We start from the raw sequence: 57,405 nt of genomic DNA, 5'->3' as shown, positions 1-57,405 counted from the left end.
AGGATAGAAAGAAATTAATGGAAAGACATGCGGCAAGAACGAACGTAATGCAATCAACTGTCAGTGAACGAGTGGAAGAAAAGCCAGTGCAGCAAGTGGTAGTAGAACCACAAGCAGAAGAAAAGCCAATGCAGCAAATGGTAGTAGACCCGCAAGTGGAAGAAAAACCAGTGCAGCAAGTGGTAGTAAACCCGCAAGTGGAAGAAAGTCCAGTGCAGCAAGTGGTAGTAGAAGCCCAAGTGGAAGAAAAACCAATGCAGCAAGTGGTAGTGGAAGCTCAAGTGGAAGAAAAACCGATGCAACAAGTAGTGGTGGCTGGACAAGTACAAGAGTCAATTTCAAGTACGGAAGTACAAGAGAAAGCATATGTTGTAAATCAAAAAGAGAATGATATGCGCAACGTACTACAAGCGCCACCGAAGTATGAACTTCCGCCATTAACGTTGTTGTCAATTCCACAGCAGGCAGCATTAGATAATACGGAGTGGCTAGAAGAACAGGAAGAATTATTAAATACGACATTTAATAATTTCCATGTTGGAGCACATGTGATTAATGTGTCACAAGGGCCGGCGGTAACTCGTTTTGAAGTACAACCAGACCCAGGTGTGAAAGTAAATAAAATTACAAATTTAAGTGATGATATTAAGTTAAGTCTAGCTGCGAAAGATATTCGAATTGAAGCGCCAATTCCAGGGAAGAGTGCGATTGGAATTGAAGTTCCAAACAAGGAAAGTAAGCCAGTATTCCTGCGTGAAATTTTAAGAAGTCCTGTATTTACAAAGAGTGAATCACCGCTTACAGTTGCGCTGGGGCTTGATATTTCAGGTGATCCAATTGTAACGGATATTCGAAAAATGCCACATGGACTTATTGCGGGTGCAACTGGTTCAGGGAAAAGTGTGTGCATTAACGCGATTTTAACGAGCATTTTATATAAAGCGAAGCCGCATGAAGTGAAGTTGATACTAATTGATCCGAAGATGGTTGAGCTTGCACCATACAATTCTGTTCCACATCTTGTAGCACCTGTTATTACTGACGTAAAAGCAGCTACAGCTGCGTTAAAGTGGGCGGTTGAAGAGATGGAACGTCGTTATGAATTGTTTGCTCATGCTGGTGCTCGTGATTTAACTCGTTACAATACGATTGTAAGTGGTAGAGAAATCCCAGGTGAGACATTACCTTATATTGTAATTGTCATTGACGAGTTAGCGGACTTAATGATGGTTGCACCTGGTGATGTGGAGGAAGCGATTTGTCGTATTGCACAAAAAGCTCGTGCTTGTGGTATTCACTTATTAGTTGCGACGCAGCGTCCATCTGTAGACGTTATTACAGGTTTAATTAAATCAAACATTCCAACGCGTATTGCGTTTACAGTATCATCTCAAGTTGATTCGCGTACGATCATCGATATTGGGGGCGCGGAGAAGTTACTTGGTCGTGGTGATATGCTATTTTTAGGAAACGGCACATCTAAACCAGTTCGTGTACAAGGTGTATACGTATCAGATGATGAGATTGAAAGAACAGTTGATCATGTGAAAAAGCAAATGAAGCCAAACTACTTATTTAAGCAAGAGGATTTATTAGCAAAATCAGAGCAGAGTGAGTCTGAAGATGAACTATTTTTTGATGCATGTCAATTTGTTGTAGAGCAAGGGGGAGCGTCCACATCTTCTGTACAGAGAAAATTCCGCATAGGTTATAATCGCGCGGCACGTCTAATTGAAGAGATGGAGTCGCAAGGGATTATTTCTGAAGGAAGAGGAACGAAACCGAGAGATGTCCTTATTTCTGAGGATGAATTCGCTGCTATGCAGGAAACAAATGTATAGGAAACGGTTTTGCTGTATACTAATAGAAAATGTTGGATAGTAAAGTAGGGAGTAAAGCGACATGAAAGAAATTGAATTAAAATTAAAAGGTGAAATAAATCGACTAACAAATAAAACATTTAAATTTGATGAACGTGTTGGAGAAGGCTGGTTCTCTGCCGTTTACTTTTTAAAAACTAGAGAAATCATTGAAGAATTTCGCCCGAAAAGCGTTGTAACAATGCAGTTTTTTCAAAAAGAACATGCAGTTCTTTGCGGAGCAGATGAGGTAATCGCATTGCTACAAACATTTGCCAAAAATCCTGAGGAATTAGAAATTCATTCTTTAAAGGATGGCGATAATATTAGTCCGTTTGAAACAGTTTTAACAATTCATGGTCCTTATGAATACTTCGGCTTTTTAGAAGGTGTAATTGATGGGATTTTAGCTCGTCGTACATCAGTTGCGACAAACGTATATAACGTTGTCCAAGCTGCACGTAGTGTAGATAAAGAAAAACCGGTTATTTTCATGGGAGATCGTGACGATCATTATACGCAACAAGCTGGTGACGGCTATGCGGCATACATCGGAGGTATGAGCGCGCAAGCGACGCATGCAATGAATGAATGGTGGGGCAGAAGTGGTATGGGGACGATGCCTCACGCTTTAATTCAAATGTTTAATGGTGATGTTGTTGAAGCTGCAAAGGCATATCATAAAAAATTCCCAGAAGATGAATTAGTCGTACTAATTGATTATAACAATGATGTCATCACAGATGCACTTCGCGTAGCGCGTGAATTTGGATCAACATTAAAAGGTGTACGTGTCGATACGTCTCGCACAATGATTGATCAATACTTCATTCGTCACCCAGAAGTACTTGGAACATTCGATCCACGTGGTGTAAATCCATCACTTGTATTTGCACTTCGTAAGGCTCTTGATGAGGAAGGGTTCCAACATGTAGATATCGTTGTAACTGGTGGGTTTGATGAGAAGCGTATTCGTGAATTTGAAGCTCAAAATGTTCCTGTCGATATATACGGAGTAGGAAGTAGCTTATTAAAAATGAATATTGGTTTTACTGGTGATAACGTAGAATTAAATGGAAAACCAGAAGCAAAAGCTGGTCGTAAATACCGTCCAAATTCACGTCTAGAGCGTGTTCAATTAGAAACAAAAGAAGATATGTAAAAGCGAGAAAAACTGATAGGTGATTGACCCTATCAGTTTTTCTGTTATCATAGTATAGCGGCTTGTTTTTTGCTATAATAAATGTGTTATGGACATAAAAGAAGTACGTACGAGTTTATCACTGATAAGTGAATATAAAAAGAAATTCACTGCATCAGAAATGTATGATGATTACCAAAATAAGAAAAGATTCATATACTGTCTTATAGATAGGCCGTTGTATTAGTTCGAAATGTTGGAGGTTCTTTAAGATGACAGTTTACCATTTTGTAGGAATTAAAGGAACAGGAATGAGTTCATTAGCACAAATTCTTCATGACATGAAGCATACTGTTCAAGGGTCTGATTATGAAAAGCGTTTCTTTACACAAACAGCATTGGAAAAGCGTGGTATTTCCATCCTTCCTTTTGATAAGAATAATATTAAAGAAGGACAAGTGATTATCGCAGGAAATGCATTTCCTGATACGCATGAAGAAATCGTAGCAGCAAAAGAATTAAATATCCCAGTACATCGTTACCATCACTTCTTAGGTGATCTTATGAATCAGTACACAAGTGTTGCTGTAACTGGTGCACATGGAAAAACATCAACAACTGGTTTGTTAGCCCATGTAATGCAAGGTGCACACCCAACATCATACCTTATTGGAGATGGAACGGGGCATGGGGTAGAAAATAGTAAGTATTTTGTATTTGAAGCTTGTGAGTATCGTCGTCATTTCTTGTCTTACTATCCAGACTATGCAATCATGACAAATATCGATTTCGATCACCCAGATTACTTTGCAGACATCAATGATGTATTTAATGCATTCCAAGAGATGGCATTGCAAGTGAAAAAAGGTATTATTGCATGTGGTGATGATGAAGAACTTCAAAAAGTTCAAGCGAAAGTACCTGTTATTTTCTATGGATTTGGAGAAGATAATGATTTCCAAGCACGTAACATTCAAAAGAGAACTGATGGTACTATATTCGATGTATTCGTTCGTAATACGTATTATGACACGTTCAAAATTACAGGATACGGCGATCACAGCGTATTAAATGCATTAGCAGTAATCGCGCTTTGCCATTATGAAAACGTTGATGTAGAAGCAGTTAAGCATCAGCTAACAACTTTTGAAGGCGTAAAACGTCGCTTTAATGAAAAGCCAATGGGAGAACAAGTTATCATTGATGACTATGCACACCATCCGACAGAAATTAATGCAACGATTGAAGCAGCACGTCAAAAACATCCAGAGCGTGAAGTTGTCGCTGTATTCCAACCACATACATTCTCACGTACAGAGAAATTTTTAGATGAGTTCGCGGAAAGCTTAAGTAAAGCTGACCAAGTATACTTATGTGATATTTTCGGATCAGCACGTGAAAACAAAGGTGAATTAACAATTGAAGATCTGCAAAAACGTATCGATGGCGCAGAACTAATTACAGATACAACAACGGATGTGTTAAAGAAACATAAAAACGGCGTTCTTATTTTCATGGGCGCAGGTGACATCCAAAAATTCGAAGCAGCTTACGTAAAAGAAGTTCAAGTTGCAGAGAAGTAATAGAAAAGACGCATAGCTTGGCTGTGCGTCTTTTTTGTGCTGTCGTGGGTGTACAGCGTTGTCGAAACGTTGATATATTGGGAGTTGTGTTCGATATATTTCAAAAATTGTTGATATATTATGGTGCATTTCTTTAGTTTTAAATGTTAGAATAATAAGAAAAATAAAAAGGGGCTAAAAAACATGTTCACACTTCGAGTAGATGACGAAATCGAACTACAACTATTAGAAAAACATCATAAAGAGGAATTATATGAATTATTAGATCAGAACCGTAACCATTTAAGAAGATGGCTTCCGTGGGTAGATGGGACGAAATCAGCTGATGCGTATAATGAGATTTTTCCGATGTGGTTAAAGAAATTTGCAGAGGGAGATGGGTTTGAGGCTGGTATACGCTATAAAGGAAAGCTGGTTGGGATGGTAGGTATTCATCCGGTGAGCTGGGGTAAGAAAGCTACGAGTCTTGGATATTATCTTGCAGAAGATGCTGGCGCGAAAGGTATTATGACGCGAAGTGTGAAGACTGTGCTTCATTATGCATTTGATAATTTAAAGCTGAATAAAATTGAAATTCGTTGCGGTGTTGAAAATGCGAAAAGCCGTGCGATTCCAGAACGTTTAGGTTTTAAATTAGATGGTATTTTAAGAGATGAAGAATGGATATATGATCATTTCCAAGATATCGCTGTGTATAGTTTACTAGCTTCAGAATGGAAGGATATTCGATGAACGAGAAGATTTGTATTATGCCATGTGAAAGTAAGTTTCAAGATGAAGTAGTAGATCTTATCGTTCATATTCAGCAAAAAGAGTACAAGGTCCCTATTACGAAAGAAGAGCAGCCTGACTTACTTGAAATAGAAACGTTCTATCAAAGGGACAACGGAAACTTTTGGGTAGCAACTTATGATGGGAAAGTAGTTGGAACGATAGCTTTATTAGATATTGGGAAGCATCAAGTAGCGCTAAGAAAAATGTTCGTGAAGAAAGAGTTCCGCGGAAAAGAATGGGGCGCATCACATACGCTACTTCAAACGGCAATTTCTTGGGCGAAAGAAAAGAACTTGGAAGACATTTATTTAGGAACAACAGTTAAATTTCTAGCAGCACACCGTTTCTACGAAAAGAATGGTTTTCAAAGCGTGAGTATAGAAGAGTTGCCAAAAAGTTTTCCAGTGTTACAGGTGGATAAGAAATTCTATAGATATATCGTTTAAGAAGGTCATTCAGAAATGGCCTTTTTTTATGACTAAAATGGAAATAATGGTATAATTTAGTTAGGGGGTGTAGGTATGAACTTTCCGATTCAAAGAAGTAAGTCAGCGGTAATTTTCGTTAGTCTCACATTAGCTTTTATGTTTGTGTATCCAATTGTCATGCTTTTCACAAATAAAGAGCAGTGGATGTCAGCGTTGATTGGAATGGGTTTATGCTTCATTGTAAATGTACCAATCGTTTGGGAAATATTTATTAAAAAACATAAAGTGGAAAATGGCGTATTAAAATATGGTATTTTAAATGACGATGTTGTATTAAAAGATATAAGAGTTGTTCGTCAAGTTGGGAAATCACTTGAAATTACGACGAATGCATATAAAGTACATATGATTGCGATGCCGCAAGATATGACAAGTTTTTTGTCACTTGTTGAGAAAGAGAATCCACATGTAAAAATAGAAATGGTAGGTAAGAGATGAAGTATGTAAAACTTTTACCCCGCATTAACGGGCAGTAAGACTCCCACCTCAAAATTCGGCAGGAGCAAAGAAGTTAGGTGGGAGTCGGGCTGCCCGTAAAAGCCCAATTGGTGAGGGCTAATAATCAGTGGGGGATGAACAAAACCCCCACTGATTAAAGTTTCACTTTATTTTGTTTGGAAATTTTGTTTGTGCTTGTTGGTTGCACTAGAGTATATATTAAATGGGATCTGCCCTTATATGTTCCAATATTAATAGGTACTATTGCAGTGACGCTTTTATTTTTTTTTCATTTCCAGCAAACAAAAAGCGAGGAAAGTAGTTCGATATAGAGTGGAAATAATAACAAAACGCTCGGATACAATTCCGAGCGTTTTTCATTATTTTAAGTTCTCTGGGTTTAAAGCTTCTAGTTCAGATACAACGAAGCGTCCGTCTTTACGGATTAATACGTCGTCGAAGTAAATTTCACCGCCGCCGTATTCAGGGCGCTGAATACATACTAAATCCCAGTGAATGTTAGAGTTGTTGCCGTTCCATGCATCATCATAAGCTTGTCCAGGTGTGAAGTGGAAGCTGCCATCGATTTTTTCATCGAATAGGATGTCTCCCATTGGATGTAAGATGTATGGGTTTACGCCGATTGCGAACTCACCAACGAAACGCGCGCCTTCGTCTGTATCGAAGATTTTGTTAATGCGCTCTGTATCATTTGCAGTTGCTTCAACGATTTGACCGTTCTCAAATTTAAGTTGTACATTTTCAAATGTATAACCGTTGTAAGGAGATGGTGTATTGTATGAAACTGTACCGTTAACAGAATCGCGAACTGGTGCAGAATATACTTCGCCATCTGGAATGTTTAAATGACCCGAGCATTTAATAGCTGGAATGTCTTTAATAGAGAATGTTAAATCAGTTCCAGGGCCAGTTAAGCGAATCTTATCTGTTTTATTCATTAATGTAACAAGGCTATCCATCGCCTTATCCATTTTACCGTAGTCTAAGTTACAAACTTCGAAGTAGAAGTCTTCGAAAGCTTCTGTGCTCATTTTAGCAAGCTGCGCCATAGAAGCATTTGGGTAGCGAAGAACAACCCAGCGTGTTTTCGGAACACGGATGTCTCTATGAACTTTTTTGCCAACTGTTTGGCCGTGAACTTTCATACGTTCACTTGGAACGTCAGCTTGTTCGTTAATGTTATCACCAGAGCGAAGGCCGATATAAGCGTCCATATCTTTCATTACGCTCGCTTCATATGCAGCGATTTGTTCGAAATGTTCTTCAGTAGCACCCATTAATAAAGAGCGATCTACTTGATGATCTTTTAAAGAAACGAATGGGAAACCACCAGCTGCATATGCTTCTTTTACAAGTGCAGTTACAAGTTCTTTTTGTAAGCCAAAGTTTTCAATTAATACTTTTTCGCCTTTTTGTAAACGAATAGAGTAGTTAATTAAATTGTATGCTAACTTTTCAATGCGTGGATCTTTCATATGTAAAGCCTCCCTACTAATTATGTATCCTCTCCTATTGTAACCTACTTAGTGGAATTTGTTGAATCATTTATGTTAAAGTTAACGAATAAGTATGAAAATTCTAATGAAAAGATAGGGATTAGAATGAAACGGAAAATGATTGTATAATGGAAGAAAGTATGAAAAAGATAAAGGAAGTGATGAAATGCAAGTTCTTCTATATGTAAGTGCGGCTATTATCGCGGTTGCTTTCGCAGTATTAGTAGTGTATGTATGCAGAACGTTGTTATCGGTTCAGAAGACGTTAGAAAACGTTGCGAGCACGTTAGAAGGTTTAGAAAAGCAAATGCAAGGAATAAGCGTAGAGACGGAGCAATTATTACATAAGACAAATGCGTTAGCTGATGATATTCAACAGAAGTCACAGTCGCTAAATAAAGTAGTAGAAGGTGTGGATGGAATCGGAACGACGATTCACTCTTTAAATACGAAGCTTCGCAACGTTTCAGAGTCTGTTACGGACGAAATTGAAAATAATGCAGATAAAGTAGCACAAGTTGTACAGTGGAGCAGCGCAGCAATTGAAGTATATAATCATTACCGTACTACGAGACAAGAGAAAAAGATTGAAAAAGAAGAGCGTAAACTTGAGAAAGCTGAGCAGAAGGCTGAAAAGAGAGAGAAGCGCTCTAGACTTCGCATGAGAGGTGAGTAATGATGAGTATGATGAAGATTGAAACGATTGAAGAACTTGAAGCGTTAGTAGAAAAGAACGAGCCTTACGTTCTTTTTAAGCATAGTACGACATGCCCAATTAGTCACGGTGCATATACTGAGTTTCAAGCGTATTGCGGTGAAGAAAGAGAAGTGCCAGCATATTACTTATACGTACAAGAGGCGAGAGATGTTTCGAACCATGTTGCAGAGCAGTACAGCATTAAGCATGAATCTCCGCAAGTGTTATACATAAAAGATGGAATGGTAGTATGGCATACATCGCACTGGAATATTAAAAAAGAAGCTTTAGAAGAGAATGTAAAATAGGGAGAGGCAAGCGAAGGGCTTGCTTCTTTTTTATTTTGTTGCAATATATTTAATGGTACACTAGAGATACTTTAAAACTAAGTAAATTGACTTTTGAAAGTGGGTTTTAAGCAATGAAGAAAATGGCATTATGCATCGCAAGCTTAAGTTTATTACTGGGGGCTTGCAGCAATAATACTATTGAGAAGAAGGATGAAGTTGTACAGAAAGATACGAAAGAAAAAAGTATGATTCCAAGAACTGCTGTTTCTAAGGATTACTATAGAACTGTTATTCCTTTAAAAGAACAAAAGGTAATTAATACAGTTAATGTTAAAACTAATTCTAAACTAGATTTAGCAGAATATGAAAATGGTTTAATGGATATTGCTTCAAAACAATTCGATACAGAAAATTACGTATTACAATTAAATCAATATATTCCAGAGAAAACAATTGATGAATTAGTTACGAAACAAGAAGTACCAGTTTTGACTAATATTATAGAACAGGACTACTTCGGCAAACAAAATTCAAATGAACTAAGCTTATCTGGCGTTGTTATTGGTTTATCTATGTCTTCAAGTGTATCTAATGAGGAAGCTATTTCTAAAGGTACTGAAGTCGCTAAGGGGCTTATAGAAGCTATTAATAAAAATGATAAATATAACAAATCTCCAATTACATTTGCTATATTCAAGCAAGAAAGTACAAGTTCTTTAAAGAATGGTACTTATATTTCAAGCGCTACTGTTCAAAAGAACGAGACTAATCTTGGAAATTGGGATACTATTGATGAAAAGTCGTATTCGTATCCTTCTCAAGAATTTGGGGGGGCACATGGAGAAGATAATGATAAGCTAAAGAAATTTTCTGAAGCAATGAAGGCATTTTCTCCAGGAGATTATATCCCTGTTAATGCTAAGATTTCTTATAAGCAAAATAAGATGGATAAATTAAAGATGGATATTGTCGTTAAATATAACGGTAAGTCAGAATTAATGGCACTCTCTCAAACGGCTGCTCAAAGTATGTTAGAACAATTTCCTAAAGATGCTAAAGTTCAATTACAAATAAAGTCCGAGAATAAAATCGAGGCTGTTATTATAAAAGAGAAGAACAGCGATAAACCGTTTGTTTCTTTCCTATAATAAAAAAAGACAGTTTTTAAGCTGAGGCTACTGAAAAAGTGAATACTTCGAGAAAAACATTTCGAATTTCCTAAAGATGTTGAAAGAAGAAAGGAGGTCATTACCTGTACATAGTAGGGAATGACCTCTTTTTTCTTATGAAATAGACTCTTTCAGTGCCTTCTTTAAAGTGTCAGATTATGTTGATGTTATTCAAATTGGCGCTCGCAATATGCAAAACTTTGAACTGTTAAAGGCAGCTGGTGCTGTAAATAAACCAATATTATTAAAGCGTGGTTTATCAGCAACAATTGAAGAATTTATTAATGTAGCAGAATATAGTATGGCAGAGGGGAATGGTAATATCATTTTATGTGAGCGTGGTATTCGCACATATGAACCAGCAACGCGTAATACGCTTGATATTTCTGCTGTGCCAATTTAAAAGAAAGAAACACATTTACCTGTTGTTGTCGATGTAACACACCCTACAGGGCGACGTGACCTTCTCTTACCGTTTGCAAAAGCGGCTATGGCAATTGGTGCTTTTGCTATTATGGCTGAAGTACATCCAGACCCAGCAGTTGCATTATCAAATGCAGCGCAGCAAATGGACATTCCAGAATTCAATGAGTTTATGAAAGAATTAAAAGCATTCGGAAGTAAATTATAAAAAGATTTCTTAGTCTATGTAGCCCTTGTTACATAGCTTTTTTACAAAAATTGACCTTTTTTGCATAAAAAATACGAAAATACGAGAAAAGAAGCGAATTTTTTCGAAACTTTTGCGGGAAAATATTGTATGACCCTGTGTTTTTAGCGTATCATTAGTAAAAGGAAGAACTCGGGACGATTGTTGGCATCTGCAAATAGAGTTGATGTCTTTTTTTCATTCAAGTGAACCGATACATAAAAATAGATAACATAAATAGAAGGAGTGTGCGAAGAGATGAACGTAACAATCTATGATGTAGCGCGTGAAGCAAATGTTTCAATGGCTACCGTATCACGCGTTGTGAATGGTAACCCAAATGTAAAGCCTACAACAAGAAAGAAAGTATTAGAAGCAATTGATCGTTTAGGATACCGCCCGAATGCGGTAGCACGTGGACTAGCAAGTAAGAAGACAACTACAGTGGGTGTTATTATTCCTGATATCTCAAATACGTTTTATGCAGAACTTGCTCGTGGAATTGAAGATATCGCAACAATGTACAAATATAACATCATTTTAAGTAACTCTGACCAGAACAAAGAGAAAGAGTTCCACTTATTAAATACGATGCTTGGGAAACAAGTGGACGGGATTGTTTTCATGGGTGAAGATATTACAGATATTCACGTTGAAGAGTTCAAAAAATCTCCAGTACCAATTGTATTAGCAGCGTCATTTGATGAACAAAATGAAACGTCATCAGTAAATATCGATTATACACAAGCAGCTTACGATGCAATGAAGCATTTTATTGAGCAAGGACATAAACGTATCGGTTTCGTCTCTGGTCCTTTCATTAATAAAGCAGGAAGCGCGAAGAAGTTACAAGGTTATAAAAAAGCTTTAGAAGAAGCAGGTATTTCATATGATGAAAATCTTATAATTGATGGAGATTACACATATGATTCAGGTATAGAAGCGTTTGAAAGACTTTGGGGCATGGATGAAAAACCAACAGCAATCTTCGTATCTTCTGATGAAATGGCACTAGGTGTAATCCACGCAGCACAAGACGCGGGATTAAACGTACCAACGGATATCGAAGTGCTTGGTTTTGACAACACACGTCTTGCATTAATGGTTCGCCCGCAACTTTCGACAGTTGTACAACCAATGTATGATATCGGTGCAGTAGCAATGCGTCTACTAACGAAATATATGAACAAAGAAAAAGTAGAAGATCACTCAGTTATCTTACCTCACCGTATCCAATTTAGAGATTCAACGAAGTAAGAATAAGAGAGCTCACAGCGATAGCTGTGAGCTTTTATTCATATTCAGGATAATGGTGTTTAACTACTGTATCTACACTTTCAGTTTTCTTAACATGTAAAAAGCGTGCATATAATTCTTTTCCTGTCTCAAATGGTGTGTCATCTAATTCGAAAACATGCAACACTTTTCTAAACGTCCATGTTACTTGCTCACCGTACATATTATCGTACGTATCTTCAGACTGTAGAGCTATCTTTTCACCTAGCTCATGAGCTTCCTCTAAACTGTTCGCCTTAACGAGAATGATACTTTCTTCAAAAAGTGTATCGTGATTCTCTTCATAATGTTCATCAATTTTACTAGGATTAGGTTTACCTGAATGGACAGATTCAAATAATAATTTTACAGCATACATATGGGAGAATCTCCTTATGCTGAATGTTTTACTTTATAAACAATACTCGCGATAAGTGAAGCGGGTATTGTAAATACGTTACTTTGATAATGATAATGTACTTGGGATTCTTCATAAGACATTTTGTCGTAAAGTTCATTTTGAGACACGTTCATTTTTTTCTGTTTTTCCTTGAGCATCTTAATATAGTTGTACTGTATTGGGACGAGAATGATGAAATAGGCTAATACGATTAGTGAAATTCAAATCATTATGAACACTCCCTTACAAAGAATATTTCTATATAACAATTATATCAATAAAAAGAAAAAAACCATTTATTATTAGGGCGCATTTTCTTCTAAAAATGCGAACAGTTCCTCTTGGTTTCTTAAATTGCGATCAATACATGTTTGAGCAATACATTTTAATCCTTGTAATAATGTGTCTATGTACAAAGTATCGTACTGAATTATATTTCCCTCTACCATTGTTTCATCTATTTCCAAGTTAATTGATATTTTTAGTACAGCTGTATTGCTTTGCAAATTTACAACGTCGATGCAAAAAAACTGTTTTTCTAAGTCAATCGTAACATAATCGAATCTTTCGGATAGCTCCAAATTGCATGTGGTAGTGTATTCCAAATGAAAGCCTCCTTATTGTGTAAGTGTATGTTGTAATGCTTTCGCTACAGTGGGGGAGATTCCTTGTTATATGTCACACAAGTGCAAATTTAACTATTATAGGGCAATGTCATGTATAATAGAAAGAAAAGGCTTGTGAGGGGGGAGAAGAGATGATCGTTCTTTGGATAATTACGCTTTGCATGACTGCTATTTTTGCATATATGACGTTAAAACAAAATGGCTTAAAGCGATTTGTTCCAGGAAGTATTCTTGCAGGAATCGCCCTTATCACGTATGTAATTTCTATTTTTATTGAAAGTGTATCAGTGGACATGAGCACAAGTTTAATGTTCATGGGTATTACACTATTTGCAGGTAGTATTATGGTACTTATGGTTGCTGGTATTATTTTATTTATTCATATGAATTCGGAAACTTTATAGCATATAGAAAAGGCATGTCCCGAGGGGGCATGCCTTTTTATCCGTTCAATTATGCTCTATCTTTAGAAGAGTTTTGTTGTTTTAGTAAGTCGCGAATTTCGCTAAGAAGAACTTCTTCTTTTGTTGCTTTTTCTTCTTTCTTTTCAGCTTCTCTTTTTAAAGTCATTTTGTTAAAGACTTTAACGAAAATGAAGATTGCAAATGCAACAATTAGGAAGTCAAATATCGTTTGGATAAAGTTACCATATTTAATAGAGGCCTCGCCTACTGTGAATTTTAATCCTGTGAAGTTAATTCCTCCCATTAATAAACCTATTAATGGTGTAATGATATCTTTTACTAAAGAACTAACGATTTTACCGAATGCAGCACCGATTACAACCCCGACAGCTAGATCAATGACGTTTCCCTTTAAAGCGAACTTTTTAAATTCATTCCACATGTGTTAATCCCATCCTTTCCACGATTCAATATGAAATATATAATTCCTATCAACATATTCTATAGAAATTTGCGAGAGAAATAAAGAGGAAATGGGAATGAAAGTAAATTCTGAAAAATGTATCCGTTTTAATTTTTAGTTGCATTCTCCAGTAGAGATTGCAACAGTTGCTGCGTTTTTAATCCTTCTAATCCATCTACAACAGGTTTTGTATCTCCGTGAACACATTCGATAAAATGATGAACAGCATCTTCAAAACCGCGCTGTTTTAACGTCGTATCCCATGATGGTGAACCACTTTGTGAAACGGAGTTTTCTTGCTCAATTTCAAATGTGTTCATATTTTTTACGCGAATGATTTTACCTGCCGTTACAAGTTCAATTTGTTCTAAATTTGTACCTGCATGGCGGTGCATCGCCGTAGAAAGTAAAAGTCCATTTGCAGTTGTATATGTATGATGTCCGTAAAGAAGTTCGTTCTTTTCATTGATTTGCATCATATTATGAACGATGTTAAGGTCATCGTTAGCTAACCAGCGAGCAGTGTCTACAATATGTAAGTAATCATCTAACATAGTAAAGTCATACGTATATGGCCCCACCTTATTTGTGCGGTGCTTTTCAATTCGAATCCATGAAGTATCATTAGCTTGCTCTTTGGCAGCAACGTACATAGGAACGAATCGGCGATTAAATCCTACCATTAACTTTCGATTGTACTTTTCACTCATGTCAACTAGCTTCTCTGCTTGTTCAATAGTAGCAGCTAGCGGCTTATCAACATAAACATCGATTCCTTTTTTCAGAAGTTCAGAAACGATTTCATAATGTGTAGCAGTTGAACTATGAACGAAAGCCGCATCACATTCTGAAGCGAGTGCCTGAAGGTTAGCGAAATCTTGAATACGATATTGCTCGCAAATTTGTTTTCTTTTATTAACATTAGGTGTAAACGCTCCCACAAAAGTCCAATCAGTTTCCTTTGTCAGTGTTGGAAGGTAAGCCTTTTGTGCAATACTACCTAATCCAATCATTCCAATACGAGGTTTGCTCATGTTTTTTTCCCACCCTATTATAAATATATAAGTTGTCTAGCTGTATAGCTATGTGACGAAATAACTGTAGCATAGACTGGGGAGAATGGCAAAAAATAGATTTGAAAATGATACGTTTTTTATAGGAAATGAGCTTTTATTTATTTGTCGCTAATAAAATCTTCTCTATCTCTTCAAAGTTATGAGTACGGGCGTGTTGCAATGGGGTAATACCATCATTGTCGGGAATATTTATATCAGCACCATGTTCAATAAGAAGTTGAATGACTTTTTGCTGTGTTTCATTTCCGTTGCTTAGTACGATGGCCTCCATTAAAGCTGTCCATCCGAGGTTATTTACATGGTTTACATCGATATTTGTTCGAGTGAGGAGTTCTTTTATTACATCAATATAGCCATGTTCTGACGCGGGAATAAGAGCTGTTCCGCCGTAACGATTCGTAAGCGTTGGATCCGCACCAGCATCAATCGTTAGTTTTAAAATGTCCAAGTAACCTTCTGCACCGGCGTATAGAAATGGATTGTTTTTCATATCATCTTGGATATTTACGTCAGCACCAGCGTCGATAAGAGCTTTGGCGGTTTTTACATCATTTTTGTATGTAGCAATCATAAGAGAAGTACGTCCTTTATTGTCCGTTATATTTATGTCAGCCCCTTTTTTGAGTAATGATATAACAGTATTCGTTTCTTGTTTCTCAGTAGCTGTTAGTAGTGCTGTCTCCATGTTTGTCATCTCCTTTTTAACTTCTTGTTCTTGTGAGTATCCTTGTAAAAAAATTACGCAACATATCATGCTTAATGTTTTTTTGAACATGGAATTTCAACCTCCTTTTGTAAGCAATTCGGTATCCTAATTTAAACTGTAAAATAGGAACATTAAATTTTTATAAACTGGTGCTAAAATTACTATAAAATCGCTTGAGTATTTGAACATATATTTTTATGCTTATGAGTAATAAGGATAGATAAAGTGAGGATTTTAATTATGTCTATTAAAACAAGATTTTTATTTTCTTATATCGCTGTTATTCTCGTTTCCATCACGCTCATATTAGTCGCGGGATTTTTAATTGTTTTTTCCATAACAGGAGACTTGGAATCAGTGAAAAATTTCTATAAAAGTTCCTATATTCAAAAGCCGCTTACGCCAGAAGAAGAGAATACGTATATTGAATTGAAATTAGCGGCAAAGAAAAATCAATCACAACTATTAGATGAATCGTTCGTTTCATCACTTGAAAAAGAAGGTGTGAAAATAGTTGTAAGAAAGGGAGAAACGATTTCTTATGCTACAAAAATATTTGAAGGTGTATCTTTAAAAGAAGCCATTCCGAAATTTGAATCAGCAAATATTAATAGTCGTGGTACAACGGAACTAGGCGATACATTTTATCGATATGTAAAATTTGATTTTTATTTTCCAGAAAATGAAGAAGGGAGTATATTTGTACTAAAAAGGCAGAGTTCATTTGTCGATCTTACACAAAAATTATTTCCAATTTTGTTCGGAGCGCTTTTACTGTTAGCTATTTTACTCATAGGGTTATTAAGTTATTTCGTCTCAAGAAGTGTGATAAAACCAATTTTTGTATTGAAAGATGCGACTGGGAGAATTAAAGAAGGGGATTTAGATTTTCAAATTCCAGTTACATCCTATGATGAGATTGGGCGATTAAATCAAGGGTTTGAGGAAATGAGGAAGAGATTAAAAGAGTCGATAGAGATGCAAGCACAGTATGAAGAAAATCGAAAAGAACTCATTTCAAACATATCTCATGATTTAAAAACACCGATTACATCTATTATTGGATATGTAGAAGGCATAAAAGATGGAGTCGCAAATACGCCAGAAAAAATGGATAAGTATTTAACGACCATTCATACGAAGGCAAAACATATGGATACACTCATTGATGAGCTCTTTTTGTTTTCAAAGCTTGATTTGAATCGAGTTCCCTTTCAGTTTGAAACGATAGAGTTAAACGTGTTTATGCAGGAATTATTAGAAGAGATGCAGATGGATTTAAGTGAGGAAGGTATAGAAGTTTACTTACAATTACAATCATCACCACTATATGTAACGGCTGATTGCGAAAAGATAAATAGAGTGATATCAAATTTGATTCATAATAGTGTGAAATACATGGATAAAGAAGAGAAGAAAATTACTGTAACAGTATTGAGTGATAACAATAAAGTTATTGTGAAAGTGATGGACAATGGGTCAGGTATAGAAGCTGATACGCTGCCGTATATATTTGAGCGGTTTTATCGTGCAGAGCAATCGCGAAATTCTAGCACAGGTGGAAGTGGACTTGGCTTAGCGATAGCGAAGCAAATTGTTGAAGAACATGGCGGGGAAATTTGGGCGGAAAGTAAGCTTTGGGAAGGTACAAGTATTTTCTTCTCATTGAAAAAAGTACAGGAATGTGGTGAGTAGAATGAAGAGAATTTTACTAGTAGAAGATGAAATAAGTATTGCAGAATTACAGCGAGATTATTTAGAAATTAGTGATTTTCAAGTCGATGTAGAGTATTCAGGTGAAATAGGTCTACAAATGGCTCTTCAGGAAGACTATGATTTAATTATTTTAGATATTATGCTTCCGAAAATGAATGGTTTTGAAATTTGTAAACAAATACGTGCTATAAAAGACATTCCGATTTTACTTGTTTCAGCAAAGAAGGAGGATATAGATAAAATTCGCGGACTCGGTTTAGGCGCGGATGATTATATAACGAAGCCGTTTAGTCCAAGTGAATTAGTCGCAAGAGTAAAAGCACATATTTCTCGTTATGAAAGATTATCAGGAAATGTGAGTAAGCAACGCGATACGTTATATATTCATGGAATTTCTATTGATCAGCGAGCGAGAAAAGTTTTTATAAACAATGAAGAAATTGCGTTTACAACGAAAGAATTTGATTTATTAACATTCTTTGTAACGCATCCAAACCAAGTATTAAATAAAGAACAGTTATTTGAACGTATTTGGGGACTAGAATCAGCTGGCGATTTAGCCACTGTCGTTGTTCACATTAGAAAGCTACGTGAAAAAATTGAAAGAGATCCTGCTCACCCGCAATATATTGAAACAGTGTGGGGAGCTGGTTATCGCTTTAACGTGTAATGTACCTGCCAAGTAATTGGTAGGTTTTTTATGTTATTCGAACAAAAAGGGAATAATAGGTAATTTATGTTAAAATATAAAGAGAGATAAAACATAGGAGAGCATGAGAGGGCGTGCTACATTTTGGGAGATACATTAAAAGATAATAAATCAAACAAGGCTTTAAAGATTGGAACCAATATCATACTTATCTTACTAATTATCGGTGCAATACAAATGTTTTATGATGAAGATTCTACGAATGATCATTTCGGTGGGTTATTTATGATGGTCTTTTTTGGAATTAAAATAATTTCTAATTTTATGATGAGTATAAAAGCAGGAGATAAAAAGTCGATATTCATTGATGTAGGCTTAATGATTTTTTTGTTCTTCTTGTTGTTTCTAGTGTGAAATATTTCTTTTGAAAAAAGTTCATATTCTTATAGAGGCTGTGAGCTTTCCTTAGTAATAACGGTACTAGTGTAACGATTTATAAAATGTTTGAGTAGTAGAAGTAAACTGAGCAGCTTCTTCTAAAAAAGGATAATGGTTACTCTCCTCAAATATCACAAAGATAGAATTACGTATACCCTCATGCATCTCGATAGAATATTGGATCGGGCACTGTACATCATGTCTTCCGCATATAATAAGGGTCTTTGTTTGGATGGAAGGTAAATTCTCTCTTAAATCAAATGACGGATATTCATTGGCGAAAGTGTTCATCCGGCTAGCGGACATTGTTTTTTGGATTGGTTTACAAAAATAAAATTTGTAGTTTTCTGGTTTATACAATGATAATTTTGTTCTCTTAGTAGATAATTCTTTTCGTTCTGCATTTGTAAGATGAGGGCTTTTCAAGTTTTCGATGAGTTGTTGCATATAATGAAACTGAGGATGTGCTGGGTGATAAATGCAAAATAGTGTTTCGGTATAGTTACTTGCTGCGGCTCCGGCCATGACTAATGATTGTAAGGAATTTGGATATGTAATCGCATATAAAAGTCCAAGCATACCGCCTGTTGAGTGGCCAGCGAAATGCCATGTTGGGAGTTGTAAAGTTTCTCGTATTGCTTCTAAGTCGTGAACGGTTTCAATCATACTTAATTCTTTTTCTGAATTGGCTTTTGCTGAGTTACCAGCGTTTCGTAAATTAATGAGCAATACACGATGCGTAGCAGTGAAAACATCCGCAAAGTAATCGCCAGTTTCATTAAATTGTGAATAGTGATGTGTAATGCAAAGCGGTTCGCCATTTCCTTTTGTAAAGATTTCAAATGTGCCACGTTTCGTGTTGATTATTTGTTGTGTCCACATAATATCACGACCTTTTCTCATAAAAGTTGGACCGGCTAATTCTTAAATAAAATATAGCAGCGAATCTCAAAATATATCGACTTACCGACAGAAAACGACAATAATAGCTAGCTATAAATAAAAGGAGGCTGTTCAAAAGCGAGCCTCCTCTCTGTTTAATATAAAGATTTTGTCATATTATTCCGAATAATTTCAAGAGATTTCGCTACAGTTAATGCATTTTTTTCTTCGATTTCTGGTTTTCTAGGGATAGGTTGATACATGTTGTCTGGATCTTCCCATGTAAGGGGAAGGTCGGTTTCTGCTTGTCCTTTCCAAGCGTCAATCCATTCTGGAGGGAGATAACCTGAGATGTTTTGGATGTTGTTCATTTCGAGCCAAATGAGTGCCCAAGCTCTTGGTACGACGCGCCAGTGATCATAGCCACCACCGCCGACAGCAATCCAGCGACCGTCGCAATATTCATTAGCGATTTCACGAGCGAGCTTCGGTATTTCACGGTAAATGTTCATCGTTGCGCAAAGGTGTGTAAGTGGATCGTAATAATGTGCATCAGCACCATTTTGCGTTAAAATAATATCCGGTTTAAAGTATGCTGCCACTTCTTTTACAACTGTTCGATATGAATCTAAAAACGATTCGTCTTCTGTAAAAGCGTCGAGTGGAACGTTAAAAGAATAATTATATCCATTTCCTTGTCCACGTTCATTTACTGCGCCAGTTCCAGGAAATAAATAACGCCCAGTTTCGTGTAATGAAATGGTGCATACGTTAGGATCGTCGTAAAAAGACCATTGTACCCCGTCGCCGTGATGAGCATCTGTATCAATATACAAAACGCGTAAACCGTATTTCTTCTGAATATATTTCATTGCGATAGAGCTATCGTTATAAATACAAAAGCCAGATGCTTTACCACGAAAGCCATGATGTAAGCCGCCACCTAAATTGAGGGCGTGCTTTACTTTCCCGGAAAGAACAGCATCGACAGCTGTTAATGTTCCGCCAACGAGTAATGCACTTGCTTCATGCATATTTGGAAACATTGGTGTATCTTCTGTTCCAAGTCCATATGTCATCGCAATTGATTTTTCTAACTTTCCTTCTCCAGCAAGTTTTACCGCATTTATGTACTCCTCTGTATGAATGAATGCAATTTCCTCATCTGTAGCCATTCTTGGCGAGATGACTTGAGAAGGGGAGATAAAACCACTCTTTTGTAATAAGTCATACGTAAGTGTGACGCGTAGTTGGTTAAAAGGATGATCAGGGCTAAAAGAATAGCCCCGAAAGTCATCCGAATAAATGAAGGCGCTGCTCATGCTTGCATCCCCATTATGTTTGGCCATAATACGCGGTAGCCCTCTGCTTCGAGTGCATCGATCACTTTTAGAGGATTCATCGTTTGAATGCGGAAAACGAGCACTTTATCATTCTCATCTTTTGCTGGATAGACGAGAACGCTCACAATATTTATTTGTAAATCACTAAAAATAGCAACGACTTTTCCAAGAATACCAGGCTCATTTTTCACTTGAATTTCAATTTGTGAACTCGGTTGATGAGCTCCTGTTAATTTTACTAACGTGTGTAGCACTGTAGATTCAGAAATGATACCTACGAGTTTTCCAGCTTTCGTAACAGGAAGACAGCCTATTTTATTTTCAAAAAATAAAGTCGCAATTTCCTCAACGAAATCGAGAGGGTGACAAGTCATAACAGGGTGTTTCATTATGAGTTCAAGCGGTTGCTTCAGCATATCGAGTGAAACTTGTTCATCTAAAATAGACGGACTTGCATCTCTTACATCCCGATCAGAAATAATGCCTACTACGTGATTATTTTGATCGACAATTGGAATGTGCCGAATACCTTTCGTACGTATCGTTCGGATTGCTGTTTCAATTGTATCGTTTGGATGCAGTGTCACTACATCTTGATTCATAATTTCTTCTACAATCATTCCAGTTGCCCCCTTTATTAATACATAAAACGATTGTGAAAACGTAGACGATCGAATGCTTGAATGGAATCCGTATCAACACGTTTACCGATGCGGACCATTAAACAGTTGGCAGGATGTGAACAAATTTCAGGATCATCTGTAGCCATCCATTGTAAACCACCAGCATTCATCATTTTTTCCATTACTTTTCGGTATTCCCAAACATTTAAGCCTGTTTGTTTTAAATCCCAGTGCCAATAATATTCAGTCGTTAATATAATGTAATCTTCCATATGATCGTCCATCATTGAAACTTCTAATAAATTTTTTCCGACAGAGCAACCACGAAAGGCTGGGACAACTTCAATCGCCCCGAGTTCAATTAAGTTTTCAATCTTTCCTTCTGACCATCGCTCGAGCGGATCAGGATATAAGTATGTAACATACCCAACGATCGTTTGGTCATGTCTAGCAATAATGAGACGAGCTTCTGGTAATTTAGAAATTTCGACAATTGCTTTATATTGCTGCTCGGCAGGACGAAACGCAATTAAGTCTGGATGAAATTCATACATTTCAAGATTATGTGTAGAGACAGGACCTTCAATAATTAAAGTGCCTTTCGCTGTTTTTAAGTTTCTGGCATTATATATTTTTTTATGAATCAATTTATTGCTCACCACCTTGAGGGTTTGTGAATCTATTAATATCGTACTTTATAATATATGCGATGTGAATCGAATTTTGTCATTAAAAATTTGTCTAAAAATCAACAAAAATACTGAAAATTTTAAATAATGTCATTATAATAGATAATAGAATACATAGGAGGGGGATGTAAAGTATGAAAGTGGAAACGCTTCCTGTCATTAAAGGAGAAAATAATTTGCCGAATTATGAAGAGGCATACGCGAATTTTAACTGGGAAGAGGTTAATAAAAATTTTACTTGGAATGAAACAGGACGAGTAAATATGGCGTATGAGGCAATTGATAAGCATGCGAAATCAGATCGAAAGAATAAAGTAGCACTTTATTATCAAGATGGATCGCGAAAAGAGAAATATACGTTTAAGGAAATGAAGGATTTTTCTAATAAAGCAGGAAATGTCCTGAAAAACTATGGCGATGTTGAGAAAGGCGATCGCGTTTTTATTTTTATGCCGCGTTCCCCAGAATTATATTTCGCACTTTTAGGTGCAGTGAAATTAGGGGCAATTGTTGGACCGTTATTTGAAGCATTTATGGAAGGCGCAGTTCGCGATCGTTTAGAAGATAGCGAAGCGAAGGTGTTAATTACAACTCCTGAATTGTTAGAGCGCATACCATTAAATGATTTACCTGCTTTAAAAACAGTCTTCCTTGTTGGAGACAATGCAGAAGAAGGCGGTAAAACTGTAGCGTTCAATCCTTTATTTGAACAAGCTTCAAAAGAATTACATATCGAGTGGTTAGGCCGTGAAGACGGTTTAATTCTACATTACACATCTGGTTCTACTGGTAAGCCAAAAGGCGTCCTTCATGCTCAAAACGCAATGGTTCAGCACTATCAAACAGCGAAATGGGTATTAGATTTAAAAGAAGATGATGTATATTGGTGTACAGCTGACCCAGGCTGGGTAACTGGAACAGCTTACGGTATTTTTGCACCGTGGTTAGTGGGAGCATCAAATGTTATTTTAGGCGGGAGATTTAGTCCAGAGGCATGGTATGAAGCACTGCAAGATTACGGTGTAACAGTTTGGTATAGTGCACCGACAGCGTTCCGTATGTTAATGGGAGCTGGACAAGACGCAATTAAAAAATATGATTTATCACAAGTGCGTCACGTATTAAGTGTTGGTGAGCCATTAAATCCAGAAGTAATTCGCTGGGGTATGAGCGCATTTGGACTTCGTATTCATGATACGTGGTGGATGACAGAAACAGGCGGACAAGTTATTTGTAACTATCCTTGTATGGAAATCCGTCCAGGTTCAATGGGGAAACCAATTCCAGGTGTGAAAGCAGCGATTGTTGATAATGAAGGAAATGAAGTGCCTCCATACACAATGGGGAACTTAGCGATTGGTAAAGGTTGGCCAGCTATGATGCGTGGAATCTGGAATAACCCACAAAAATATGATTCTTACTTCATGCCGGGAGATTGGTACGTATCAGGTGATTCAGCTTATATGGATGAAGACGGATACTTCTGGTTCCAAGGGCGCATTGATGATGTAATTATGACGTCAGGTGAGCGCGTTGGTCCGTTTGAAGTAGAAAGTAAATTAATCGAGCACGCTGCTGTAGCAGAAGCTGGTGTAATTGGTATTCCTGATCCAGTACGCGGGGAAATCATTAAAGCATTTATCGCGCTTCGCGTGGGATACGAACCATCTGATGAATTAAAAGAAGAGATTCGTCAATTTGTGAAAAAGGGTCTAGCAGCTCATGCAGCGCCAAGACAAATTGAATTTAGAGATAAATTACCGAAAACGAGAAGTGGTAAAATTATGCGCCGCGTATTAAAAGCGTGGGAATTAAACTTACCAACAGGCGATTTATCAACGATGGAAGATTAAGAGAGAAAGGTCTGAACGATGATACGTTCAGACCTTTCTTTTTGTGTTATGATAAACTTATATATACGTGTTGGAAGGGGAGAAGGAAATGAAAACAGAAAAAGAAAAGATGATACAAGGGTAACTAACTGTTACGATTTATTTAACCAATTATAACTAAAGTTAATTAAATATATCAGTAAGCCCTGCTAGTCAAGTGATTGGCTAGTAGTGAGGGTTAACTGCGGGCAATCCCTAAAGCTGATTGAACTACAACGTGGCTAGAAATGGTGAGCGTGAATGTTGCGAAAGCAGAAAAAATCAATCAGATCGTGCACGGTTAAATCCTAAACACTAGAATAATGGGTCTTCCGCATCGAATCGTCTAAGTCAAAATTGATAAGATGAACGTTCAACGACTATCTCGTATAACTGACGAGAGTACATCACAAGCCTATGGTGATGGAAAAATCCTCTATCTCTAAAGAGATAAACATATAGTCTGCGCTCATGTGAAAACATGAGAAGTTCATAAGAGAACTGGCGAAGGAATTGCGCCCTTAGTTGAACGAGATAAATTTTATTGAATCTATCAAACTTCATTGAAAGTGACGAACGTATGTGCTATGGGGGATTCAATGAGGTAAGAATAATAATGAAATTTTTACGAGTTAGTCAAGTATCGGAATTAACAGGTTTGTATCCTAGTAGTCTGAGGAGAATGCTGGTGGAACACGCTACTATTCAGAAGAACAAATCTTTCATTATCTGAAAGGTGAGTGCCGAATAATCGCACAGTAAAGGAGTTAAATTCTGATGATATTGGCGAAGAAAGTCAGACTGATTCCAACGCCTGAACAAGAACAAGTGCTTAGAAACCATGCTGGTGCTGCAAGATTCGCTTATAACTATTGTAAAAGAATGAGTGATAGATACTATAAGCTATTTGGAAAATCTGTTTCACAGTTAGCTTTACAGAAACGATTTACAAAGATTAAGAAGCGAAAGAGATATGAGTGGTTAAATGAGATCAACGCACAAGTTCCCAAACAGGCTTCAAAAGATTTTGATACGGCGAGAAAAAATTCGTTCAAAAAGTACAAAAATGGTTATCACACTTTTTATAAATCCAAAAAAGATTTAATCCAAGGATTTTATGCCAATTATGAAAGACTGATTATAGGAAAGAAAGTAGTTCATATTCAGTCCGTTGGAGAAGTGAAAACAAGCCAACAACTACCAAGAAACAAAAAACCATCAAATCCAAGAGTTACATTTGACGGTCGTCACTGGTGGATTAGTGTAGGATTCCAAGAAGACTTTGAATTACAAGAACTAACCAATGAGTCGATTGGTGTGGATGTTGGTGTAAAAGAGCTGTTTGTAGCTTCTAATGGTATGAAAGAACGAAATATAAACAAAGATGCCAAGGTTAAAAAGCTTTTGAAAAGGAAAAAGTCAGCACAAAGAGATATGTCTAGGAGATTTAAAAAAGGTGTAAAAATTCAGTCTGCCGGATATGAAAAAGCTAAAACTGAGCACCTGCGGTTATCTAGGAAAATTACGAATATCCGAAATAACCATATCCATCAAGCAACAGCTAAATTGGTGAAAACCAAACCAATGAGGGTCGTTGTGGAAGACTTACCTATCTCAAACCTGTTAAAAAACAAAAAACTATCGAAAGCATTTTCATTTCAAAAATTAAACTTCTTCTTTCAATGTTTATCATACAAGTGCGAGAAGTATGGCATTGAGTATGTAAAAGCTGATAAATGGTTCGCCTCAAGCAAGATTTGCTCATGTTGCGGAGTGAAATACGACCATTTAGTTCAACCAGAAGGACAGTGGAGTTTAAAAATACGTGAGTGGCGTTGTGTTGGGTGCAATAGCCATCACGATAGGGATGTAAATGCTTCGATAAATTTATCAAGATGGGTAAAATAAATGCTTGATAATAGGAGGTAACGATACTGCCTCATGTGGAGTGTTATACCCCTCGTCCCTTCGGGGGTGCGAGAACACTTTGAAGCACTAACTTGTATAAATTTGATTGAATTGTATAGATTTAGTTAAGTTTATCGTATCGGGAAATGTACATACCGGCTGATCCAGTTTTAGTACAAGAGAGGGAGCAGGCTCGTATATTAACGAGAAAATTAAATGATACGCCAGAAGTACAATTAAAAGAGCGTAGCGAAATCGTAAAAGAACTATTCGGAACGACTGGAGATAACATTCATCTTGAATCTTCTTTTAGATGTGATTACGGCTATAACATTCACGTTGGTGAAAACTTTTACGCAAACTTTGACTGTACGATTTTAGACGTATGCCCAGTTACAATCGGAGTGAACTGTATGTTAGCTCCAGGTGTTCACATTTATACAGCAACACACCCGCTTGATCCGGTAGAGCGCATAAGCGGATCAGAGTACGGAAAACCCGTTACAATTGGCGATAACGTATGGATTGGCGGAAGAGCTATCATTAATCCGGGCGTAACAATTGGAGACAATGCAGTTATCGCATCTGGCGCTGTTGTAACGAAAGATGTGCCAGATAATGTAGTAGTTGGCGGGAATCCTGCGAGAATCATAAAAAAAATAAAATAATATTTGAACGAAGCGCCTTCCTCGTCTGTATACATTTATGAAAGAATAGATGAGGGAGGCTTTTATATGTCTAATAAGTTACTTCTTACTTTTGCTTTAATTGGAATTATAGTCGTATTTTCTTGTGGTCTGTTATTACCGATGCCAATTGGATTTAAAGTTTCAATGATTACAGCTGGAGTTATGATGATTGTTATGTTTTCAATCATTATTCCGTTTGATAGAAAATATATAGTGCGGAAAAAAGGATATAAAATTGATTTTACAAAAACAAAAGTGTATTTTCGCTGGAATGTATTTGATACTATCTCGGCCAGTCTTGCAGTGTATGCATGCATATGTGTGCAAGCATTAAACATTTTAGTTTCAACCGGCCATACAATTCAAAACCCATATGTTCAATTTTTTACGAATCAATCACAAGTGTGGATTATTGTCGCAAGTGTATATTTAATTTCCCGAATTTCATTAACGTTAAAAGGAATAAAGGAGATCAAAAATCATGGCGCAGATTGGGATTGAGGAGGAGCTCATGTTTGCGTATCAAAGTGGAGATAAGCAGGCTGGGGAAAAACTATACGTTTTATTGAAACCAGCGCTATATACATTTTTGTATCGATTTAATCGTGATGAACAACTGAGTATAGATCTCGTTCAAGATACGTTTTTGACTCTAGAGCGTAAGAAACATATGTATGAAACCCGAAAAGGAAAAATTAAAACGTATTTATTTCAAATCGGTTACCGTCTTATGATTAATAAATTAAATAGAAGAAAAAAGTGGCGTTCGCTCTTACCGTTTTTAGTACCAATGCAAGAGGTAGAGTTTTCCCACGAAGACCGGCTTACGGTAAGAGAAGCAATTTTGAAAGTTCCTGAAGAACAGCGAGCGGTCCTGATTCTTTCTTATTATCATGATATGCAGCAAAAAGAAATTGCAGAGGTACTGGATATTCCTGTTGGAACAGTGAAGTCGAGACTTCATAACGGGATAAAGAAATTAAAACAATTGCTGGAGGTGGATGAAATTGAACGAAAATCCCTTTAAGAATGAATATAAATTAAAGCAGCATTTAGATAGCGATCATGTAGAAATACCGGATTTTCCAAAAACGGTAAGCCGCTTCGAGCGATTACTTGGATTTCTTGCTTCTCCAGCGAAAGATCCTGTGGAAGCGACGATTGGGAATGATTTATCGGTTGTGTTTCATGTGTCGTTATTAGTTGGTGTTCCAGTTATTTCTCTTATTACAATATTCCTTGCGACTTTATAAAGGATTGGTAGGGAAAGAACTCATACCTCTATTTGACACGCCTATATAAATGATGGTATAAAGAAAAGTATATGAATAATTGAGCGTGGAAAGGGAGAAGTAGTGATCATTTCCCTGTTTTAGAGAGCTGATGGTCGGTGGAAATCAGCACATAGATGATCGCGAATTACACCCCTAGAGCATCTTTTTTCGATTGAGTTATATTCAAAAGGGAAAAGACGGTGCTAAGCCGTTATGTAAATAAGGTGGTAGGCTTTTTTTGTCTGCAACTAGGGTGGTAACGCGATGATCAAAATCGTCCCTTATTTAAAGGGGCGATTTTTTTATGTTTTCAACCTTCACGCCAGTAATGAACTTAAAGGAGAGTATGTAGGATATGGGTATTTTACAAGATCTTGAATTTCGCGGTCTAATTAACCAGCAAACAGATGCTGAGGGCCTTGAGCAATTATTAGAAAAAGAAAGCGTTAAATTATACTGTGGTTTCGATCCGACAGCCGATAGCTTACACATCGGTCATATGTTACCAGTATTAATGTTACGTCGTTTCCAATTAGCTGGTCACCAACCAATCGCACTTGTTGGCGGTGGTACTGGTATGATCGGTGACCCAAGTGGTAAAAAAGCAGAGCGTACATTAAATACGAAAGATACAGTTGCTTACTACACGGAAAGCATTAAAAACCAACTTTCAAACTTCTTAGAGTTTGAAAACGTGGACAACCCAGCAACAATGGCTAACAACTATGATTGGCTTGGTAACTTAGATGTAATTTCATTCTTACGCGATATCGGTAAAAACTTCGGTTTAAACTATATGTTAGCAAAAGATACAGTAGCATCTCGTTTAGATACTGGCATTTCATTCACTGAGTTTAGTTATATGATTTTACAATCATACGACTTCTTAAACTTATACCAAAACCATAATTGCCGTCTACAAATCGGTGGTAGTGACCAATGGGGTAACATTACAGCTGGTCTTGAATTAATCCGTAAATCAGAAGAAGATGCGAAAGCGTTCGGTTTAACAATTCCGCTAGTTACAAAATCTGACGGTACGAAGTTTGGTAAAACAGAGGGCGGCGCAATTTGGTTAGACCCAGAGAAAACAACTCCTTACGAGTTCTACCAATTCTGGATCAATACAGATGACCGCGATGTAGTTAAATACTTAAAATACTTCACATTCTTATCTCATGAAGAAATTCTTGAGCTTGAGAAGCAAGTAGCTGAAGCACCAGAAAAACGTGCAGCACAAAAATCATTAGGATCTGAAATGACAAAACTTGTTCATGGCGAAGAAGCGTTAGAGCAAGCAATTAAAATTTCAGCTGCATTATTCAGTGGCTCTGTAGCAGAACTTACTGCAAGCGAAATCGAGCAAGGATTCAAAGATGTACCATCTGTAGAACGTACTGCAGAAGATACAGTATTAATCGACTTACTTGTAGAAAGCAAAATTTCACCATCTAAACGTCAAGCACGTGAAGATGTAACGAACGGTGCAATCTACGTAAACGGTGAGCGTACACAAGCGTTAGACTACGTTGTAACAGAAAACGACCGCATCGAAGGTAAATTTACAATCATTCGCCGCGGTAAGAAGAAATATTTCTTAATTCGTTACTAATCAGAAACGAATGTAAAACAAATAGTACCCCGAATGGTAGGCTGAAAAGTCTATCGTTCGGGGTTTTTATGTATGTATTTAAATTGCCTCATGATTTCTTTTAAATAGAATATGAAGAATTAATACGAGCATATAAAGTAAGCTAATTAGCATAACGACAAATGCTGTGGGATAAAATTTTGCCGCATATATAAAGAAATCGATTTGATAAATATCGTCATAATGTGAAACGTACCCTTTAAAATAATTCGTAAACTTAGCGCTATATTTCCATTCATCGGGATAGTCTATTAAATTACTCCCTTGATACCAACTAATCAAAGCTGAAGTAATAAAAAGCATACAGGCACTACCCAATTGAACCATTTGGTTTATTGTCAAAATGAAACAACCTCCTATTTAATGGTTATTATAGCGTGCATTCGTATTCCTGTAACCTTTTTGTTGTAATCTCCTTTTCGAGTTCATACGGAAATCACATGTAAGCGATATGATAAACGTATAACAAATAGAAAGGAGTGGTAAAACAAAATGTCACTAGAAGCGCTCATTATTTTTTCTTTGCTAAACGCTGGTCAGCTTGCAGAGCATTCGAAGGTTGATGTACATAAAGAGCAGAAAGATGCTTATGTATATGTTCAAAAAGAGGAAAATAAATAATTTTAATATATAAATAAGAGCTACCAGAGAGAACGTTTTAGTTTCTTTGGTAGCTTTTTCTATTGAGATATAATTTGGAAGTAATGAAAAAAGGAGTAGTCTGAAAATGAAATGATTATATGTTTAAGGGAATAAGTATAACAGCATGTAATGAAGATGGATTATAAAATTTTGCACAATAAACGGAGCTAGTATTAAAGAGAATCCAATCGTTGGAATGAATAAAAGAGAAGTAAGGACGATTATCCATAACTCATGAAAAAACTTCCTTGAAGTATCTTACTATACATACGACATTTATATAAATAAAAAAAGCCCAGGCCCCTTGATAAACAAGGTTCCTAAGGCTTTTAATAATACTCTTTGCAGAGTACCGAGATTAACGAGAGTAGAACTCTACGATTAATGCTTCGTTGATTTCAGCTGCTAACTCAGAACGCTCAGCGTGACGAGTGTAAGTAGCTTCTAACTTATCAGCATCGAAAGTTAAGTATTCTGGTACGAAGTTGTTAACTTCGATCGCTTCTTTAACAACAACAAGGCTGTTAGATTTTTCGCGAACGCTGATAGTTTGGTTAGGTTTAACGCGGTAAGATGGGATATCTACGCGAGCGCCATCAACCGTGATGTGACCGTGGTTTACTAATTGGCGAGCTGCACGACGAGTGCGAGCTAAGCCCATGCGGTAAACTAGGTTGTCAAGACGAGCTTCAAGAAGGATCATGAAGTTTTCGCCGTGCTTACCAGGCATTTTACCTGCTTGGTCAAATGTGCGACGGAATTGACGCTCAGTCATGCCGTACATGTGACGAAGTTTTTGTTTCTCTTGTAATTGTAAACCGTATTCTGAAAGTTTCTTACGTTGGTTAGGACCGTGAGGACCTGGTGCGTAAGGGCGTTTTTCTAATTCTTTTCCTGTGCCGCTTAGAGAGATTCCAAGACGACGAGACAGTTTCCATGCTGGACCTGTATAACGAGCCATAGTTGACTCCTCCTTTAAAAATGTTTTTATTTTCGTAAAATAAAAACAGACGTAATCGATATTTACGGGTATTTTGTTTTCATGTACCTTCGCTCCAGCAGCAGGGAGTTACGAGATACACCTCCGCAGAGGAACAAAATACAAACGATAAACTCACATTACAAGGCTGCCTTTTTATTTTACACAAACGCTATTATATCTTTTACTTACAGTTTCGTCAAGCGACTCCCTTTTTGTTTTATGCAGATAAATTTTGGAAATTAACAAGAAGGAATTTAAAACAGTATAAAAGAAGAGATAGAAACATAAATAAAACGCTTACATAAAATGAAGTAAAACGTTCATCAAATTTTTATTGGTGAATATGCGGCAATAAAAACATAAAGGGGATGTTTTTATGAAAAAGAAGCATATGGAGACAGTGTTAATTCATCACGGTTATACATCTGAGGAACATAAAGGAAGTTTAACACCACCTTTATTTCAAACTTCTACATTTACGTTTGAGACAGCACAGCAAGGAGAAGCGAGTTTTGCGGGAGAAGATCCATCTTATATTTATTCAAGGCTTGGGAATCCAACAGTGAAATTATTTGAAGAACGTATGGCTGTTTTAGAAGATGGAGAGGAAGCGCTGGCGTTCGGTTCAGGTATGGCAGCCATTTCAGCAACGTTAATCGGTTTTCTAAAGGCTGGAGATCATATTATTTGTTCAAATGGATTATATGGATGTACGTACGGTTTTTTAGAAGTATTAGAAGAAAAATTTATGATTACTCATTCGTTTTGTGATATGGAGACAGAGACTGATATTGAAAATGAAATTCGTCCAAATACAAAGCTCATTTTCGTTGAAACACCGATAAATCCAACGATGAAATTAATTGATTTAGAAAAGGTGATCGGGGTAGCGAAGCGCAATGATTTGCTTGTTATTGTCGATAATACGTTTTGTTCCCCTTATTTACAAAGACCTCTTGAGCTCGGTTGTGACGCCGTCGTTCACAGTGCGACAAAATATATTGGTGGTCACGGGGATGTTGTAGCGGGTGTAACAATTTGTAGAACGAAAACGTTAGCTGACAAAATCCGTCCGATGCGAAAAGATATCGGCGGTATTATGGCGCCGTTTGACGCGTGGTTATTGTTACGCGGATTAAAAACATTAGCAGTAAGAATGGATCGTCATTGTGATAATGCGGAAAAAATTGTATCGTTTTTGAAAAATCATGAAGCAGTAGAAGGTGTTTGGTATCCGGAGGGAGAATTAGCATCCCACCAAATGAAACGAGGCGGGGGCGTTATTTCTTTTTCAATTAAAGGCGGGAAAGAGGAAACACAGTCGTTTATCAATGACCTCCATTTTATTACAATTGCCGTAAGTTTAGGTGATACAGAAACGTTAATTCAGCATCCAGCGACGATGACGCATGCAGCTATTCCAGCTGAACTAAGAAAAGAAATGGGTATTTTCGATAATTTAATACGCCTATCTGTCGGCTTAGAATCATGGGAAGATATCGTTTCTGATTTAGAACAGGCACTAAAGAAGATATCTACTGTTAGTAATCAATAAAGTGAAACTTTAATCAATGGGGGTTTTGTCCATCCCCCGCTGATTATTAGCCCTCACAAATCGGGCTTTTACGGGCAGTTATCTCCCACCTAACTTCCTTGTATTCGCCGAATTTACTGCCCGTTAATGCGGGATAAAAAAGAGTGAGCTATCGGTTTCGTACGTTACGTACGTAATCGATAGCTCACTCTTTTCTTTATTAAATATGTTTTAGGAGTGTTTCCACAAACTTTTCTAAATAGTGCTGATCTACTTCATCGAAACGATTTTTTTCAGGACTATCAATATCAAGCACACCAATGATATTTCCTTCTTTCATAATCGGTACAACGATTTCAGAATTAGAGGCACTATCGCAAGCGATATGTCCTGGGAATTGGTGAACATCTGCTACAAGTTGCGTTGTTTTTGTTTCAGCTGCAACGCCGCAAACACCACGTCCGAACGGAATACGCACGCAAGCTGGCATCCCTTGGAATGGTCCAAGAACAAGTTGATTTCCTTCTGTTACATAAAAGCCAACCCAATTAACGCGATCTAAAAATTGATTTAATAGTGCGGACGCATTTGATAAGTTTGCGACTACGTTCGGTTCGCCAGTTAATAATGCATCCAGTTGTTTAATTACTGTCTCATATTGCTCTTCACGAGATCCTGCATAACTTTCTTTTGTAAACATGGAAACAACTCCCTTTTTAGCGAGATATGTAAAACGATAGCAAAATACGATGTATTTCACATGACTTTGTCGATAGAAAATTAAAGGAATTTGTCTTAAAAGTCAAGAAATTTAAACTATAGCTGTTCAGTGAGAGGAAGTGAGCGCATGAAACAGACGAAACAAAAAGTAATTGATGCGGCAATATCGTTGTTTAATACGAAAGGTTATGATGGAACGTCGGTGCGAGAAATTGCAAAGCGAGCGGATGTGAATGTAGCGAATATTTCATATTATTTTGCTGGAAAGCAAGGGTTATTAGAACAGCTTATTACTGATTTTTTAGAAGGATATATTCACGTAATTGAAACGTCATTTGAACAGAGAGAATATTTATCGGCTAAAGATGTGATGGTGCAAATGGTGCGCGGGATTTTACGATATCAATTTGATAATAGAGAACTGACACGTTTTTTTTATAGAGAGCTTTCGCTTGATACGACATTAATTCGTGAAGTGATGACCGTTTATTTTTCTAGAGAAAGATATTATATAGAGCAAATCATTAAACAAGGACAAATGAAGCAAGAATTTAAAAAGATATCTTTTACAATGTTTATGACGCAATTAAAAGGCATGATAAATATGCCGTTTTTATATCCACAATATATATCAGAGGTGCTACACTCATTTCCGTCTGAGACGTTTTTCTTAGAAATGTATACGAAGGAAATTGAGCAATGGATGGAACGAACATTATATAAAGCGAGTATGTATTATGAACTACCAAGAGCTGTTCATATGTGAAAAATCCCCACCTAACGAACTGAGGTGGGGATTTTTATATGTTGTTTTCTTTGCCATAAATTGTTGCATACTAGCGCAATAATTGTTAATGAACAGCTAATTGTATACCCAGAAATATGTGATGTAAGGAAAATGATTATGAATGTATTTCAATGTATGGGCGCGAAACCAATAATTGCGGCTGAAACATCTTATGCAGAACCGATGATTGCGATGGTAGGAGCTGGACTTGGTATAACATTGCTTCCGGAAACCGCGTTACAGTAAGCCGTAATGCAAGGTAACGTACGTGCGATTTCTGTAGAACGACCACTAATGCGAAAGATTTATTTCGTCTCTCATATGAAAGAGAGCTCGTTATCCTGCATTAACTGCCCGTAAAAGTCTTACCTTTATTGCATTCATTTGAGGACAGATAATGGAATAAGTGGAATATTGAGAAATATTACAATCACATGTAAAGAAACATGAAATTTTAAAAAAAACTAGGTCAAAAACACGTCATTACATGGTATGATTAGAACATTGTTAGTTGTTAAATATAGGGGAATTCCCTTTTTATACATAATGCCTTCCATTTCATAAACGGAACGGACAAAAAAAGAGATATAACTAGGAGGCTTTTTTGCATGGATTCTATCCTGACGATCGTTATCATTGTAGTAAGCTCTATTCTAGTGCTGCTCATGATAGAGCTTGTGATAAGAAATCGTTCATATAAAGATATTGAAGCACTGGAGCAGTGGAAACAAGAGATAAAAGATAAACCTGTGGCAGATGAACTAAAGCGGGTAAAAGATTTAAATATGACAGGTCAAACAGAAGAGCTGTTTGGTAAATGGCGTGAAGAGTGGGATGAAATTGTATCAACAACTCTTCCGAAAGCTGAAAAAGATTTAGGGCAAGCGCGAAAATTCGCCTCGCAATTCTCCTTCCGCAAAGCAAAGCATGCGATGAAAGAATCCATAAGTGGTTTAGATGACGCTGATAATCGTATTACAGACATTTTAAATGAATTACAGCAACTGTTAGAAAGCCATGAGAAAAATAGCGCGGAAATTGAAGGGTTACGTGATACATATCGTAGTATGAAAAAGAGCGTTCTTGCTCATCGACACATGTATGGAGCAGCTGAGCAAAAAATTGAAGAGATGTTAGATGTTGAATCCGAGAAGTTCAAAACTTTTGAAGAGGCAACAGATAATGGTGATTATTTAAAAGCGAGAGAAATTGTTATTAGTTTAGAAGAAGGTTTAGCAAGTTTAGAAATCGTTATTCATCAAATTCCGGATTTATTGGTAGAGTGTCAAGCGACATTACCAGTTCAGCTGGAAGATTTATTACAAGGCCATGATGATATGATAAGACAAGGCTATGTATTAGAGTATTTGGAAATCCCTAAAGAAGTCCGCGATATGACGACACAACTACACACATGTTTAATGGATATACAGGAACTTCATATAACAGAAGCAGCAGAAAAAGTAGAGAACTTAAAAACTCGTTTAGACAGTTTTTATGATCAACTTGAACAAGAAGTGCATGCGAAACATTATGTGGAGCAAAAAACACTGTCTGTTTATGAAGATTTAGAAGAAATTCGTACAGAAACAATTGAAACGAAAATAGAAACACAACTTGTGAAACAAAGTTATCAATTACAAGACAAAGATATTGAGTCACAAAAAGTAATTGAAAAGCAAATGCATATTTTAATGAAACGTTTTGAAGTGTTACAAATACGCGTTGCTGAACAAGATATTGCATTCTCTATCATTCGTGAGGAACTAGAAGAGGTTTATGAGCAATGTGAAACTTTAAAAGTACTTCATGCAGAATATAAAGAAATGCTGCAAACGATGCGCAAAGAAGAATTTGAAGCACGTGAGAAGTTACAAGAAATGCGAAATACAATTTTTGAGACGAAACGTTTTATGCAGAAGTCGAATTTACCAGGTCTTCCAGAGAGTATTATGGAAGATTTACAAAAAGGGCAAATGGCGATGCAAGCTGTATATGAGCAATTAGAAGTAAAGCCGTTAAATATGAATACTGTAAATAGCAGTTTAGAAGAAGCATACACAGTTGTGAATGGTGTATCTGAAATGACAGAAGAATTAATTGGACAAGCTTATTTAGTTGAAAAACTAATTCAATACGGTAACCGATACCGCAGTCATGATGAGAATCTTGCAGAAAGCTTAAATTATGCGGAGAAATTATTCCGTGAATATCAATACGATGCAGCTTTAGAACAAGCGGCTTCTATATTAGAGCAACTTGAACCTGGTGTTGTTCAAAAAATAGCTGAATATGTAGACAATGAGCAAACCCTTTAATAAAGGGTTTGTTTTTTTGTGTAATTTTGAAGTCGATGTTGCTATAATGAATAGCGGAATACAGTAAGGTTGTTCGTTTCAAAATAAAGTGAAACTTTAATCAGTGGGAGGGGGCCATCCCCCCACTGATTATTAGCCTTCACCAATCGGGCATTTACGGGCAGTGGATTTCCCACCTAACTTCTTTGCTCCAGCTGAATTTTGAGGTGGGAGTCTTACTGCCCACAAATAGCGGGATAAAGTGAAACCATAAGTGATGGGGTTTCATCCACCACTGATTATTAATCTTCACCACTCAGTATGCCTGCAAATGGCCGGGGGAAATGTACACTTTTATATAAAAACGGAACCTTTGAGTAGTCTTAGCGTAATTACACGTATTTGTGATATGATTATATGATGTGATAGCGCTGAAAGGGGAAGAACGATGATCTATTTTGATAATAGTGCGACGACGAAGCCATATCCAGAAGCGCTTCAATCGTACGTAACGGTTGCAGGGAAATATTTTGGTAATCCTTCTTCTATCCACTCGCTTGGAGGAGAGGCAGAGCGTCTATTAACACAATCGAGAACGATTGCGGCACAGCTCCTTCACGTTAAACCTTCTGAAATTATTTTCACATCAGGTGGAACGGAAGGGAATAACCTTGCGATTAAAGGGATAGCGATGAGGAATCGTTCGCGCGGCAAACATATCATTACAACAAATATTGAACACGCGTCTGTGTTTGAAGCATATAAACAATTAGAAGATCTCGGTTTTGATGTAACGTATTTACCGGTTAACGAGCACGGTGTTGTATCGGTAGAAGATGTAAAACGAGCACTTCGTGAAGATACGATTCTTGTGTCAATTATTCACGTGAACAACGAGACTGGAGCGATTCAGCCCGTTACTGAAATTGGAACATTATTAACGAACTATCCGAAAATAAGATTCCACGTGGACCATGTACAAGGGATAGGAAAAGTACCACTTGATTTATACGCTTCTCATATTGACCTTTGTTCAATATCTGGACATAAATTTCATAGCGTAAAGGGGACAGGTCTTCTTTACGTACGTGATGGTGTAAGATTAGATCCAATCTTATCAGGTGGTCAACAAGAGCTCAAGTATCGTTCAGGTACAGAAAATTTACCTGGTATTGTAGCGATGGTGAAAGCACTTCGTATGACGATGGAACAAGTGAAAGAAAAGATAGTTCATTTGCAAAATTTACAAACAGAGCTGGTCCGTTTCTTTAAAGAGATGGAAACTGTAACGATTAATACATCACTTGAATATGCGGCACCGCACATTTTAAATGTATCATTTGTCGGTTTAAAACCAGAAGTAGTCGTTCATGCTTTAGAAGAGCATGGTGTATATGTATCGACGAAGTCTGCTTGTTCTTCAAAAGCAAATGAAGTGAGCAGAGTACTAGTGGCAATGGGAGTACCGCACGCCGCAGCTACAAGTGCGATTCGCATTAGTCTAGCACCAGACAACACGATGGAAGAAGTAAAACAATTTGAAGGTATTGTTAAAGAGACAATGCCAAAATTATATGAAGTGATGAGGTAAAGAAATATGATGACATATGAATATATTTTAGTTCGTTATGGAGAAATGACGACAAAAGGAAAGAACCGTTCTAAGTTTGTAAGTACGTTAAAAGATAATGTGAAATTCAAATTAAAAAAATTCCCAAACATTAAAATTGATGCAACACATGATCGTATGTACATTCAGTTAAATGGTGAAGACCATGAAGCAATTTCTGAAAGATTGAAAGATGTATTTGGTATTCATAAGTTTAACTTAGCAATGAAAGTACCATCAGAATTAGAAGATATTAAAAAAGGTGCATTAGCAGCTTTCTTACAAGTAAAAGGTGATGTGAAAACATTTAAAATTACAGTGCACCGCTCTGATAAGCGCTTCCCAATGAAGACGATGGAGTTACTTCCAGAAATCGGTGGGCACATTTTAGAAAATACAGAGGATATCACAGTAGATGTTCATAATCCAGATGTGAATGTACGTATAGAAATTCGCAGTGGTTACAGCTATATTATGTGTGGTGAGCACATGGGAGCTGGCGGTTTACCAGTTGGCGTTGGCGGAAAAGTAATGGTACTTCTTTCTGGTGGTATCGATAGCCCGGTAGCAACTTACTTAACGATGAAACGCGGCGTATCTGTGGAAGCAGTTCACTTCCATAGTCCACCTTTCACAAGCGAGCGCGCGAAACAAAAAGTAATCGATTTAGCACAAGAGTTAACGAAATACTGTAAACGTGTAACACTTCACCTTGTTCCATTTACTGAAGTGCAAAAAACGATTAATAAAGAAATTCCATCTAGCTATTCTATGACAGTTATGCGTCGTATGATGATGCGTATTACAGAGCGTATTGCAGAGGAGCGTAATGCACTTGCAATTACGACTGGTGAAAGTCTTGGACAAGTAGCGAGCCAAACGTTAGATAGTATGCATACGATTAACGAAGTGACAAACTATCCTGTTATTCGTCCGCTTATTACGATGGATAAATTAGAAATTATTAAAATTGCAAAAGAAATTGGAACGTATGATATTTCAATTCGTCCATATGAAGACTGCTGTACAGTATTTACACCAGCAAGTCCATCGACGAAACCGAAGCGTGAGAAAGCAAATCGTTTTGAAGCGAAGTACGATTTCGCGCCGTTAATTGAAGAGGCTGTAGCGAACAAAGAAACAATGGTATTACAAACAGTAGAAGTAGTGGCTGAAGAAGAAAAATTCGAAGAACTTTTCTAAACCCATAAATTACCACATTCAAATGTGCATGAAGTCATGTTGTTTATCACACTCTATACTCACAAGGAGGTGATACAACATGGCAAGCACAAATAAATTAGCAGTATCTGGTGCTCAAGCAGCATTAGATCAAATGAAATACGAAATCGCTCAAGAGTTTGGTGTTCAACTTGGAGCTGATGCAACATCTCGCGCTAACGGATCTGTTGGTGGCGAAATTACTAAACGTCTAGTTTCACTAGCTGAGCAACAATTAGGCGGTTACCAAAAATAATCCCATATACGATGGCTTAGAAAGAGCGGGTTCTCCCGCTCTTTCTTTTTGTCGTTTTCGTCGTTATTTGCCGATGAATCGTTATGTTAAAAACATCGTCGCTATACATTCATACATCAATTCGACATAAATATAAAAAAATTGTCAAAAGAAGAGGGTTCAAAATTTACTGAAAATTCTTTATTATATAAGGGAGGCATAGAAATAAAGGAGGATGTTATATGAAGAGAGAGGAATTGTTAGCGCCGCCGTCTTATAATTTAGTTTCGGAAATAGAGAAATATACGAGTGATAAAGAGAAGCTTGCTTTAATTTGGCAAGATGATAAAGGGAATAGACGAGAGATTACATATTTTGAATTAATGCAAGGTGCGAATAAAATTGGAAACGCTTTTATAAAAAGTGGCTTACAAAAAGGGGACAAGCTCCTTATTATGATGCCGCGCTTAATTGAAGCTTACATGACGTATATTGCTGCGATTAAAGCAGGATTTGTCGTTATTCCAAGCTCAGAAATGTTGCGTAAAAAAGATATCGAGTATCGTATTGGGCACGGAGAAGTAAAGGCTATCGTAAGTTACGAACCGTATATTGGACAATTTGACGGCGTAGAAGCGGTGGAATCTCTTCAAAAATTCGTCCTGAGCGAGCGTTCAGTAGATGGATGGACGAATTTAAAAACAGCATTAGAAACGGAAAGTGATACGTTAGAAATGGCGAAGACGGATAAAGAAGATATGGTCTTTTTATCTTATACGTCAGGGACGACAGGAAATCCAAAAGGAGTTGTTCATACGCATGCATGGGCATACGCTCATTTACGTACAAGCGCCCCGAACTGGCTCGGAATCGAAGAAGAAGATGTTGTATGGGCAACGGCTAGTCCAGGTTGGCAAAAATGGATTTGGAGCCCGTTTGTAGCGACTCTCGGTTCAGGTGCAACAGGATTTGTATACAATGGTAAGTTTGAACCAAAAACGTATTTAAATTTATTAGGCGATAATAAGGTGAATGTGCTTTGTTGTACGCCGACTGAGTATAGATTAATGGCAAAGGTAGAAAATTTAAGTGAGTACAATTTAGAAGCGTTACATAGCGCTGTATCAGCTGGTGAGCCGTTAAACAGGGAAGTTATTGAAACGTTCCAAAGGCATTTTGATATTACGGTAAGAGACGGTTATGGGCAAACGGAAAACACATTACTCGTTGGGATAATGAAAGGGATGGACATTAGACCAGGATCAATGGGAAAACCGACGCCGGGAAACCATGTTGATATCGTAAATGAAGAAGGAACTCCTGTACAGGTAGGAGAAGTTGGTGATATCGCAGTTCACATTGAAACACCAGCACTCTTTAAACAATATTATAAAGACGATGAGCGCACAGCGATGCAATTCCGCGGTGATTATTATATTACCGGTGATAAAGCGAAAAAAGATGAAGAAGGCTATTTTTGGTTTGAAGGTCGCGGTGATGATATTATTATTAGCTCTGGTTATACAATCGGACCGTTTGAAGTAGAAGATGCGCTTGTAAAACATCCTTACGTAAGAGAATGTGCGGTTGTTGCAAGCCCTGATGAAATTCGCGGAAGTGTCGTGAAGGCATTTATCGTATTAAGAGAGAATATAGACAAGAACGAAGAAACATTAATTCCAGTGCTCCAACAACACGTCAAAGAATTGACTGCACCATATAAATACCCTCGCAAAATTGAATTTGTAGATGAACTACCAAAAACGATTTCCGGAAAAATTCGCCGTATTGAACTTAGAAAACAAGAAATGGAGCTTCCTTCAAAATAATTTTGAAAATAGGGAAGTAAATAGTTGAATGAAATGTAAAACGATGATATTATAAAAACGAACACAAGTTCGTTTTTATAAACTAAAAAAAGAGGTGTCCGTATGATTTTAGGTATTAATCCGTACTTAGTTTTAGATGGTAGTGGGCAAGAAGCTGTACAGTTTTACAAAGAGGCGTTAGACGCAAAGGTAGAAGTAATGCAAACTTTTGGTGACATGCCTGAAAATCCAGAATACCCAATTCCAGCTGAAGCGAAAGAGCGCGTTTTACATGCTACTTTAAAAGTTGGTAATACGGACCTTATGATTTCTGATACATTCCCAGGTCAAGGGCATGCAATCGGATCTCAAGTAACAATCGCAATTCAAATTAATAATGCAGAAAAAGCGAAAGAAGTATTTGATAATTTACAAGAAGGTGGAGAAGTTATTATGCCACTTCAAGAAACTTTCTGGAGCCCAGCATACGGACAACTAAAAGATAAATTTAACATTGAATGGCAAATTACAACGAACCCTACTGAACAAAAATAATTTTTGGAAAAGCACCATTTTTAATCGAAATGGTGCTTTTTTTATACGCTCTAATTTCGTAGACTAAAGGAAAAGGGGGACGAGTATATGGGAGAAATTTGGTATGGCGGCACCATTTACACTATGCGAGAAGAGAATGAAAAAGTAGAAGCTATTTACGTTGAAAATGGAGTCATTGTTCATATGGGGAATAAAGAAGAGTTAGAAAACCGATATTCAGAAGTGAAGTTATATGACTTAAAAGGGAAAACGATGATTCCAGGACTCGTTGATAGCCATATGCATCTTATTGGGCATGGGGAGAGGTTGCTTCGTCTAGATCTATCAAATTGCAAATCTTATAGCGAAGTACTTACTCTTGTTCAGAAGCGCGTAGAAGAAGCGCCAAAAGGATCTTGGATTATCGGAGAAGGATGGAATGAAAATAATTTCACAGATACAAAACAAGTTCATGTACGTGATTTAGATGAAATCTCTAAAGAACATCCGATTTTATTAAAGCGTGTTTGTCGTCACGTGACATGGGTGAATTCATACATATTGCAAGAAGCGAACATAACAGAAGCGACGCAAGATCCAAAGGGCGGAAAAATTGGTCGTGACTCATTAAATAAATTAACAGGACTTTTATATGAGCAAGGACAAGAGTTAATTAAACATGTTCAGCCCGAAATAGATGGAGTGTATTTGCAAAGTGCTCTGCAAACAGCGATTTCAGACTGCTGGCAATACGGATTAGTTGGCGGACATACGGAAGACTTAAATTATTATGGTGGCTTTCAAAAAACGTACAATGCGTTTTCACACGTTATAAAAGAAATGCGGTTTAAAGCGCATTTACTCGTTCACCATGAAGTAGCGAATGAACGAAAAGAATATGAAAATGAGCACTATATTGAATTTGGTGCGATGAAAATTTTTTCTGACGGTTCTTTCGGCGGAAGAACAGCTTTATTAAGTGAACCGTATGAAGATGAGAAGGAAACAAATGGAGTTGCCATTTTCTCACGTGAAGAGCTTGCAGGTTTAGTGAAAAAAGCACGAGATTTACATATGCCAGTTGCCATTCATACAATTGGTGATTTATCGCTTGAATATGTCATTGGTGCGCTTGAATTACATCCACCAGCAGAAGGATTACGTGACCGTATTATTCATTGTCAGCTAGCTCGTGAAGAGTTGATTGAAAGAATGAAACACTTGCCAGCTATTATTGATATTCAGCCAGTCTTTGTTTCGTCAGATTTTCCATCAGTTATTGAAAAACTAGGAGAACGCCGTCTTCGTTATGCGTATGCTTGGAAGACGTTACTGGATGCAGGATTACACTGTAATGGAGGCTCTGATGCTCCAATTGAACAAGTGAATCCGTTTTTAGGTATATATAGTGCTGTTACACGTAGAAGTTTTATTGACGGCGTATGCTATATGCCAGAAGAAAGATTAACGGTATATGAAGCTGTCTCTTTATTTACAACAGGAAGTGCGTATGCAATCGGAAAAGAAGCGAAGCGAGGACAAATCGCAAAAGGATATGAGGCAGACTTTACGATATTAGACCGCAATGTTTTTGAAATTGAGGCGGAAGAAATAAAAGAAGTACAGGCAGAAATGACCGTCATTGATGGGAAGATTGTTTATAGAAAAGACGTCTAAAAATTTGAGGGAGCGGCTCCGAAAATACATTTTGGTGCTGCTTCCTCTTTTTAGATAGGTTGATGATGTCGGTAAATTGATATTTTGGGTAAAATCGTTGATATAATTTCATATACTGTTGTCCTGTTCCAAAATGTTTTGTGAAACAGCGTCAAGTTGCATTTGATAAATAAAAAACCCTCGAATTATGGAAATCCCATAATTCGAGGGTTTTTTGATTACTATAAAAACGTTCTCTGTACTTTTTCCCAGAAAGAGTTGTTTTTTAATTTAACAGTTTTAATTTGTTTATCGCTTAAACGAACAACGGCTTTTTCCACTTGTTTAATGCTAAGTGCTTCGTTATCCATTCCGATAACAGGATAATCATTTCCATCTGGTTTAAGTGTTAAAGTTAACGTACGCTCGTGATTTAAAAGGAACGGTGACCCGAGTGTACGGTATGTGTTGTTATTTAAAGATGCTAGTTCGCTTACTTGGAAACATGGGATAAGTGGATCGACAACTGCACCATGTAATGATTTATTGTAAGCGGTACTTCCTGTTGGTGTGGAGATAACTAATCCATCACCTCTAAAGGTTTCGAAATGTAAATTGTCGACGTGTACATCTACGACAAATGTTTTAATGATACTAGAGCGTAATGTGAATTCATTTAAACAATGGAAAGATGTACCGTGATCTACATCTACTTTAATTGTTGGATATTTTCGCACTTCAATTTCGTTTTTTGTAATTTCTTGAAGGGCTGTATTAACGTGATCGATGTGGAAATCGCAGTAGAAAGAAATTTCATCTTTCGTAGAAATACCTGCGTATAAGCAATCTTCTCTAAAGCCGGTTTTACGAACGGCTTGTAAGAAAGTCCCATCATCTCCAACGCTGACGATAGCGTTTGCATTTTTTGGATGATCTAATATGGTAAATCCATTCTCCTCTAAAATACGATATACTGGTTTCATTTTTTCAACGAGCGTTACTTTGTCATCACCATAAAAGAAAAATAAATTGCGACGATTTGCCATTATGTATCCCTCCACTGCAGTTAAATTTTCTAGTCTTAGTGCTACATATCGTCAGAGTATGTTTCTGGATGATATGTTCAAATAGTATATTTCGATATAAATTGTCAAAATTCCTTTTTATTTTTAGAAAAATTTTTATATTCAATTTTATCAAGGTCTGTTTAATGATGAATAAACTTGTCGATAATGGGTATGGAGTGAAAGGATGGTACGAATGAAGTGGCTCGTAATTGGAATGATAATTCTTCTACTTTTTATTTTGCTTATACTATTATCGAAAATATCGCTTAAGGTGACGTTTTTATATTCAGAAATGGAAAAACAATGTTTATTTCAAGTGAAAATATGGATGATTCGATATACGTTTGATGTATTGGAAAGAATTGAAAAACAGCAGAAGAAGACAGGACAAAAAATTAAAAAAGCTGAAGAGGACGGCGGAATAGATAATAAAATTATGGCACAACTCGATAGTATAGGGGAACTGATAAAAAAGCTTCAAGACGTTCATACTATTGTTAAAGATTTTCTCAAAAGAGTGAAAATCAATGGTTGGAAATGGCATACGCAAATTGGAGCAGGCGACGCGGCTAGTACTGGAATTGTCACTGGATATGCATGGGGGACAAAAGGAATGGCTGCTGGAGTTGTAGGACAATATATGCATATTGTCGACGTACCAGAATTTGAAATTACTCCTGTTTTTCAAGGAAAGGGATTTGCATCAAGATGCGAGTTAACAGCATCTTTTCGTATATTCCGTACTGTAAAAACAGCGATAAAATTACTCGTGTTTATGAGAAAGCAAAGATCTGGTATGACAGAAAAATCTGTTCAAGCATAGGGGGGATATAGAATGGACCATCCAATTCAAGGTTTAATGACAACCGCAATGCAGCATTTAAAACAAATGACTGATGTAAATACAATTGTTGGTGACCCAATTAAAGCGGCAGATGGAAGTGTAATTCTTACAGTTTCGAAAGTCAGTTTTGGATTTGCTGCTGGTGGAAGTGAATTTGGCAGGGTAGAACATTCAGGCCGTCATCCATTTGGCGGGGGAAGTGGTGGAGGAGTTTCTATTAATCCTGTTGCCTTTCTTGTTATAAATGGAGAAGGTGTGAAAGTATTACACTTAGATAAGCAAACACACGTCATCGATAAAATAATTGAATTAGCGCCACAAGCTGTTGATAAAGTGAAAGAAATGATGGATAAACGAAAAGAAGATGATCCTGAATTTCAAATTTAACGAATAAAGAAGCTGATCAGTGGATTAGCTTCTTTAATTTTTTTGTAAATAAAGCGATTTTATTTGCATTATCGATAGGGACAAACTATCATTTACATTGTACATATTTTGTTTAAAATAAGGGAGGATTTTTAAGTGGCAAATGTAACTTTTAAAGGTAACCCAATGACTTTAGTTGGAACAGAAGTTAAAGTTGGCGATCAAGCGCCTAACTTCCAAGTATTAGCAAATGACTTATCTCCAGTAAGTTTAGAAACATACAAAGGTGAAGTGAAATTAATTAGTGTTGTACCTTCAATCGACACAGGTGTATGTGATGCACAAACTCGTCGTTTTAACGAAGATGCAGCAGGTATTGAAAACGCGAAAGTATTAACAATTAGCGCTGATTTACCATTCGCTCAAAAACGCTGGTGTGCAGCAAACGGTTTAGAAAATGTTGTAACACTTTCTGATCACCGTGACCTTTCATTCGGTGAAGCTTACGGCTTAGTAATGAAAGAACTTCGTTTACTTGCTCGTGCAGTATTCGTAGTAGATAGCAATGACAAAGTAGTTTACGCAGAATACGTAGGCGAAGGTACAAGCCATCCAAACTATGAAGCAGCATTAGAAGCAGCTAAATCTGCGAAGTAATGTAAATGAAGACGACCTCTCATTAAAGTTTTACTTTAGAAGAGGTCGTCTTTTCTCATGTATTGTTAACTGAACCAATATATGAGAAAAGACGTTACATCATAAACAACTTGAAGGGGAGCTCTTTGCAAGAGGTCGCTTTTTCTTTTGGGAAAAATTTAGATTATGGTATGATATAAGTTATGTGTAAAAGAGAGAAGGAGGAATGTACGTGAGTCAGGCAGTAGAAACATTATTTTCTATTTTTGATTCTTCTACGGTAGTTTTACGTAAAGAATTAGATGTAACATATTTAGAGGCGCTTGTAGAAACAGGTGATAACTTGTTTGAAGGAGCGATTTTACAAGAGGAATTATCCGAATCAACAATTGAAAGGTTGAATCGTGAATATAGTACGTTTAATGAAGAAACATATAAAGGGGAAGAAATTCGTAAAGCATTTCAGCTAGCCATTTTAAAAGGAATGAAAGAGGGCGTACAAGCGAATCACGAAATGACGCCAGATGCAGTTGGAATGTTCATGAGCTACTTATTCCATAAGTTTATGCAAGGTCAAAAAGAAATTACTGTTTTAGACCCTGCAATTGGAACTGGTAACTTAATGACTACATTGTTTAATAGCGCCAAAGAAGAACTAACAATGAGTGGATTTGGTGTAGAAGTGGATGAGGTGTTAATTAAACTTGCTTTAGTAAATGCAAATTTACAAAAGCATGCAATCGAATTCTTCCACCAAGATGGACTAGCACCACTTTATATTGATCCAGTTGATGCAGTCGTTTCAGATTTACCAATTGGTTATTATCCAAATGAAATTGTTGCAAGTGAATATACATTAAAAGCAAATGAAGGAATGTCATATGCACATCACTTATTTATTGAACAAAGTGTGAAACATACGAAAGAAGGCGGGTATTTATTCTTCTTAGTACCAAACTTCATTTTTGAAAGTGATCAAGCGCCAAAGCTACATGCATTCATTAAAGAGACATGTTTTATTCAAGGATTATTACAGCTTCCTGTTTCCATGTTTAAAAACGAGAAAAATGCAAAAAGTATATTTGTTCTCCAAAAGAAAGGCCAAGGTGTAACAATGCCGAAACAGGCACTACTAGTGGAATTACCTAAATTCTCTAACATGAAGGCTATGGAGAACATTATGGATCAATTGAATACTTGGTTTGCAACACATAAATAATACGATATATATGTAACAGGGTTAGTAATTAATGTAGTACAGTTTTATAGGATATGTAATGTTTTTTAATATATACAAGATTTAACTGAATTTTTTGAAATCTGTAATATATTTTTTTCTTGGTGTTACAATTTTTTCACTTGAAATATATGTCGGACGATGTTTAAATTAAAATCGTGAGTATAAAATTTACTAATGATGAAACGTTTTCATAATGAGTGAATTTAATTAGATAAAATCGAGCGGTTTGTGGAATGATCCACACAACTACCAAGAGAAAAAGGGGCGAAAGACTAGATGTCAAAAATCATCGCGATTAACGCAGGAAGCTCTTCGTTAAAGTTCCAATTATTTGAAATGCCAAGTGAAACAGTATTAACAAAAGGTTTAGTAGAACGTATCGGTTTAGAAGATAGTATCTTCACAATTACTGTAAATGGCGAAAAACAAAAAGAAATTACAAACATCCCAGATCATGCAGTAGCAGTTAACATGCTTCTTAAGAAATTAACTGAAAACGGAATCGTAAAATCTCTTGATGAGATTGGCGGTATCGGTCACCGTGTTGTACACGGCGGCGAAAAATTTGCTGATTCTGTTTTAATTGATGCTGAAGTATTAGCTGATATCGAAGAATTAAGCGATTTAGCACCACTTCACAACCCAGCAAACCTTGTTGGTATTAAAGCATTCCAAGAAGTACTACCAAACGTACCAGCAGTAGCAGTATTCGATACAGCATTCCACCAAACAATGCCGGAATCTGCATTCTTATACAGCTTGCCATATGAGTACTATGAGAAATTTGGCATCCGTAAATACGGTTTCCACGGAACTTCTCATAAATATGTAACTGAGCGTGCGGCTGAATTATTAGGTCGTCCAATTGAAAGCTTAAGCCTACTTTCTTGTCACTTAGGTAACGGTGCAAGTATCGCAGCAGTAGAAGGCGGTAAGTCTATCGATACTTCTATGGGCTTCACTCCACTTGCTGGTGTAACAATGGGTACACGTTCTGGTAACATTGACCCTGCGTTAATTCCATACATCATGGAAAAAACAGGCCAAACTGTAGAAGAAGTAGTTAGCGTATTAAACAAGAAGAGTGGTATGTTAGGTCTTACTGGTTACTCTAGTGACCTACGTGACATCATTGCGAAAGAAGAAGAAGGCGACCACCGTGCGAAAGTAGCACTTGACGTGTTCGTGAGCCGTATCCATAAATACATCGGTTCTTACACAGCTCGTATGAAAGGCGTTGACGCTATCATCTTTACAGCTGGTGTAGGTGAAAACAGTGCAATTATTCGTGAGCGCGTATTAGAAGGCCTTGAGTACATGGGCGTATACTTCGACGTAAAACGCAATAACGTATTCGGTGAAGAAGCATTTATCAGCTTCCCACACTCTCCAGTAAAAATTATCGTAATTCCAACTGACGAAGAAGTTATGATTGCTCGTGACGTATTACGTCTTGGAGATATTGGTTAATATATGCATGAAAAAGACGAGATCCTAAAGGATTTCGTCTTTTTTTTGTATATATTTTAAAATCTGATCTGGATATAGTATTTTTTCCTTTTGAATAAATGCAGTGAGGGGAATCCATTTTGCATATGAGGCTGTTTGTTCATCTTTTATATTCAGTATTTCCATTTCATATAGTGATGTGTCTAATAAACGCACAGAATATAGTTGAATGATCTCATGACCAATTTTCTCACCTGAATAAAAAATATTTTCTAAGCATCCTAAATAATCGGTAACTTCTATTTCTGTATGAAGTTCTTCTGTAAATTCTCGAATAACGGTATCTGCTGATTTCTCACCAAGTTCAATTGAACCGCCAAGAGGCCGATAAAAGATTGCGTCTTCCATATTATATTCTTGTACGAGAAGTCGATCGTGATGTATAGCAATGCCAAAAGCTTTTGCACGTGGGTACATATGTATAATCGCTCCTCATTTGTTTTGTATAGGGACGATTATAATCTAGCTGAATAGAAACTGGTACCATGTATTCGGATAGAATGTTGCGACTTCTTAGGCTGTAAATAAAGAACATGCGATGTACAAGCATATTTGCAAATATGATACAATAGAAAAAAATCGAACGAGGTGGTTGTTGTGATGCGATCGAAGCGAGAACAAGCCATTTTAGACAATATAAAAGAGTGGGAAGGGCAATTAGTAGAGCAAGAAGCGACCGATTTTCAAAAGATGTTTGATAAGTGGTTGCATACTGCAGTTGCAAAACTACCTGAGAAAAAACGAAAAGACTTTTTTACGAAAGCAGATGGATGGCTCTTTCATTTGCATGCACTTATTCAAAGTTCACAATCACAGTTAGATGCACGTAATCGTATTTTAGGAACATCGAGATTATTTGATGAATCAATTGAGCAACTTGAAGATTTGAAGGCGTTATCTATTGATCAATTAACATACATAGCAGAGCAGCAAACAGCACGTCATCGTCTATATTCATTCGTACAAGGCGGAGCAACAGGTGTTGGCGGTCTATTATTATTAACGGCTGATTTTCCGGTTATGATTGCGTTAAATGTGAAGGCTGTACAACTTATTGCGACATCATTTGGACATGATGTGAACAAGCCGTATGAAATGATGCTTGCGTTAAAGGTATTCCATGCAGCATTATTGCCGGCGAGACTTCAGCAATACGCATGGTACAATTTACTGAGAGAACTTGAGCAAGAAGATTCATTCTTTTATGAAGGAGACGAAGAGGTGTTAAAGCCAGCTTCTACTGAGGTTGTGTTAAAACAAATTTTGAAGACATTTTCGATTTATGCTCTTCGTCGTAAAGTATTCCAAGGCATTCCTGTACTTGGAATGGCAATTGGCTCTACAGTGAACTATCGCTTAACGAGGAATGTTACTGAATTTGCAAATAAGTTTTATCAAGTACGCTACATATTAGAAAAAGAAAAGAGAGCATGAAAAAAAGCGAGAGGCCGAAGCCTTTCGCTTTTTAGTTTGTCGCATGTTTTTTGGATATTGGAATAGAAACGGGTTGCTTTGCTGCTTTCTTTTCTGTTTTTGGATAGTAAATTAAATCCAATGTTTTTGCCTGTACGGCAATCGAAAGAATAGTAAAAGCAATTTCTGTCCAATTTAAATAATATAATGAAAGCGCAAGAACAATCGCGTCAAAGACGAAGAAAATTTGCCCAATTGTAAACCGAGTTCGTTTACTTAATATAATTGTTAAAATATCGTCTCCACCGGTTGCACCGCCAAATCGCAATATAAAACCGAGTCCAATACCAGCTAACGCACCGCCAACTACTGCAGCTACAAATAAATTATTTGATAAATCTACCGTAAAAGGAGAATAATTTTCCATAAGGGAATAAAATACTCCGAATGAAAGTGAACCTAAGAATGAATAACCAACCATTTTTCTACCTAAAAATGAAGCACATAGTAAAATAATAGGGATATCCATTACTACAGTTGAAATAGATGGTGAAATATCATAAAAATTTTGGATAAATAGTGCAATACCTACAAAGCCACCTTCTGTTAAGTGGTTTTGGAAGTGAATGTGATATAGCGCTGCTGCTAATATAAATGAACCGATTAAAACCATAAAAACTTCTTTAATAATTTGTCGACTTTGGATGTTCCTCATCGTTATTCCTTCTTTCCGTAGTTAGTAGTCCTTTTGGTGTTGTAAACTAACTACGAGCTCACATGTAGCTTTCAGTTAGTTTACGAAAAAAACTAACTACGCTATATGTCGCTGAAGAAATAACGAATAATCCTCTCGTCCATCAATTCTCCCTACCTTCGTTTTAGTTTAAGTCTTAAAGCGACTAAACAAAACGGGGAGTAGGATTCTTCATTTAGCAATCCTGCTCTTCTTTGTTTTGTTTAGCTAGTAACAATTAAGTCCTAAACAAAACGCTATGTGTAAGAAGAGTCTTTTTTTTGCCAAATTATCCTTCGGGCAATCATAATTTCCCCACTCTCGTATTTTTTTCGCTAGACTAAAGTATCTGAGCTGAAAAATACGCTACGTGTATGATTCGTCAATACGATGCCACATGCTCCTTCGAGCGATCATGATATCAAAATCCCTTCCTTCAAGATTTATATTATTATATCATACTTTCAAAAAATACATGCGGATGGAAACCGACAATAACCGGAGAGAATCTACAAAAAATGTTATGTTTAAATATTTTTGTAGAAAAGCCTAAGTTATTTCGTAGAACTGGACAACTTTTAGAAGTTTGTCCAATAAGTAAGAAAAGAAGGGTTTTTATTCAATTGTATTGTTCTCATCACTTTTATCTTTAAAAAATGCATCCCAGCTAATGATACTTAAAAAAGTTAAAGCGATAATAATGAAAGCTCGCATAAGTTTGAGACCTCCTTTTGTACATAGTATATGAATAATTTGTTTCGGAATGTGTCATTTTTTTACAAGCTCTAACTATTATGAGAGTATATTAATATAGATAGATGAGGGGGAGAATGGAGATATGCTAAAAGACATGTTTAAAAGAAAAGAATTAAAATGCGTTTTATGTCAGAAAAAGATTGAATATGAAGAAGAGCTAGTTGCTTTTGTAAAGTTGCCGAAAGAAAGAAGTATATTAGTTGGTCCGTTTGATGTGTGTTTGGCGAAAACAGCACAAGAAATATATTGTAAATCGTGTTACGACAAAAAAGCATGACCCAAAGTAATTGAGGGGCATGCTTTTTTCATTGGTGTGCTTTTCCCTCAGATACATTTTGAGTGAGTCGATACCAAAGCCAAAGGTCATTAATGATGGAAGCAAGATCGGCAATTTCTGAATTAAGCTTGCAAGAAATTTCGAAGTCTTCTTCGTTATTTAAGTGGTGTTGTTTAGCGTTAATATGGTGCTCAAGTTCCTTTATACGATCAGGTATTTTCCCGCGAACTTGCTCCCATTTTAATAAAATAGAATGCTGCGCTTGTTCAGAGATGTCTTCCCATTTTTCTTGTATGTTCGGTACTTCAATTCCTAGATGTTCATTGTATATAAAATACTTTTTCATGGACACCCCTCCATTTTCCTTCCTCTATTTTACATAAAAAAAGAAAGAAGTTCGACGAAATTGTTTGAAAAAATTTTATAAATTCCCCTTGATTCATTTTATGAAAGGTGATAAAGTTTGGATTATTATAAGAAAAGATGAATATTTATTCTTTAGGGGGATGCAAAATGGAGAAGAAAAAAGTTGTATTAGCATATTCCGGAGGTCTTGATACTTCCGTTGCAATTAAATGGTTACAAGAGAAGAATTATGATATTATCGCGCTTTGCTTAGATCTAGGGGAAGGTAAAGACTTAGCGTTTGTAAAAGAAAAAGCACTTTCAGTAGGTGCAATTAAATCATATATGATTGATGTTCAAGAAGAATATGCGAATGAATATGCATTGATAGCGATGCAAGCTCACACGTTATACGAAGGGAAATATCCGCTTGTCTCTGCATTATCTCGTCCGCTTATTGCAAAAAAATTAGTAGAAATTGCAGAGCAGGAAGGCGCAAGTGCAGTTGCACATGGATGTACAGGGAAAGGGAATGACCAAGTTCGTTTTGAAGTTTCTATTCAAGCGTTGAATCCATATTTAGAAGTTATTGCGCCCGTACGTGAATGGAAATGGTCACGTGAAGAAGAAATTGCATATGCAAAAGAAAATGATATACCGATTCCAATTAATTTAGATAGCCCGTTTTCAATCGATCAAAACTTATGGGGACGCAGCAACGAATGTGGAATTTTAGAAGATCCATGGGCAGCGCCGCCAGAAGAAGCATACGAGATGACATTAGCATTAGAAGATACACCGAATAAACCAGAGTTTGTAGAAATCGGATTTGAAGCAGGAGTACCGACGACTTTAAACGGCACTGCATATTCACTTTCAGAACTAATTAAAACGTTAAATGCCTTAGCTGGCAAACATGGCGTTGGACGTATCGATCATGTAGAAAATCGCCTTGTCGGTATTAAATCTCGTGAAGTATATGAATGCCCAGCAGCAATGACATTAATAACAGCGCATAAAGAACTTGAAGATTTAACACTTGTGAAAGAGGTTGCTCATTTCAAACCGATGATTGAGCAAAAACTAACAGAATTAATTTATAACGGTTTATGGTTCTCACCTTTAAAACAAGCGCTCAATGCTTTCTTACAAGAAACGCAAAAAAATGTAACAGGTACAGTACGTGTGAAATTATTTAAAGGTCATGCGATTGTAGAAGGGCGTAAATCTGAGTACTCTTTATACGATGAAAAATTAGCAACGTATACTGTCCAGGATGAATTTAATCATGATGCAGCAGTTGGATTCATTTCATTATTCGGTTTACCTACGAAAGTATACAGTCAAGTGAATCAAAAGAAGGTGGAAGCGTGAGCAAACTTTGGGGCGGACGTTTTACAGAAGAAGCGGAAGCGTGGGTTGAAGAGTTTGGAGCATCCATCTCCTTTGATCAACAATTAGTAAATCAAGATATAAAAGGGAGTATCGCACACGTAACGATGTTAGCAAAGCAAGGCATTGTTACGAAAGAAGAAGCAGAGAAAATAAAGATAGGGCTTCAATATTTACTAGAGGAAGCGAAAGAAAATAAATTGAATTTCTCAGTTGAGGCTGAGGACATTCATTTAAATATTGAAAAGATGTTAATTGAAAGAATCGGTGAAGTAGGAGGGAAACTTCATACAGGCCGAAGCCGTAACGATCAAGTAGCGACAGATATGCACTTGTATTTAAAAGGAAAAGTAGAAGATATTATAAAAGCTACAAAACAATTGCAAACTGTTCTTGTTCATCAAGCGGAAAATAATATTGAAACAATTATGCCTGGCTATACGCACTTGCAACGTGCACAGCCGATTTCATTTGCGCATCATATTCTTGCTTACTTTTGGATGTTAGAGCGCGATGTGAATCGTTATGAAGATTCGTTAAAGCGTATTAACATTTCACCATTAGGAGCTGGAGCACTAGCTGGTACAACATTCCCGATTGACCGAGAATATAGTGCGGAGCTTCTTGGATTTAATGGAATCTATGAAAATAGTTTAGATGCGGTAAGTGATCGTGATTTCATACTGGAGTTTTTAAGTAACTCATCTATGCTCATGATGCACTTATCACGCTTTTGCGAAGAACTTATTTTATGGAGTAGCCAAGAGTTTCAATTTATTGAAATGAGCGATCAATACGCAACAGGAAGCAGTATTATGCCGCAGAAGAAAAATCCGGATATGGCGGAACTTATTCGTGGTAAAACGGGCAGAGTATATGGTAATTTATTCAGTTTACTTACAGTAATGAAAGGATTGCCGCTCGCTTACAATAAAGACTTACAAGAAGATAAAGAAGGAATGTTTGATACAGTGAAAACAGTTGAAGGATGCCTTCATATTATGGCAGGCATGCTTGAAACGATGACTGTAAACAAAGAAAAAATGGGGCAAGCTGTGACGCAAGACTTCTCTAACGCAACAGAAATTGCCGACTATTTAGCAAGCAAGGGACTGCCGTTCCGTCAAGCTCATGAAATTGTTGGGAAACTAGTTCTTCATTGTACGCAAAAAGGAATCTATTTATTAGATGTACCACTTGAAACGTATAAAGAAATGAGTCCGTTATTTGAAGGAGATTTATATGAAGTTCTTTCACCTTATGCAGCTGTAAAGCGCCGTAACAGTGCTGGTGGGACAGGGTTTGAGCAAATTGAAAAAGCTTTGGAGAAAGCGAAGGGGTTAGCAATAGAGTTTGTTAGAAGTTAAATGATATATGATATAGAAGGTAAGGTGCTTTTTTAGAAAGTACCTTACCTTTTTGTATGGATTTAATTAAGCCTAGAACAATATGTTCTAGGCTTAAAGCTTCATTGATTAATCATACTTGTGTCGATCTTCTGTAATTCGAATGTATTCAATATCCATTAAATCTCTAAGTAATGCACCGTGACTTAGTTCAACACCATGTTTTTCTTTAAAATGCTCGCGAATCGTATTTAACATTTCGAGTTCTGTACCGTTCACATCTAAAATAATACGTTCATAATCATCCATGTAGCATCCTCCTTTTCTAAACACATATATTTTGTCCGTCTATTTCTAAAAAATGTATGCTAACCTAATGTTAGGAAATGAGAAAGGAATGGAAGGTGAGACGTATTTATCCCGCATTAACGGGCGTAAGACCCCCACCTCAAAATTCAGCGAAAGCAAAGAAGTTAGTTGGGGGATCAACTGCCCGTAAAAGCCCGATTGGTTCAACTAATAATCAGTGGGGGATGAACAAAACCCCCGCTGATTAAAGTTTCACTTTATCTTTACTCTATTTGTAGTAGATTGCTGTATTTCTGTATGGCTTTCTAGAAAAAAGAAAGTACAAGAAGTAAAAGATAAAAAAGAAATAGAACGGAAAAAGAGAAAACGTTCATTTTGGATGACAACGTATTGTTTTTCTTTAGTGATTGCTGCTGCATTTTTTAGCGAGCATATTCCACTAGACAGATTGGATATTGAATTTTGGGCAATCGTATTTGCATGTTATTTTTTCATGCACTTTCTTCCTTATATGAAAGAAAGGCGAGGAGAAGAGGAAGATCTGATTGAAGAAGAAGTGAGAGAACAAGAGAGTAAGAGAATAGAAGAAGACATAAAGAAACTTGGCGAACAAAAGTGGTATTTAAAATCAAAAATTATATATGTTCTTTGCTTCATTACGCCGCCAATCGGTTATGTGTATGTTTTCTTACTTCGTAAAAAAATGACAGAAGATGCAAAGCAAACGTACTTAACTGTTGCCACGATAATGATGGCGCTATGGTCTTTGAAATTCCTTCCGCCGTATGTGTTGACAGGTACCGTTGTTGTTGTGGCTTGTCTTGTATTTATAGTGAAGTTTGTGAAATGAAAAACACCAAGCCCATGTGGACTTGGTGTTTCAATTATAAATTAAAGATCACCTTGCTCCTCATCACCACGAACAACAAGGACATCGCATTTCGCATAGCGAATAATATGTTCAGAGACGCTACCAATTAGGAAACGTTCTACAGCATTTAAACCAGTTGCACCACACATAATTAAATCCACTTTATGGTTTGGAGCGATTTCTTTTGAAATTTTAGATTTAGGATTACCAAATTCTAATACAGTTTCTACTTTTTCAAGACCAGCTTCAAGCGCAGTTTTTTTGTAGTCTTCTAATAAGTCTTCTGCAAATAGATTTGCACGTTCAGCAATTGCGCGGCTATAAGCCTCTACTGCTGAGTATGCTTTTACATCAACGATATGAGCAATTGTTAATGTTGCGTTGTTTCGTTTTGCAACTTGAATTGCTTTTTTAAAGGCTTTTTCTGCTTCTTTAGAACCGTCCACCGCAATTAAAATATTTGTATATGTATTATTCATAGTAAATTCCTCCCAATCATTTTTATTACCGTTTACAACTTTATTATAAAACAAATTTTGGTAATGTGCTTGTCGGAAACGTTACAGAATTTTGAAAACTTTGCCTTAATTCATTTTAGTTGTAATTGAGGCGAGAACTTGTTACATATGGAGTATAGCAATTTAAAAGGAGGCATGTTTGTGAGACACGCGCTCATTACAGCCGGTACGAAAGGTTTAGGAAAGCAAGTAACAGAAAAGTTATTGGCTAAAGGATATTCAGTAACAGTAACATATCATAGCGATACAAGTGCTATGGAAACAATGAAAGAAACATATAAAAATATGGAAGAACGTCTACAGTTCGTGCAAGCTGATGTCACGAAAAAGGAAGATTTACATAAAATAGTAGAAGAAGCGATGAGCCGTTTTGGCAAAATTGACTTCTTAATTAATAATGCTGGTCCTTACGTATTTGAAAGGAAAAAATTAGTCGATTACGAAGAAGACGAATGGAATGAAATGATCCA

The 57,405-nt window shown here is 36.8% G+C and carries 61 protein-coding genes, 4 pseudogenes and 1 other annotated feature (2 of these 66 only partly in view); of the genes and pseudogenes, 44 read left to right on the top strand and 21 right to left on the bottom strand.

Annotated elements, in window-relative coordinates:
* From JFU23_RS11355 to JFU23_RS11330, 6 genes are all read left to right on the top strand, one after another.
* Positions 1-1,841, top strand: partial view of a DNA translocase FtsK gene (locus JFU23_RS11355; RefSeq protein ID WP_201031914.1) — the final stretch only. It extends 2,368 nt beyond the left edge of the window; the window shows 1,841 of its 4,209 coding nt (coding positions 2,369-4,209); its start codon lies beyond the left edge, outside the window; the stop codon is at positions 1,839-1,841.
* A gap of 61 nt (positions 1,842-1,902) precedes the next feature.
* A complete protein-coding gene (locus tag JFU23_RS11350; RefSeq protein ID WP_002015597.1) occupies positions 1,903-3,021 on the top strand; it encodes a nicotinate phosphoribosyltransferase in 1,119 nt (372 codons plus the stop codon).
* 251 nt (positions 3,022-3,272) lie between these two features.
* Positions 3,273-4,583, top strand: coding sequence for a UDP-N-acetylmuramate--L-alanine ligase (murC, locus tag JFU23_RS11345; protein WP_002015598.1), 1,311 nt, complete (start codon positions 3,273-3,275; stop codon positions 4,581-4,583).
* A gap of 183 nt (positions 4,584-4,766) precedes the next feature.
* Positions 4,767-5,315, top strand: coding sequence for a GNAT family N-acetyltransferase (locus JFU23_RS11340; protein ID WP_201031913.1), 549 nt, complete (start codon positions 4,767-4,769; stop codon positions 5,313-5,315).
* A complete protein-coding gene (locus tag JFU23_RS11335) occupies positions 5,312-5,803 on the top strand; it encodes a GNAT family N-acetyltransferase (protein WP_201031912.1) in 492 nt (163 codons plus the stop codon). The genes JFU23_RS11340 and JFU23_RS11335 overlap by 4 nt, the downstream gene beginning before the upstream one ends.
* 75 nt (positions 5,804-5,878) lie before the next feature.
* Positions 5,879-6,283 (top strand): PH domain-containing protein, encoded by a 405-nt coding sequence (locus tag JFU23_RS11330; RefSeq protein ID WP_002089028.1) that lies wholly within the window; start codon positions 5,879-5,881, stop codon positions 6,281-6,283.
* Positions 6,284-6,663: 380 nt separating this feature from the next.
* On the opposite strand, the gene JFU23_RS11325 is transcribed toward JFU23_RS11330, so the two are convergent.
* The gene (locus JFU23_RS11325) at positions 6,664-7,779 is read right to left on the bottom strand and encodes an aminopeptidase (protein WP_201031911.1); all 1,116 of its coding nucleotides are present in this window, start codon (positions 7,777-7,779) and stop codon (positions 6,664-6,666) included.
* A 187-nt stretch (positions 7,780-7,966) separates the two neighbouring features.
* Between JFU23_RS11325 and JFU23_RS11320 the strand changes: the two genes are divergently transcribed.
* From JFU23_RS11320 to ccpA, 5 genes and pseudogenes are all read left to right on the top strand, one after another.
* Entirely contained in the window at positions 7,967-8,476 is a 510-nt protein-coding gene (locus JFU23_RS11320; RefSeq protein ID WP_012261840.1) for a DUF948 domain-containing protein, read from the top strand.
* A 2-nt stretch (positions 8,477-8,478) separates the two neighbouring features.
* Positions 8,479-8,805, top strand: a complete 327-nt coding sequence (ytxJ, locus tag JFU23_RS11315) for a bacillithiol system redox-active protein YtxJ (RefSeq protein ID WP_002067603.1) — start codon at positions 8,479-8,481, stop codon at positions 8,803-8,805.
* A 113-nt stretch (positions 8,806-8,918) separates the two neighbouring features.
* Positions 8,919-9,935, top strand: a complete 1,017-nt coding sequence (locus JFU23_RS11310) for a CamS family sex pheromone protein (RefSeq protein ID WP_002015611.1) — start codon at positions 8,919-8,921, stop codon at positions 9,933-9,935.
* A 172-nt stretch (positions 9,936-10,107) separates the two neighbouring features.
* Positions 10,108-10,587 (top strand): annotated as a pseudogene (locus tag JFU23_RS30240) (bifunctional 3-deoxy-7-phosphoheptulonate synthase/chorismate mutase); the annotation flags it as partial.
* 276 nt (positions 10,588-10,863) lie between these two features.
* Positions 10,864-11,862, top strand: coding sequence for a catabolite control protein A (ccpA, locus tag JFU23_RS11295; RefSeq protein WP_002034370.1), 999 nt, complete (start codon positions 10,864-10,866; stop codon positions 11,860-11,862).
* Between the two features lie 34 nt (positions 11,863-11,896).
* Here the strand turns inward: ccpA and JFU23_RS11290 are convergent, their stop codons facing one another.
* The 3 genes from JFU23_RS11290 to dhp61 all read right to left on the bottom strand — a co-directional run bounded on the left by JFU23_RS11290 (position 11,897) and on the right by dhp61 (position 12,885).
* Positions 11,897-12,259, bottom strand: a complete 363-nt coding sequence (locus JFU23_RS11290) for a DUF4288 domain-containing protein (protein WP_002184820.1) — start codon at positions 12,257-12,259, stop codon at positions 11,897-11,899.
* 14 nt (positions 12,260-12,273) lie between these two features.
* On the bottom strand, positions 12,274-12,501 hold the full coding sequence (locus tag JFU23_RS11285) for a DUF3949 domain-containing protein (RefSeq protein WP_201032275.1): 228 nt from the start codon (positions 12,499-12,501) through the stop codon (positions 12,274-12,276).
* Between the two features lie 81 nt (positions 12,502-12,582).
* Entirely contained in the window at positions 12,583-12,885 is a 303-nt protein-coding gene (gene dhp61, locus JFU23_RS11280) for a protein Dhp61 (protein WP_002129439.1), read from the bottom strand.
* 152 nt (positions 12,886-13,037) lie between these two features.
* Here dhp61 and JFU23_RS11275 point away from each other — a divergent pair, with 152 nt between their 5' ends.
* Complete coding sequence (locus JFU23_RS11275; protein WP_000636592.1) at positions 13,038-13,310, top strand: DUF3917 domain-containing protein; 273 nt, start codon at positions 13,038-13,040, stop codon at positions 13,308-13,310.
* Positions 13,311-13,359: 49 nt separating this feature from the next.
* Here JFU23_RS11275 and mscL read toward each other — a convergent pair whose 3' ends face one another.
* The 3 genes from mscL to JFU23_RS11260 all read right to left on the bottom strand — a co-directional run bounded on the left by mscL (position 13,360) and on the right by JFU23_RS11260 (position 15,624).
* On the bottom strand, positions 13,360-13,752 hold the full coding sequence (gene mscL / locus JFU23_RS11270; protein WP_002143414.1) for a large conductance mechanosensitive channel protein MscL: 393 nt from the start codon (positions 13,750-13,752) through the stop codon (positions 13,360-13,362).
* A 128-nt stretch (positions 13,753-13,880) separates the two neighbouring features.
* Positions 13,881-14,807, bottom strand: coding sequence for a Gfo/Idh/MocA family protein (locus tag JFU23_RS11265; RefSeq protein WP_201031909.1), 927 nt, complete (start codon positions 14,805-14,807; stop codon positions 13,881-13,883).
* A gap of 136 nt (positions 14,808-14,943) precedes the next feature.
* A complete protein-coding gene (locus JFU23_RS11260) occupies positions 14,944-15,624 on the bottom strand; it encodes an ankyrin repeat domain-containing protein (protein WP_201031908.1) in 681 nt (226 codons plus the stop codon).
* Between the two features lie 171 nt (positions 15,625-15,795).
* Here JFU23_RS11260 and JFU23_RS11255 point away from each other — a divergent pair, with 171 nt between their 5' ends.
* The 3 genes from JFU23_RS11255 to JFU23_RS11245 all read left to right on the top strand — a co-directional run bounded on the left by JFU23_RS11255 (position 15,796) and on the right by JFU23_RS11245 (position 18,334).
* Entirely contained in the window at positions 15,796-17,250 is a 1,455-nt protein-coding gene (locus JFU23_RS11255) for a sensor histidine kinase (protein WP_201031907.1), read from the top strand.
* A 1-nt stretch (position 17,251) separates the two neighbouring features.
* Positions 17,252-17,941 (top strand): response regulator transcription factor, encoded by a 690-nt coding sequence (locus JFU23_RS11250; RefSeq protein WP_002015585.1) that lies wholly within the window; start codon positions 17,252-17,254, stop codon positions 17,939-17,941.
* Between the two features lie 123 nt (positions 17,942-18,064).
* Positions 18,065-18,334: a hypothetical protein gene (locus tag JFU23_RS11245; protein WP_002129432.1), complete on the top strand. Its 270-nt coding sequence runs from the start codon at positions 18,065-18,067 to the stop codon at positions 18,332-18,334.
* Between the two features lie 66 nt (positions 18,335-18,400).
* On the opposite strand, the gene JFU23_RS11240 is transcribed toward JFU23_RS11245, so the two are convergent.
* From JFU23_RS11240 to acuA, 4 genes are all read right to left on the bottom strand, one after another.
* Positions 18,401-19,261 (bottom strand): alpha/beta fold hydrolase, encoded by an 861-nt coding sequence (locus tag JFU23_RS11240; RefSeq protein ID WP_201031906.1) that lies wholly within the window; start codon positions 19,259-19,261, stop codon positions 18,401-18,403.
* 134 nt (positions 19,262-19,395) lie between these two features.
* A complete protein-coding gene (acuC, locus tag JFU23_RS11235) occupies positions 19,396-20,562 on the bottom strand; it encodes an acetoin utilization protein AcuC (protein ID WP_002167566.1) in 1,167 nt (388 codons plus the stop codon).
* Positions 20,559-21,203 carry an acetoin utilization AcuB family protein gene (locus JFU23_RS11230; protein ID WP_000634566.1) on the bottom strand — a complete coding sequence of 215 codons (645 nt, stop codon included), beginning with the start codon at positions 21,201-21,203 and terminating at the stop codon, positions 20,559-20,561. The genes acuC and JFU23_RS11230 overlap by 4 nt, the downstream gene beginning before the upstream one ends.
* A gap of 17 nt (positions 21,204-21,220) precedes the next feature.
* Positions 21,221-21,853, bottom strand: a complete 633-nt coding sequence (gene acuA, locus JFU23_RS11225) for an acetoin utilization protein acetyltransferase AcuA (RefSeq protein WP_002112293.1) — start codon at positions 21,851-21,853, stop codon at positions 21,221-21,223.
* Positions 21,854-22,029: 176 nt separating this feature from the next.
* Here acuA and acsA point away from each other — a divergent pair, with 176 nt between their 5' ends.
* From acsA to tyrS, 7 genes are all read left to right on the top strand, one after another.
* Positions 22,030-23,748 (top strand): acetate--CoA ligase, encoded by a 1,719-nt coding sequence (gene acsA, locus JFU23_RS11220; RefSeq protein WP_002067621.1) that lies wholly within the window; start codon positions 22,030-22,032, stop codon positions 23,746-23,748.
* A 795-nt stretch (positions 23,749-24,543) separates the two neighbouring features.
* Positions 24,544-25,674 (top strand): RNA-guided endonuclease InsQ/TnpB family protein, encoded by a 1,131-nt coding sequence (locus tag JFU23_RS11215; RefSeq protein WP_201031905.1) that lies wholly within the window; start codon positions 24,544-24,546, stop codon positions 25,672-25,674.
* Positions 25,675-25,820: 146 nt separating this feature from the next.
* The gene (locus JFU23_RS11210; RefSeq protein ID WP_201031904.1) at positions 25,821-26,342 is read left to right on the top strand and encodes a sugar O-acetyltransferase; all 522 of its coding nucleotides are present in this window, start codon (positions 25,821-25,823) and stop codon (positions 26,340-26,342) included.
* Positions 26,343-26,408: 66 nt separating this feature from the next.
* Positions 26,409-26,864: a hypothetical protein gene (locus JFU23_RS11205; protein WP_002112291.1), complete on the top strand. Its 456-nt coding sequence runs from the start codon at positions 26,409-26,411 to the stop codon at positions 26,862-26,864.
* Entirely contained in the window at positions 26,845-27,390 is a 546-nt protein-coding gene (locus tag JFU23_RS11200) for an RNA polymerase sigma factor (RefSeq protein ID WP_085312528.1), read from the top strand. Before JFU23_RS11205 ends, JFU23_RS11200 begins: the two co-directional genes overlap by 20 nt.
* Positions 27,371-27,616: a hypothetical protein gene (locus JFU23_RS11195; RefSeq protein ID WP_016092439.1), complete on the top strand. Its 246-nt coding sequence runs from the start codon at positions 27,371-27,373 to the stop codon at positions 27,614-27,616. Before JFU23_RS11200 ends, JFU23_RS11195 begins: the two co-directional genes overlap by 20 nt.
* Positions 27,617-27,693: 77 nt before the next feature.
* Positions 27,694-27,922 (top strand) — a binding site (T-box leader).
* Positions 27,923-27,992: 70 nt separating this feature from the next.
* A complete protein-coding gene (tyrS, locus tag JFU23_RS11190) occupies positions 27,993-29,249 on the top strand; it encodes a tyrosine--tRNA ligase (RefSeq protein WP_113770009.1) in 1,257 nt (418 codons plus the stop codon).
* 78 nt (positions 29,250-29,327) lie between these two features.
* Here the strand turns inward: tyrS and JFU23_RS11185 are convergent, their stop codons facing one another.
* Positions 29,328-29,630, bottom strand: coding sequence for a YjdJ family protein (locus JFU23_RS11185; protein WP_085312527.1), 303 nt, complete (start codon positions 29,628-29,630; stop codon positions 29,328-29,330).
* A gap of 150 nt (positions 29,631-29,780) precedes the next feature.
* On the opposite strand from JFU23_RS11185, the gene JFU23_RS11180 reads away from it, so the two are divergent.
* Positions 29,781-29,909 (top strand): hypothetical protein, encoded by a 129-nt coding sequence (locus tag JFU23_RS11180; protein ID WP_000050938.1) that lies wholly within the window; start codon positions 29,781-29,783, stop codon positions 29,907-29,909.
* 379 nt (positions 29,910-30,288) lie between these two features.
* On the opposite strand, the gene rpsD is transcribed toward JFU23_RS11180, so the two are convergent.
* Positions 30,289-30,891, bottom strand: coding sequence for a 30S ribosomal protein S4 (rpsD, locus tag JFU23_RS11175; RefSeq protein WP_002015568.1), 603 nt, complete (start codon positions 30,889-30,891; stop codon positions 30,289-30,291).
* Between the two features lie 397 nt (positions 30,892-31,288).
* On the opposite strand from rpsD, the gene megL reads away from it, so the two are divergent.
* Positions 31,289-32,467 carry a methionine gamma-lyase gene (megL, locus tag JFU23_RS11170; RefSeq protein ID WP_201031903.1) on the top strand — a complete coding sequence of 393 codons (1,179 nt, stop codon included), beginning with the start codon at positions 31,289-31,291 and terminating at the stop codon, positions 32,465-32,467.
* 199 nt (positions 32,468-32,666) lie between these two features.
* On the opposite strand, the gene JFU23_RS11165 is transcribed toward megL, so the two are convergent.
* Entirely contained in the window at positions 32,667-33,146 is a 480-nt protein-coding gene (locus tag JFU23_RS11165; RefSeq protein WP_002138633.1) for a GAF domain-containing protein, read from the bottom strand.
* Between the two features lie 147 nt (positions 33,147-33,293).
* Between JFU23_RS11165 and refZ the strand changes: the two genes are divergently transcribed.
* On the top strand, positions 33,294-33,932 hold the full coding sequence (refZ, locus tag JFU23_RS11160) for a forespore capture DNA-binding protein RefZ (protein WP_060750625.1): 639 nt from the start codon (positions 33,294-33,296) through the stop codon (positions 33,930-33,932).
* 11 nt (positions 33,933-33,943) lie between these two features.
* On the opposite strand, the pseudogene JFU23_RS31185 reads toward refZ, so the two are convergent.
* A pseudogene (locus JFU23_RS31185) lies at positions 33,944-34,072 on the bottom strand (EamA family transporter); the annotation flags it as partial.
* On the opposite strand from JFU23_RS31185, the pseudogene JFU23_RS11155 reads away from it, so the two are divergent.
* The 8 genes and pseudogenes from JFU23_RS11155 to JFU23_RS11120 all read left to right on the top strand — a co-directional run.
* Positions 34,020-34,313: pseudogene (locus JFU23_RS11155) on the top strand (LysR family transcriptional regulator substrate-binding protein); the annotation flags it as partial. The pseudogenes JFU23_RS31185 and JFU23_RS11155 overlap by 53 nt on opposite strands.
* A gap of 248 nt (positions 34,314-34,561) precedes the next feature.
* Positions 34,562-36,271 (top strand): septation ring formation regulator EzrA, encoded by a 1,710-nt coding sequence (ezrA, locus tag JFU23_RS11150; protein WP_002129414.1) that lies wholly within the window; start codon positions 34,562-34,564, stop codon positions 36,269-36,271.
* 427 nt (positions 36,272-36,698) lie between these two features.
* Positions 36,699-37,841 carry a cysteine desulfurase family protein gene (locus JFU23_RS11145; protein ID WP_002067571.1) on the top strand — a complete coding sequence of 381 codons (1,143 nt, stop codon included), beginning with the start codon at positions 36,699-36,701 and terminating at the stop codon, positions 37,839-37,841.
* 6 nt (positions 37,842-37,847) lie between these two features.
* On the top strand, positions 37,848-39,062 hold the full coding sequence (gene thiI, locus JFU23_RS11140) for a tRNA uracil 4-sulfurtransferase ThiI (protein WP_002067574.1): 1,215 nt from the start codon (positions 37,848-37,850) through the stop codon (positions 39,060-39,062).
* A gap of 79 nt (positions 39,063-39,141) precedes the next feature.
* The gene (locus tag JFU23_RS11135) at positions 39,142-39,336 is read left to right on the top strand and encodes an alpha/beta-type small acid-soluble spore protein (protein ID WP_000168891.1); all 195 of its coding nucleotides are present in this window, start codon (positions 39,142-39,144) and stop codon (positions 39,334-39,336) included.
* Between the two features lie 221 nt (positions 39,337-39,557).
* Positions 39,558-41,144 (top strand): acyl-CoA synthetase MbcS, encoded by a 1,587-nt coding sequence (gene mbcS, locus JFU23_RS11130; RefSeq protein ID WP_002167572.1) that lies wholly within the window; start codon positions 39,558-39,560, stop codon positions 41,142-41,144.
* A 102-nt stretch (positions 41,145-41,246) separates the two neighbouring features.
* A complete protein-coding gene (locus JFU23_RS11125; protein WP_201031902.1) occupies positions 41,247-41,678 on the top strand; it encodes a VOC family protein in 432 nt (143 codons plus the stop codon).
* 87 nt (positions 41,679-41,765) lie between these two features.
* On the top strand, positions 41,766-43,334 hold the full coding sequence (locus JFU23_RS11120; protein ID WP_201031901.1) for an amidohydrolase: 1,569 nt from the start codon (positions 41,766-41,768) through the stop codon (positions 43,332-43,334).
* Positions 43,335-43,555: 221 nt separating this feature from the next.
* On the opposite strand, the gene JFU23_RS11115 is transcribed toward JFU23_RS11120, so the two are convergent.
* Complete coding sequence (locus JFU23_RS11115; RefSeq protein ID WP_201031900.1) at positions 43,556-44,359, bottom strand: NAD kinase; 804 nt, start codon at positions 44,357-44,359, stop codon at positions 43,556-43,558.
* A gap of 205 nt (positions 44,360-44,564) precedes the next feature.
* Between JFU23_RS11115 and JFU23_RS11110 the strand changes: the two genes are divergently transcribed.
* The 5 genes from JFU23_RS11110 (at position 44,565) to ackA (ending at position 48,936) form a co-directional block, all read left to right on the top strand.
* Positions 44,565-45,203: a DUF2953 domain-containing protein gene (locus JFU23_RS11110; RefSeq protein ID WP_016102961.1), complete on the top strand. Its 639-nt coding sequence runs from the start codon at positions 44,565-44,567 to the stop codon at positions 45,201-45,203.
* Between the two features lie 12 nt (positions 45,204-45,215).
* Positions 45,216-45,611 carry a GerW family sporulation protein gene (gene ytfJ / locus JFU23_RS11105; RefSeq protein WP_199671903.1) on the top strand — a complete coding sequence of 132 codons (396 nt, stop codon included), beginning with the start codon at positions 45,216-45,218 and terminating at the stop codon, positions 45,609-45,611.
* A 135-nt stretch (positions 45,612-45,746) separates the two neighbouring features.
* Positions 45,747-46,247 (top strand): thiol peroxidase, encoded by a 501-nt coding sequence (tpx, locus tag JFU23_RS11100; protein WP_002015549.1) that lies wholly within the window; start codon positions 45,747-45,749, stop codon positions 46,245-46,247.
* A 211-nt stretch (positions 46,248-46,458) separates the two neighbouring features.
* The gene (locus tag JFU23_RS11095; protein WP_002015548.1) at positions 46,459-47,445 is read left to right on the top strand and encodes a class I SAM-dependent methyltransferase; all 987 of its coding nucleotides are present in this window, start codon (positions 46,459-46,461) and stop codon (positions 47,443-47,445) included.
* A gap of 297 nt (positions 47,446-47,742) precedes the next feature.
* Positions 47,743-48,936 (top strand): acetate kinase, encoded by a 1,194-nt coding sequence (gene ackA / locus JFU23_RS11090; protein WP_002015546.1) that lies wholly within the window; start codon positions 47,743-47,745, stop codon positions 48,934-48,936.
* A 24-nt stretch (positions 48,937-48,960) separates the two neighbouring features.
* Here ackA and JFU23_RS11085 read toward each other — a convergent pair whose 3' ends face one another.
* Entirely contained in the window at positions 48,961-49,392 is a 432-nt protein-coding gene (locus JFU23_RS11085; protein ID WP_201031899.1) for an NUDIX hydrolase, read from the bottom strand.
* 183 nt (positions 49,393-49,575) lie between these two features.
* On the opposite strand from JFU23_RS11085, the gene JFU23_RS11080 reads away from it, so the two are divergent.
* The gene (locus tag JFU23_RS11080) at positions 49,576-50,409 is read left to right on the top strand and encodes an EcsC family protein (RefSeq protein ID WP_201031898.1); all 834 of its coding nucleotides are present in this window, start codon (positions 49,576-49,578) and stop codon (positions 50,407-50,409) included.
* Positions 50,410-50,440: 31 nt separating this feature from the next.
* Here the strand turns inward: JFU23_RS11080 and JFU23_RS11075 are convergent, their stop codons facing one another.
* Entirely contained in the window at positions 50,441-51,103 is a 663-nt protein-coding gene (locus JFU23_RS11075) for a YitT family protein (RefSeq protein ID WP_002015542.1), read from the bottom strand.
* Positions 51,104-51,959: 856 nt separating this feature from the next.
* Here JFU23_RS11075 and JFU23_RS11070 point away from each other — a divergent pair.
* Positions 51,960-52,154: a hypothetical protein gene (locus tag JFU23_RS11070; RefSeq protein WP_201031897.1), complete on the top strand. Its 195-nt coding sequence runs from the start codon at positions 51,960-51,962 to the stop codon at positions 52,152-52,154.
* 28 nt (positions 52,155-52,182) lie between these two features.
* On the opposite strand, the gene JFU23_RS11065 is transcribed toward JFU23_RS11070, so the two are convergent.
* Positions 52,183-52,500, bottom strand: a complete 318-nt coding sequence (locus JFU23_RS11065; protein WP_063218482.1) for a hypothetical protein — start codon at positions 52,498-52,500, stop codon at positions 52,183-52,185.
* 167 nt (positions 52,501-52,667) lie between these two features.
* Between JFU23_RS11065 and JFU23_RS11060 the strand changes: the two genes are divergently transcribed.
* Entirely contained in the window at positions 52,668-53,873 is a 1,206-nt protein-coding gene (locus JFU23_RS11060; RefSeq protein WP_201031896.1) for an argininosuccinate synthase, read from the top strand.
* Positions 53,870-55,258 carry an argininosuccinate lyase gene (gene argH, locus JFU23_RS11055; protein WP_201031895.1) on the top strand — a complete coding sequence of 463 codons (1,389 nt, stop codon included), beginning with the start codon at positions 53,870-53,872 and terminating at the stop codon, positions 55,256-55,258. The genes JFU23_RS11060 and argH overlap by 4 nt, the downstream gene beginning before the upstream one ends.
* A gap of 108 nt (positions 55,259-55,366) precedes the next feature.
* Here the strand turns inward: argH and JFU23_RS11050 are convergent, their stop codons facing one another.
* Complete coding sequence (locus JFU23_RS11050) at positions 55,367-55,546, bottom strand: hypothetical protein (protein ID WP_002034316.1); 180 nt, start codon at positions 55,544-55,546, stop codon at positions 55,367-55,369.
* 256 nt (positions 55,547-55,802) lie between these two features.
* Here JFU23_RS11050 and JFU23_RS11045 point away from each other — a divergent pair.
* Positions 55,803-56,396: pseudogene (locus JFU23_RS11045) on the top strand (hypothetical protein); the annotation flags it as partial.
* A gap of 41 nt (positions 56,397-56,437) precedes the next feature.
* On the opposite strand, the gene JFU23_RS11040 reads toward JFU23_RS11045, so the two are convergent.
* On the bottom strand, positions 56,438-56,896 hold the full coding sequence (locus JFU23_RS11040; protein ID WP_001066676.1) for a universal stress protein: 459 nt from the start codon (positions 56,894-56,896) through the stop codon (positions 56,438-56,440).
* A gap of 147 nt (positions 56,897-57,043) precedes the next feature.
* Between JFU23_RS11040 and JFU23_RS11035 the strand changes: the two genes are divergently transcribed.
* On the top strand, positions 57,044-57,405 hold the 5' portion of the coding sequence (locus tag JFU23_RS11035) for an SDR family oxidoreductase (RefSeq protein ID WP_002034312.1). 430 nt of this gene lie beyond the right edge of the window; only the first 362 of its 792 coding nucleotides appear in the window; its start codon is at positions 57,044-57,046; its stop codon lies beyond the right edge, outside the window.

The organism is Bacillus sp. TH50 (genome assembly GCF_016650565.1).
Lineage (GTDB): Bacteria > Bacillota > Bacilli > Bacillales > Bacillaceae_G > Bacillus_A > Bacillus_A mycoides.
This window is presented reverse-complemented; position numbering and strand designations above follow the sequence as displayed.

Excerpts from the sequence above, each read along its gene's own strand:
- JFU23_RS11325 (WP_201031911.1), bottom strand. The coding sequence starts at position 7,779 with ATGAAAGATCCACGCATTGAAAAGTTAGCATACAATTTAATTAACTAC.
- rpsD (WP_002015568.1), bottom strand. The coding sequence starts at position 30,891 with ATGGCTCGTTATACAGGTCCAGCATGGAAACTGTCTCGTCGTCTTGGA.
- ytxJ (WP_002067603.1), top strand. The coding sequence starts at position 8,479 with ATGAGTATGATGAAGATTGAAACGATTGAAGAACTTGAAGCGTTAGTA.
- JFU23_RS11230 (WP_000634566.1), bottom strand. The coding sequence starts at position 21,203 with ATGATTGTAGAAGAAATTATGAATCAAGATGTAGTGACACTGCATCCA.
- JFU23_RS11240 (WP_201031906.1), bottom strand. The coding sequence starts at position 19,261 with ATGAGAAAAGGTCGTGATATTATGTGGACACAACAAATAATCAACACG.
- JFU23_RS11350 (WP_002015597.1), top strand. The coding sequence starts at position 1,903 with ATGAAAGAAATTGAATTAAAATTAAAAGGTGAAATAAATCGACTAACA.
- JFU23_RS11085 (WP_201031899.1), bottom strand. The coding sequence starts at position 49,392 with ATGTACCCACGTGCAAAAGCTTTTGGCATTGCTATACATCACGATCGA.
- JFU23_RS11065 (WP_063218482.1), bottom strand. The coding sequence starts at position 52,500 with ATGAAAAAGTATTTTATATACAATGAACATCTAGGAATTGAAGTACCG.
- refZ (WP_060750625.1), top strand. The coding sequence starts at position 33,294 with ATGAAACAGACGAAACAAAAAGTAATTGATGCGGCAATATCGTTGTTT.
- JFU23_RS11080 (WP_201031898.1), top strand. The coding sequence starts at position 49,576 with ATGCGATCGAAGCGAGAACAAGCCATTTTAGACAATATAAAAGAGTGG.
- JFU23_RS11265 (WP_201031909.1), bottom strand. The coding sequence starts at position 14,807 with ATGAGCAAACCTCGTATTGGAATGATTGGATTAGGTAGTATTGCACAA.
- thiI (WP_002067574.1), top strand. The coding sequence starts at position 37,848 with ATGATGACATATGAATATATTTTAGTTCGTTATGGAGAAATGACGACA.
- JFU23_RS11275 (WP_000636592.1), top strand. The coding sequence starts at position 13,038 with ATGATCGTTCTTTGGATAATTACGCTTTGCATGACTGCTATTTTTGCA.
- mbcS (WP_002167572.1), top strand. The coding sequence starts at position 39,558 with ATGAAGAGAGAGGAATTGTTAGCGCCGCCGTCTTATAATTTAGTTTCG.
- JFU23_RS11290 (WP_002184820.1), bottom strand. The coding sequence starts at position 12,259 with ATGTATGCTGTAAAATTATTATTTGAATCTGTCCATTCAGGTAAACCT.
- megL (WP_201031903.1), top strand. The coding sequence starts at position 31,289 with ATGAAAAAGAAGCATATGGAGACAGTGTTAATTCATCACGGTTATACA.
- JFU23_RS11260 (WP_201031908.1), bottom strand. The coding sequence starts at position 15,624 with ATGTTCAAAAAAACATTAAGCATGATATGTTGCGTAATTTTTTTACAA.
- JFU23_RS11250 (WP_002015585.1), top strand. The coding sequence starts at position 17,252 with ATGAAGAGAATTTTACTAGTAGAAGATGAAATAAGTATTGCAGAATTA.
- JFU23_RS11200 (WP_085312528.1), top strand. The coding sequence starts at position 26,845 with ATGGCGCAGATTGGGATTGAGGAGGAGCTCATGTTTGCGTATCAAAGT.
- JFU23_RS11255 (WP_201031907.1), top strand. The coding sequence starts at position 15,796 with ATGTCTATTAAAACAAGATTTTTATTTTCTTATATCGCTGTTATTCTC.
- JFU23_RS11205 (WP_002112291.1), top strand. The coding sequence starts at position 26,409 with ATGTCTAATAAGTTACTTCTTACTTTTGCTTTAATTGGAATTATAGTC.
- JFU23_RS11330 (WP_002089028.1), top strand. The coding sequence starts at position 5,879 with ATGAACTTTCCGATTCAAAGAAGTAAGTCAGCGGTAATTTTCGTTAGT.
- acsA (WP_002067621.1), top strand. The coding sequence starts at position 22,030 with ATGAAAGTGGAAACGCTTCCTGTCATTAAAGGAGAAAATAATTTGCCG.
- JFU23_RS11215 (WP_201031905.1), top strand. The coding sequence starts at position 24,544 with ATGATATTGGCGAAGAAAGTCAGACTGATTCCAACGCCTGAACAAGAA.
- acuC (WP_002167566.1), bottom strand. The coding sequence starts at position 20,562 with ATGAGCAGCGCCTTCATTTATTCGGATGACTTTCGGGGCTATTCTTTT.
- JFU23_RS11040 (WP_001066676.1), bottom strand. The coding sequence starts at position 56,896 with ATGAATAATACATATACAAATATTTTAATTGCGGTGGACGGTTCTAAA.
- JFU23_RS11060 (WP_201031896.1), top strand. The coding sequence starts at position 52,668 with ATGGAGAAGAAAAAAGTTGTATTAGCATATTCCGGAGGTCTTGATACT.
- JFU23_RS11135 (WP_000168891.1), top strand. The coding sequence starts at position 39,142 with ATGGCAAGCACAAATAAATTAGCAGTATCTGGTGCTCAAGCAGCATTA.
- ytfJ (WP_199671903.1), top strand. The coding sequence starts at position 45,216 with ATGGACCATCCAATTCAAGGTTTAATGACAACCGCAATGCAGCATTTA.
- JFU23_RS11125 (WP_201031902.1), top strand. The coding sequence starts at position 41,247 with ATGATTTTAGGTATTAATCCGTACTTAGTTTTAGATGGTAGTGGGCAA.
- JFU23_RS11110 (WP_016102961.1), top strand. The coding sequence starts at position 44,565 with ATGGTACGAATGAAGTGGCTCGTAATTGGAATGATAATTCTTCTACTT.
- JFU23_RS11210 (WP_201031904.1), top strand. The coding sequence starts at position 25,821 with ATGTACATACCGGCTGATCCAGTTTTAGTACAAGAGAGGGAGCAGGCT.
- JFU23_RS11075 (WP_002015542.1), bottom strand. The coding sequence starts at position 51,103 with ATGAGGAACATCCAAAGTCGACAAATTATTAAAGAAGTTTTTATGGTT.
- tyrS (WP_113770009.1), top strand. The coding sequence starts at position 27,993 with ATGGGTATTTTACAAGATCTTGAATTTCGCGGTCTAATTAACCAGCAA.
- ackA (WP_002015546.1), top strand. The coding sequence starts at position 47,743 with ATGTCAAAAATCATCGCGATTAACGCAGGAAGCTCTTCGTTAAAGTTC.
- JFU23_RS11165 (WP_002138633.1), bottom strand. The coding sequence starts at position 33,146 with ATGTTTACAAAAGAAAGTTATGCAGGATCTCGTGAAGAGCAATATGAG.
- murC (WP_002015598.1), top strand. The coding sequence starts at position 3,273 with ATGACAGTTTACCATTTTGTAGGAATTAAAGGAACAGGAATGAGTTCA.
- JFU23_RS11335 (WP_201031912.1), top strand. The coding sequence starts at position 5,312 with ATGAACGAGAAGATTTGTATTATGCCATGTGAAAGTAAGTTTCAAGAT.
- ccpA (WP_002034370.1), top strand. The coding sequence starts at position 10,864 with ATGAACGTAACAATCTATGATGTAGCGCGTGAAGCAAATGTTTCAATG.
- JFU23_RS11180 (WP_000050938.1), top strand. The coding sequence starts at position 29,781 with ATGTCACTAGAAGCGCTCATTATTTTTTCTTTGCTAAACGCTGGTCAG.
- JFU23_RS11340 (WP_201031913.1), top strand. The coding sequence starts at position 4,767 with ATGTTCACACTTCGAGTAGATGACGAAATCGAACTACAACTATTAGAA.
- mscL (WP_002143414.1), bottom strand. The coding sequence starts at position 13,752 with ATGTGGAATGAATTTAAAAAGTTCGCTTTAAAGGGAAACGTCATTGAT.
- JFU23_RS11115 (WP_201031900.1), bottom strand. The coding sequence starts at position 44,359 with ATGGCAAATCGTCGCAATTTATTTTTCTTTTATGGTGATGACAAAGTA.
- JFU23_RS11145 (WP_002067571.1), top strand. The coding sequence starts at position 36,699 with ATGATCTATTTTGATAATAGTGCGACGACGAAGCCATATCCAGAAGCG.
- JFU23_RS11320 (WP_012261840.1), top strand. The coding sequence starts at position 7,967 with ATGCAAGTTCTTCTATATGTAAGTGCGGCTATTATCGCGGTTGCTTTC.
- JFU23_RS11120 (WP_201031901.1), top strand. The coding sequence starts at position 41,766 with ATGGGAGAAATTTGGTATGGCGGCACCATTTACACTATGCGAGAAGAG.
- JFU23_RS11310 (WP_002015611.1), top strand. The coding sequence starts at position 8,919 with ATGAAGAAAATGGCATTATGCATCGCAAGCTTAAGTTTATTACTGGGG.
- JFU23_RS11050 (WP_002034316.1), bottom strand. The coding sequence starts at position 55,546 with ATGGATGATTATGAACGTATTATTTTAGATGTGAACGGTACAGAACTC.
- ezrA (WP_002129414.1), top strand. The coding sequence starts at position 34,562 with ATGGATTCTATCCTGACGATCGTTATCATTGTAGTAAGCTCTATTCTA.
- JFU23_RS11070 (WP_201031897.1), top strand. The coding sequence starts at position 51,960 with ATGCTAAAAGACATGTTTAAAAGAAAAGAATTAAAATGCGTTTTATGT.